The organism is Acinetobacter sp. ANC 4654, from assembly GCF_002135425.1.
In the GTDB taxonomy this organism is placed as follows: Bacteria; Pseudomonadota; Gammaproteobacteria; order Pseudomonadales; family Moraxellaceae; genus Acinetobacter; species Acinetobacter kyonggiensis.
In genome coordinates, this window is record NZ_NEGL01000003.1 from 115,344 (window position 1) to 173,014 (window position 57,671).

Consider the following 57,671-nt stretch of genomic DNA (forward strand, 5'->3'; position numbering starts at 1 on the left):
AAACGGCTAATGATTTTAAAAAAATAAGCGACCGTTTGTGAGTGTGAAAAATGATTTAAATATACGCAACCTTTTAAATCCAGATCCAGCACCGTTATTTTTACTTTTTTTAAATTCATCATGATTCTCCGTTAAGCGTCGGCTTAAAATTTAGGATGTCATTTGTATCTCCTTCACCACCCCATACAATGCTTCTTCAAACTGATGTACCGGATATTGCCAACCAATATGCTGTACCGTTTTTCGGGCTAAAAGCCCCATAGCTTTTAACTGCTGATTATTAGGTAAGGCATAGATTGACTGAATCAAACTTGCCACATCACTTAAGGGACTTAACCAACCTGTTTCACCCCGTTTGACATGTAAATGTGCACTCGCATAATCATACGCAATAATGGGTAAACCGCTTGCCATCGCCTCAAGCACCACATTGCCAAAAGTTTCAACCTGACTGGCAAAGACAAAAACATTGGCACTTGCATACGCTTGCGCCAAATTCAAACCGGTTAAAGCTCCTGTAAAAACAACATCACTACCTTGGCACAGCGTTTCTAAACGACCACGATCTGGCCCATCACCCACAATGACCAATTTTACATCCTGTTTCGCTCTTTGCTTCATTGCCAGATAAGCATTCACAACAACATCAATTTCCTTTTCAGGCGACAACCTCCCCACATAAAGCATGACCGTGGTTTCTGAAGTGGTCTTCCATTGTTGACGCAGCGCATTCGAATAATGTTCTGGAGAAAAACATGCAATATCTACACCACGTCCCACAACCACCAACGGACAAGAAACACCAAACTGTCTTAAAATATATTCTGTCTCTTTACTGGGAATACAGGTCATTTGTGTATTGTTATGGAACCAACGTAAATAATGCTGAATTGGCTTAACCAGAAAGGCCAAATCAAAAAATCGACTAAACTCTTGAAATGGCGAATGAAAGCCACTTGAAACAGGAATTCCTTTTGCTTTTGCCGCCTGTAAAACACTTAAACCTAAAGGACCTTCTGTCACAATATGCACCACATTCGGTGCAAAAGTATCCAGTGCATTCGAGACCTTTAAAAATTGCGGCCAACCAAACTGTAAAGATGGATATTTAGGAATAGATTGTGCTTTGACTAAACATTCTTTATTGGGCAAAAATTCCTGACAAGACTGCTTTTGCTCAGGTCGAATCAATAAAATTTTATGACCTTGTTTTTGCAATCCTTTACAGAGTTGTAACAAAGAGAGTGCGACACCATTAATTTCTGGCGACCATGTTTCTGTGACGATGGCTATTTTTAAGCGTGGTCGAACCAAGTCTTGTAAAACTTGTATTTCCTCACGTAAATGATCTTGCTTACTTTTTTTAAAATAAAATTGAAAACTTTCAGGAAAATTTTGTTGTTTGAGCAGGCTGGTCGCATACAAATTTGTCATACAACACCTATATCGTTATTTTAAAATGAGTTTAGATGTTGTTTCTTTCAGTTTGATGATTTTTAGATGACACTTTATTGACATGTCGAATGACTTCAACATTCAATACACATCCAAACACAGTTATTCACAGCTGCATTGCTCAAGTTTTTTGTACTTTTCAGCCTGAACAGGGTTCATAGACACCAAACAAAAATCTTGTTTGACCAGATACTGAGCAAAAGTCCTATTTTTTAATTCCAAGCTATTTAAAGCCAGACACTCTCTATATATTTTTTAATCTTCTTAAAATACAAATATTTCCACATTTTTATCTACACCACTCAACTAAACATAAACCCAAATCATAAAAGTATTTTTAATCAAAAATAAATAATCCAGCTTATTTGTCATACATAAAATCAATAGATGACATATTAATATCTATAAAACCATGCCTTAACCACACCCTGATCTAGATAAAATTGGCTATTCAATCCGATTTAACAAACCATTTTCAACTTGATATAATTGCCCACTTCCAAAATCAATTTGCTGCTTTTCCCCGTGCAGATTAGGAAATCCTACGATCTTTTCCAGTTGAGGGGAACGTTGAAATTGTTGTGTTTTTGGATTATACATCCAGTAAATATAACGTCTGTCTTTAATCAATCGAGCTTGTGAAATATCTGATAATACAATGTCATAATAACCATCAAAATTAATATCCATATAACCGATACTTTTTGGATATGCAGTAAAGCCTGTCAAACTTTGTACAACCGTATTGTTGTTTTTATTCACGATATCCAGCTGTTTCAGTACCGTACTATAAGGCTCACTCAGGTTGTCTAGACCATAAAATTTAAAAACAAAATTGGGTTTATTTAAAATTTTGACTACAGGCTCAAACTGAATGGATTGTTCAAAACTATGATCAGATTTCGAAAGTTGTGCCTTCAGGTCGCCCGTATTTGACTCCAGTAGCCCTGTGAATTGATATTGCCCATTTTCGACCTGATCTGAATCAACAGATTTCAACGTCAGCTGATCGCCTTTTTGCAATCCTTTTAAATTAATCTCCTGCTGATAAACAAAGTCATATAAAGTCGCATGCGGATTCCAAATGCCCGCATATAAACTAAGAAAATAGCGCCCCTCTTTCGAATGTAACATGCGTTGCATAGAAACACGGACATTACTGAATGGCTTTAATTCCGTCGCATTCACTATTTCAGCTTGGCTTATGTTAGAAAAAACCAGAGTAGCAAGACAAAGTAACAATTTCGTTTTCATGATTCAGCACACTCAACAATGCAAACTGTTATGCGTAATGTATCACAAAAAAACCGCTCAAATGAGCGGCCTTTTTTTAATCAATACACAATAAAAAACTTAGTTTTTCTCTTTGTCTACGATTTTGTTTGCTTGAATCCAAGGTATGAGCGAATTCAAAGCAGTGCTTTGAATGAAGCGCAAGGAGGAAAAGCACAACTTTGTGTAAAAAAAGCCCCTGTTATAAAACAAGGGCTTTTTAACTTAGAAATTAGAACTTAGTTCTTTTCTTTGTCTACGATTTTGTTTGCTTGAATCCAAGGCATCATCGAACGTAACTTGTTACCTGTTACTTCAATACCATGTGCAGCATTTTGACGGCGACGTGCAGTCATTGATGGATAGTTCATCGCACCTTCGTTAATGAACATTTTCGCATATTCACCAGATTGGATACGTTTCAATGCATTACGCATTGCTTCACGAGACTGTTCGTTGATTACTTCAGTACCCGTTACATATTCGCCATATTCAGCATTATTCGATACTGAATAGTTCATGTCCGCGATACCGCCTTCGAACATCAAGTCAACGATCAATTTAAGTTCATGCAAGCATTCGAAATACGCCATTTCTGGAGCATAACCCGCTTCAACAAGCGTTTCATAACCCATTTTAACCAATTCAACCGCACCACCACAAAGCACTGCTTGCTCACCAAAAAGGTCAGTTTCAGTTTCTTCACGGAATGAAGTTTCGATGATACCTGTACGACCACCACCTACACCTGAAGCATAAGAAAGCGCGACGTTACGTGCATTACCAGAAGCATCTTGGTGAATCGCGATTAAATCAGGTACACCTGAACCACGTTGGTATTCAGAACGTACTGTGTGGCCTGGTGCTTTTGGCGCAACCATAATTACGTCTAAGTCAGCACGTGGTACAACTTGGTTATAAAGAATAGAGAAACCATGAGCAAATGCTAAAGTTGCACCTTGCTTGATGTTTGGTTCAATCACGTCACGATAAAGTTGTGATTGAAACTCATCTGGAGTCAAGATCATTACTACGTCAGCTTGAGCAACAGCAGCAGGAACTTCAGATACTTTAAGACCTGAATTTTCAGCTTTCTTCCAAGAAGTAGAACCAGCACGTAAACCAACAGTTACGTCAACGCCAGAATCTTTAAGGTTAAGCGCATGCGCATGACCTTGTGAACCGTAACCAATAATCGCTACTTTTTTACCTTGGATGATAGATAAGTCACAGTCTTTATCATAAAAAATTTGCATTGCTGTCTCCGCTTAAATGCTTTTGTTTCCTGTTTCCCAAGCCAATGATCTTATTGGTATTCATTAGCTTGGAACCTCATCTACAAGATGAGTAGAATGTGTGAATAAAATTAAAATTGATTAAATAGTCAAAACTTTTTCGCCACGTGCGATGCCTGAAACACCTGAACGCACAACTTCAAGAATAGTATTTTCTGCAAGCGCATCAATAAAACCATCGAGTTTTTCAGTTGTACCCGCAATTTGAATAGTATAGGTCGTCGGTGTAACATCCACAATTTGCGCACGGAAAATATCCGCAGTACGTTTAATCTCTGCACGTGCCGCCCCAAGTGATTTTACTTTAATCAACATGAGTTCACGCTCAATGTGCGCACCTTCAGACAAATCAACCACTTTCACCACTTCAACCAATTTATTCAGTTGCTTGGTGATTTGCTCAATTTTATGGTCATCACCATAGGTGGTTAGGGTTAAACGCGACATGGTTGGATCTTCAGTCGGTGCGACATTTAAAGTCTCAATGTTATAACCACGTTGAGAAAATAAACCCACTAAACGAGAAAGCGCACCAGCTTCGTTTTCAACGAGTACCGATATAATATGTCTCATGACGTACGCTCTCCTTTTCCTAACCACATATCCTGCATTGATTGACCCGCGATCAACATCGGGTAAACATGTTCGGTACGATCAACCATGACATTAATGAACACGCATTTATCATTAATTGCCATCGCTTCTTCAAGCTTAGATTCAAGCTCATCTGCATGGTCAATTTGAATGCCGACGTGACCATACGCTTCCATGAGTTTGGCAAAATCAGGCAGTGAATCAACATAAGAGCTTGAATGACGACCTTCGTAATTCATATCCTGCCATTGTTTAACCATGCCCAAAGCTTGGTTATTCAAGCAAAGAATTTTTACATTTAAGCCATACTGCTTACAGGTAGATAATTCTTGGATACACATCTGAATCGATGCTTCACCAGTAACACATACTACTTGTTGATCTGGGAAGGCAAGTTTTGCCGCCATTGCATAAGGCAAGCCCACACCCATTGTCCCTAAACCACCCGAGTTAATCCATTGACGTGGACGTTTGTATTTATAGTAGTTTGCGCCGAACATTTGATGCTGACCAACATCTGAAGTAATAATCGCTTCACCGTTTGTCACTTTATACATTGCTTCAACCACTTGTTGTGGCTTCATCACACCATTTGTACCCGCTTCATAACGCAAGCCATGAACTTTGCGCCATTCATTGATTTGAGACCACCAAGCCGCAATCGCTTCAGGATTTGGTTTAGAAACATTCATTTGTTTCAATTGAACCAACATCTCTTGAAGTACAGGTTCTACTGCACCCACGATTGGGATATGTGCCATGATGGTTTTTGAAATCGTTGCTGGGTCGATATCAATATGAATGACTTTCGCATTTGGACAGAATTTTGCAGGGTTGTTGGTGACACGGTCATCGAAACGTGCACCGATACACAAAATAACGTCCGCATTATGCATGGTCATATTGGCTTCATACGTACCATGCATGCCCAACATACCAACAAACTGCTCATCATCACCAGGGAAGCCACCTAAGCCCATCAGGGTATTGGTTACTGGGTAATTTAGAAGATGTGCAAGCTCAGTCAATAATGCAGATGCATTGCCTTGAACAACACCACCACCGGTATAAATGATTGGACGTTCAGAACCAATTAATTCTTCAATGGCTTTACGAATTTGACCTGAATGACCACGATGGGGTGGCTGGTAAGAACGCATCTTTACTTTTTCAGGATATTCGTAAGCGAATTTATCGACAGGATTGGTTGCATCTTTAGGAATATCCACAACCACAGGACCTGGACGACCTGAAGAGGCAATATAAAATGCTTTTTTAATAATTGCGGGAATTTCACTCGCATGACGGACTTGGAAACTATGTTTCACAATCGGACGAGAAACGCCCACCATGTCTGTTTCTTGGAATGCATCTTCGCCAATTAAATGTGTTGCAACCTGACCAGACAAAATCACCATTGGGATTGAGTCCATATATGCCGTTGCAATTGGCGTTACAGTATTGGTTGCGCCTGGGCCTGATGTGACGAGAACAACACCCGTTTTACCTGTTACACGTGAATAAGCATCTGCCATATGACCAGCAGCTTGCTCATGACGTACAAGGTAATGGTTGATTTTGTCTTGTTGAAAGAGCGCATCATAAATATGTAATACTGCGCCGCCTGGGTATCCAAAAACATGCTCAACGCCTTCGTCCGCCAATGCGCGAACAAGCATTTCACCACCAGATAAAAGTTCCAACGTGATTCACCCTAATCTTTTTTCACTGTATTATGAGAGACATAAACAGTGTTTCATTCATTGATTGTGAGCTCTGTTATAGCACACATATTTCATAGTTTTCGCAGCAATAGGAAAAAATTCTGATCTGTTTGCTGTTTAAGCAATATGAGATCTAAAACGTGTTGGGATAAACACATTTCGTGGTTTACTTTGTTCATTTTCTCGGCTAGAGAGAATGCCCATTGCATGACATGACATTTATTCGAAGGGTGATCAAATAAACACATATAAAACTACAGTCCGCATTTTTGTGGTTTCGCCTATTAAAGTCAAGTTTAAAAATTAGCTTTTTTCTGTTTATTTACAGACCGTTTGTTTTTTAAGCTAAGACCTCACTTTCAGGTTTGATTTTTTCATTTGCAATTTTATTTGAAAAACCAGCAGCCCATCAAATCTAAAGACCCATTAATAAAAAAATATTATAAATTAAATAAATAAATTTAATGATTTGTTGGTTTTAAGCCGAATGCATTTGATGCAAAGTTAAACAACACCTGCTGTTACTCAAAAGAGCGCTATTATTTTCATTTAAAAATATCAATGACCAGATCAAAAATGAATTAAAACTTAATGATTTATGCTTTAAAAATGCGTGCTAACTGAATGATGATTTATACCTAATGCAATCATCAATTAGATTGCTCAGCTTATCTTTTTTTTCTACAAATTAATAAAAACCATATAAAATATAGAACTGAAATTCAGATCAAATTTTACACTCAATCCTCACGCATTATTACAACAAGGACTTCTTTTTCATGTCATCACCTTTTATCAAGTTTGGATTAATGACGCTATGCTTGAGCTTCAGCCTAAGTTCGACCAGCAGCTTTGCGAAAGAATATTACAAATGGGTGGATGCAAAAGGTTCGACCCACTACACCACCACACCGCCCCCAAAATCTGCACAGAAAAAAGGGAAAATTGATACATATGGTTCACATCACACCCCAACCACTGCTGCGTCAAACAATCAAGCACATCCTGCTGCAAATGAAGCCGCTAAAGAGGCCGAAAAAGCTGCTCAAGAAAGTAGACCCGTTGTTGCAATTCCTCAAATTCCAGCAAGTGCGATGCCCGATACGCTATCAATTGGTGATGAAGTCGCTCGCCCATCAAACCCAAGCAAATATCTACTGAAAGATAAAGATTTATAATTTCATCTATCCGTCTAATTTTTGCTGGCTTAAAAACTTTTATATTTATGCTTTATGTCAGGTGCAAAATTCACTTTTTAGTGCATTTTGCGCTATGCTGTGCAACAAACTTTTTAACCATTGTTCTTAATATACGTATATGACTACTTCTCACATTGACCCTGAATATCAAGCGAGCGCGATTGAATCCACTGTCCAACAAGACTGGGAAACTCGCAAAGCCTTTAAAGTTGCCGACACTGTAGAAGGTAAACATCGTTATATCCTCTCGATGTTCCCTTATCCAAGCGGCAAGCTGCATATGGGTCATGTGCGTAACTATACCATTGGCGACGTGATTAGCCGTTTTCACCGTCTCAAAGGTGAAACTGTCCTACAACCGATGGGTTGGGATGCTTTTGGTCTGCCTGCTGAAAATGCAGCCATTGCACACCAAGTTGCGCCTGCAAAATGGACGTTTGAAAACATCGCCTATATGCGTGATCAATTGAAAAAGTTAGGTCTTTCAGTCGATTGGGATCGTGAATTTGCGACTTGTACCCCAGAGTATTATCACTGGGAACAATGGTTATTTGTACAGCTCTATAAGAAAGGTTTGATTTATCGCAAACTTTCAACCGTAAACTGGGATCCAGTAGATCAGACTGTGCTTGCCAATGAGCAAGTTGAAAATGGTCGGGGTTGGCGTTCGGGTGCATTGGTTGAAAAACGTGATATTCCAATGTATTACTTCCGCATTACCGATTATGCACAAGAATTATTAGATGATTTAGATACATTAAAAGATGGTTGGCCACAACAAGTCTTGACCATGCAACGCAACTGGATTGGCCGTTCACAAGGGATGGAAATCACCTTCCCTTCCGCCAATACTGACGTTTATGCGGATGATTTAACTGTCTATACCACACGTGGCGACACATTAATGGGTGTAACGTATGTTGCCGTTGCAGCAGAACACCCAATGGCGCTAAAAGCTGCTGAAACGAACCCTGAATTAAAAGCATTTATTGAAGAATGCCGTATGGGTTCAGTTGCCGAAGCGGATCTTGCTGTTGCCGAGAAAAAAGGCATGGCAACAGGTTTGTCTGTGAAGCATCCTGTAACGGGCGAAGACGTTCCTGTTTGGATTGCCAACTATGTGTTGATGTCATACGGTTCAGGTGCAGTGATGGCTGTTCCTGCCCATGACGAACGTGACTTTGAGTTTGCCAATAAATTTGGTCTAAACATCAAACAAGTCATTGATGCAAAAGGTGCAGAAGATCAAGATTTCTCTGCAACCGAATGGCAAGAATGGTACGGCTCTAAAGAGGGGGCTTTGGTTAATTCTGGCGAATTTGACGGTTTAAATTTCCAAGCGGCATTTGATGCATTCATTGCGAAATTAGAACCACAACAATTAGCCAATACCAAAGTTCAATTCCGTCTACGTGACTGGGGTGTTTCGCGTCAGCGCTATTGGGGTTGTCCAATTCCAATGATTAACTGTAACACTTGTGGTCAAGTACCTGTACCTGAAGAACAGCTTCCTGTGATTCTGCCGACGGATGTTGTTCCAGATGGTTCAGGCAATCCACTCAATAAAATGCCTGAATTTTATGAAACAACTTGCCCATGTTGTGGTGGCGACGCACGTCGTGAAACAGATACTTTGGATACCTTTGTAGAGTCATCTTGGTATTATGCACGTTATGCCTCTCCAGATTTTACGGGTGGTTTGGTTAAACCTGAAGCAGCACAATCTTGGTTACCTGTGAACCAATACATTGGTGGTGTAGAACATGCGATTTTGCATTTATTGTATGCCCGCTTCTTCCATAAATTGATGCGTGATGAAGGTGTAGTACAAGGTAACGAGCCATTCACTAACTTGTTAACACAAGGTATGGTTCTTGCTGATACCTTCTACCGTGAAGCCGAATCAGGCAAGAAAACTTGGTTTAACCCTGCGGATATTGAGCTTGAGAAAGACGATAAAGGTCGTATTCTTTCTGCAAAATATACAGGTGACGGTCAAGAGGTTGTGGTTGGCGGTCAAGAAAAAATGTCGAAATCGAAAAATAACGGCATCGACCCGCAAGCCATTATTGACCAATACGGCGCAGATACTGCACGTGTCTTTATGATGTTTGCTGCACCGCCCGATCAATCGCTTGAATGGTCTGATGCAGGTGTGGAAGGTGCAAACCGCTTCTTGAAACGTGTATGGCGTTTAACCACAGGTTTCTTAGAAAAAGGCAACCATGCTGCTGTTATTGACACAGCTAACTTGTCGTCAGCGGCACAAGATTTACGTCGTAAAACACACGAAACCATCCAAAAAGTCGGTGATGACATTGAACGTCGTCATGCATTTAATACCGCCATTGCAGCGCAAATGGAATTATTGAATGCCTGCAATAAATTTGAAGCCAAAGATGATCATGACAGTGCGGTTGAACGCGATGCCATTATTAGCTTGCTCACTTTACTTGCACCCTTTGCACCACATTTAAGTCAGACCTTATTGGCTCAATTCGGTATTGAGTTAACTGAAACTCTATTCCCTGCTTTAGATGAGTCTGCCTTAACCCGTAATACGCAAACCATTGTGGTACAGGTGAATGGTAAACTTCGCGGTAAAATAGAAGTTGCGGTTGATATTTCTAAAGATGAGATCTTAGCTTTAGCCAAAGCATTGCCTGAAGTACAACAATTCTTAACAGGTCCAACCAAGAAAGAAATTGTGGTGCCGAATAAATTAGTCAATTTGGTGGTTTAAACTCCTTATTAAATTCCCTCTCCTCCTAGGAGAGGGTTAGGGAGAGGTAATTCCCCTCATCCTAACCTTCTCCCCAAGGGAGAAGGAACTTTAGAGGAATAAACAAAAGCCAAACAAAGCCCGTTGTCAATCAACGGGCTTTGACTTTACAATCAACTCAGAAATTCATTTACCCATCTTTGGGATAAAACAGAGGAAAAAGCATGCACTTAGTTCAACGTGTTGCAGCGGTTGTATTAACTTTGGGGCTAAGTGCCAGCTTAGTCGGTTGTGGTTTCCATTTAAAAGGCATGAACCCAACGACTGCCCCTGCCGCGTACTCTAAAATGAGTTTAGCACTGCCAAATAACACAGAAGAATTACACGAAAAACTGGCGATTTATTTGGGTGCAACGGGTATTCAGCTGAGCAATAATTCCGATGCTTATGTGTTACGCGTACTGGAATACACTCCACAACGTCAAGAGCTTAACGGTAAATTGGTGGAAACTTTACTGCGTTTAACTGTGACTTTCCGTATTGAAGATGCACAAGGTCATCCTGTGACTGAAGCTCGAACCATTACTGCTTCACGTAGCTATCAATATGATGTGGCAACGGTAAACACCGATGACCAAGAACAAAAGTTTTTAAACCAAGTGATTGTGGATGATGTAGCACAGCAAATTGTGCGTCAAATTTCATCCAATCGTTTACCGAAAGTTGTGACCAAACCGACCCTTCCAGCAACACAACCTTAATATAGACTTGCAGTTATGAAACTTGACTATCCACAAGCACTGAAACGTGTTGACGAAGCTCGCGGCGCTTGGATTATGTATGGTCAAGAGCCATTACTGGAACAAAATTTACTGGATGCTTTTCGTCAAAGTTGGCACAAACAAGAAATTGAACGGCAGCGCTATGACATTAACAATGTCAGTGATTGGAAAAACGTTTTTAATGCTTTAAATAGCTTATCGCTCTTTTCCACTCAATTGGCAATTGAAGTACATGGCAATATTAAGCCAGATGCCAGTAGTCTTAAACTGCTGAAAAATTATATTCAACACAATGAGCAAAACCTGTTACTGGTGGTGATGCCCAAACAAGACAGCAGCAGTTTAAAATCCAGTTTTTTCCAAGTCGTGGATGCCAATGGCGTCACTGTGCCTCTGACTGCCAACTATCCACAAGATCGACAACGGATTTTAGGCATTGAGGCAGAAAAGCTCGGGATTAAACTGGCCAGCGATGCTTGGCAATGGCTTGAACAGCACCATGAACACAACCTACTGGCGGCAAAGAACAGTCTCATGCGGGTCAGTGATACTTTTGCCGATATAGATATCATTCAGATTGATCATTTGTACTCCTGTTTACAGGATCAATCGCGCTATACCACCTACGACTTAAATGATGCACTTCTTGCTGGAAACTTAGCCCAAGCAATTAAAATTTTTCAATATTTGGTTGCCTCAGGCGAACCCATGAGTCTGATTTTATGGAGCATTAGCAAAGAAATGCGCTTACTGATGCAATTGTTTGAGCAACCACAAAATGCCCTACAACTGGGTATTTGGAAAAATAAAGTCAGTCAATATCAACAAGCTCTTAGACGGCTCAATCCGAACTGTTTTCTGACTTGGCCCCAACTATTGATGAGAATTGATGCTGCGATTAAAGGGATGTCCAAAGAAAACTCTGAACATCTAATATTACAAGCCATTAGCCGCATGTGTGGTAAAACGTTATTTTGATCATCGACTACTAATTGAAAAAACGTGAAAACCAACTTTTACCTTTTTTCTGTTCTTGTGCGCGTAAATAATGCAGCATATTATCACGCACCGCATCGACATAATCTTGATCATCATGTTGAATATGATTAATCAACCACTTTGACAGCAATCGATACAAGTCATTCTCAACAGATTCCCCCTGATCAAATTTATGCCGATAATCATTCAGTCGTTTAACAAATAATTCATGTATACCTCTATGGGAAGGTAAATACTGATAACGCACTTGTTCAAGTAAGTTTTCTTCGAAGCTAAAATGAGACTGGGTATAGTCAATTAAATCATCTAAAACTTCTTTAATTTTATCGCGCTGCCCACTGATTCTGATTTGTTCTAATCTATTAATATAATCTAAAATTTGGCGATGCTGATTATCAATGACATCGATTCCAATATTATAACTTTCATTCCATTCCATCTCTCACCCCTCACAAATTTCCATATTAAAGTAATGATTTTTCGCACAATTATGATGCTTAATGTTTTTTACCATTAATCCCATAATTATTTTATGGTTTTAATCTTACAAGTTTTTTTTATTTAAATCTATAGATAAAACATAGATTTTTTAGGTGTTTATAGAAAAAATTCGCTAAATTTCCAGATTCAAAAACCAGAAATAATTGGCAATATAAAACCATTACAGCACCAACAGTTCAGCAGGTTTTTCAAATATCTCTTCTCACAGCAAGGCTTTTGAGAACATTTACAAGCAAGCTAAAAATAAGTGTGCATCAAATTTATAAATAAGATTTTTAATTATTGATTTAAAAAATATGAATAAGATTTTATAGAAATCATGTAAAAAAATATTTTAATATCGAATTTAAACTTGATTTAGGTCACTGCATATTTTGCTGAGTATATCGGCATGACCCTGCTAATAATCATATAAATGCGAATCCTGTGGAAATTGATCTATTCTATCTTTAACAATTTTTTGAAAGCCTCTAATAGAAAACAATTCTCATTTGTTTTTAAAAAGTTCACGTTTTATCCTTATTTAACTTTTATACTCTATTTAATTTTTTGAATGCTTACGATCACTATGCCAAAAATAAAACCATCCAAAATAATCGTTGCTGTGGTCTGTCTTCTTGCGATTGCAGTGACTGCATGGTATTTCTTCAAACCTCAGCAGCAACAGCCGCAATACATCACCTCTGAAGTTGCACGTAGCGATATTGAAGATTCTGTACTGGCCACAGGTGTACTTGAAGCAACCAAAATGGTCAGCGTTGGTGCACAGGTTTCAGGTCAAGTGAAAAAGATGTATGTCAAATTAGGCGACCCAGTGAAACAAGGTCAACTGATTGCTCAAATTGATTCGATTCGTCAGGAAAATGATTTAAAAACCGCTGAAGCCAGTATTAAAAACCAACAAGCCCAGTTAGCAGTCAAACAAGCCAATTTGGCTAAAGTACAATCTGAATATCAGCGTCAACAAGCCATGTATGCACAAGATGCAACCTCTCGTGCAGAGTTAGAGTCAGCCTTGGCCAGCTATAAAACGGCACAAGCGGATATTTTGGCCATTAATGCACAAATCGAACAATCACGCTTAACGCTTGCAACAGCCAAAGAAGATTTGGGTTATACCCAAATTATTGCACCGATGGACGGAACAATTGTTGCGATTGTGACTGAGGAAGGTCAAACCGTAAATGCCAACCAAAGCGCACCGACCATTGTCAAATTAGCAAAACTTGACACCATGACCATTAAGGCTGAAATTTCCGAAGCCGATGTGATGAAAGTTGAACAAGGTCAGATCGTTTATTTCACCACTTTGGGCAATAGCGATAAAAAACATTATGCAAAATTACGCCAAGTCGAACCTGCACCCGATTCAATTAATACTGAAACCAGTAACACATCATCGTCATCTAGTACTGCGATTTATTACAATGCATTATTTGATGTGCCGAATGAAGATGGCAAATTACGCATTGATATGACAGCACAAGTTTATATCATTCTTAATGAAGCCAAAAATGTATTAACCATTCCAGCAGCAGCAATACAAGGCTCAAACCGTTCTCAAGCGAAACGTAGCGATACAGCAAAAGAACAAACAGCGAAGAGTTCAGCCGATCAAACCCAGACGGATCGTCCGAAACGTCTCGAGCTATCTGCGGAAGAAAAATCACTCATCGAACAAGGTAAAGCGTCTTTATCTATGGTTCGCGTGGTTCAAGCGGATGGCACAGCAAAACCTCAAGCAGTATTGGTGGGCTTAAATAATCGCGTCACCGCCCAAATCATCAAAGGCTTAAAACAAGGTGACAAAGTGGTGATTGCCGATGCTTCAGACACCTCAAATGATGCTGCAAAACGTAGTAACCGCGCAGGCGCTGGTCCAATGAGAATGTAATCATGAGTCAAAATCAAGCACCTTTGCTCAAGGTCACAGATCTGACTCGTGAATTCCCTGCTGGGGAAAACACCATTCAGATTCTAAAGGGCATCAATTTAGAGATTTATGCTGGAGAACTGGTCGCCATTGTTGGGCAATCGGGTTCAGGTAAATCTACCCTGATGAACATTCTCGGATGTTTAGATCAACCCACAGCGGGCAGTTATCAGGTCAAAGGACGTGAAACTCGCAAATTAGAAGCCGATGAACTGGCACAACTACGGCGTGAATATTTTGGTTTTATTTTTCAGCGTTATCACTTACTGGGAGATTTGACTGCCGCGGGCAATGTCGAAGTTCCAGCCATTTATGCGGGGGTCGATGCCTCTGCACGGCAGCAGCGTTCGACCCAACTGCTTTCTGATTTAGGTCTAGCTGAAAAAATCCAAAATCGCCCCAGTCAACTTTCAGGTGGTCAGCAACAACGTGTTTCTATTGCTCGGGCATTAATGAACGGTGGTGATGTGATCTTAGCCGATGAACCAACAGGTGCATTGGACAAAAACAGTGGCATTGAAGTGATACGTATTTTACGTGAACTCAATGCCCAAGGTCATACTATCATCCTTGTTACTCATGATATGAACGTGGCGAAAAATGCCTCACGTATTATTGAAATTAGTGACGGTAACATTATTTCCGATCGTGTGAATATACCCGAGTCGGATGGCGAAGTGCTTGAAAAGCAGCAACTCGATCGCACACCACAAAAGAAAACGCCTTCTTGGCGTTCAGCGGCAGATCGACTGGCTGAAGCCTTCCGCATGGCATTATTGGCCATGAATGCGCACCGTATGCGTACCTTCCTGACCATGCTTGGGATTATTATTGGTATTGCATCGGTTGTTTCAGTGGTGGCACTTGGAAATGGCTCACAAAAGCAAATTTTAGAAAATATTAGTAGCTTAGGCACCAACACCATTACCGTATTCCAAGGTCGTGGTTTTGGCGACAACTCTAAAACAGCCCAAGTCAAAACCTTGGTTCCTGCCGATGGCGAAGCTTTAGCTGAACAGCCTTATGTCGACGGTGTCAGTCCTTCCGTCACCAGCAGCGTTACGGCCCGATTTAAAGATACTGAGGCCTCGGCCACGGTAAATGGAGTAAGTGAAGACTTTTTCTATGTCAGAGGCATGACCTTTCAATCTGGGCAACCTTTTGACAAAGAAGGCGTGACTGAACGTGCGCAAGATGTGGTGATTGATAACAATACCCAAAAAACCTTCTTTAGCGATGGGACGAATCCTGTAGGTCAAGTCATCCTTTTGGGCAGTGTGCCAAGTCGTATTATTGGCGTAATTGAAGCGCAAAAATCAATGATGGGAAATTCCGACAGCTTAAATGTTTACTTACCCTACTCGACCGTCATGAGCCGTATGCTGGGACAGTCGAATGTCCGTAGTATTATTGTCCGTGTGAAGGATGAATATCCAAGTGCTGCCGCTGAAAATGCCATTCTAAATTTATTGGTGCAACGTCATGGCGGACAAGATGTCTTTACCCAAAACTCGGACAGTATTCGAGAAACCATTCAGCAAACCACACAAACCATGACCCTGCTCGTCTCTGCAATCGCGGTGATTTCATTGATTGTCGGAGGAATTGGTGTGATGAACATCATGCTGGTTTCAGTAACGGAACGAACTCAAGAAATTGGCGTGCGTATGGCGGTTGGGGCACGGCAAAGTGACATCCTGCAACAGTTCCTGATTGAAGCGGTATTGGTGTGTATTTTAGGTGGCATCTTAGGTGTGCTTTTATCTTTAGGCATTGGACAGCTGATTGGTCATTTTGCTGGAGACATCTTCCAAATGGCCTATTCAACTACCTCTATTGTTGCAGCTTTCGTTTGTTCAAGCATGATTGGGATTATCTTTGGCTTTATCCCTGCCCGTAATGCAGCACAGTTAAATCCTGTGGATGCACTTTCTCGCGAATAAGGATACTCAAAATGCAGATGAATTTTAGCAAACTTGCTACAGCCCTAATGTTAAGTAGCTCACTGTTCGGTTGCGCTGCGGTGGTGAAAACACCGTATCAACAACCGAGTGTAAACATCCCAAATCATTTTCAAAACAGTAAAGCCCTAAGCCAACAAGTGCATGCCAATGTTTATGCAGATCAATGGTGGACTTTATTTGGTGATACTCAGCTCAATCAATTGGTCAATCAAGTCCTCAGCAGCAATACTGATTTAGCCGTTGCAGGGATTAATTTACAGCAAGCACGCTTACAAGCAGGCTTAGCACAAAATAAACAAGGCCCACGTGTCAGCTCAAGTGTCTCTGCGGGGCACAATATTGAGTTAAATTCAGGTGATGATTCTTCACGTGGCTTGTCACTGAGCGGTGGCATCAGCTATGAATTGGACTTGTTTGGAAAACTGGCGAACCAAACCGAAGCAACACGTTGGGAAGCACTGGCGACTGAACAAGACTTGCAAAGTACTGCACAAAGCTTAATTGCGACCACTGCTAATTTATATTGGCAACTGGGTTATCTCAATGAGCGTTATCAAATTGCACAACAAAACCTAGCCAGTACACAGAAAACTTATGAACTGGTGCGTACCCAATATCGTGCGGGTGCAGTTTCAGGTTTAGACTTGACCTCTGCGGAACAAGCCGTGCAAAGCCAAAAAGCAACGTTAAGTCAAATTGAACAACAGCGTGTAGAAGCACGTACCGCTCTGGCCGTTGTACTGCACATGCCCGTACAGCAACTTAACATTCAAGAACCTGCTCGCTTACCGCGTATTGGTCTGCCCAACATTGCAGCAGGCTTACCTGCGGACTTGCTTGCGCGTCGTCCAGACTTACAGGCTGCCGAATTACGTTTACGTAAAACCTTAGCCACCAAAGATGCCACCAAAGCCAGTTATTATCCGTCAATCAGCTTGACTGGCAATTTAGGGGCTTCAAGTACATCGTTAAGCAATCTATTGCAAAATCCAGCTTTAACTTTAGGCGCAAGCCTGAGCTTACCGTTTTTGCAATATAACGATATGAAAAAAGATTTGGCAATCAGTGATTTGGATTATGAAAAATCGATTCTTCAATATCGTCAAACCTTGTATCAGGCATTTGCTGATGTTGAAAATGCGCTGTCGGCACGGACTGAATTGAATAAACAAGTGGCGCTGCAAGAGCGTAATGTCCAACTTGCTGAAAAAACTGAGCGCTTAACTGAAGTGCGTTATCGTAACGGTGCCATTGCACTTAAAAATCTATTAGATGCACAAGCCACCACGCGTAATGCACAACTCTCTTTAGTACAAACCAAGCAAAGCCAATACAATGCCTATGTCACCTTGATGCAGGCTTTAGGCGGTAGTCCAATCAAACAGTTGCCTTAAGCTGAAAGCCCCAATAAAAAAAGTGCCCTTAGGCACAATCATTTGGTCATTTTAAATAATAAAAGCCCCAACTGGGGCTTTTGTTATTTAAGCAATTTGCTCATCTTTCAGCACTTAAAAATCAGGGCGATAATATTGGTAAGTCAAACCACTTTCTTTATACACATCATAACTTTTTTGTCTAAAATCGGACACCCATTGCGTACCCGTAAATCCAGCAATATGACCATAGGTATGCTTATTGGTTCGACGAATAATATAAATATCCCCTTGTTTAGGTGCATCAAACTTAGGATTAATTTGTCTATACCCAATTTTCATCAAGGTGTTGCCCCAATCCGAAGCAGCAATCGGATGGCTTTTGAACTGCGCACCAGCTGACTCCAAAGCCACTCTGATACTTTTTGCGCATTTTTTTGAACTGGTTTGACTGGTGATACTTTGCAATCTTTGGGTAAATTTATCAATATCAATTCGCTGAGCACTACCAGAGGTATAGTTTTTATTTTTTGATTTTTCTGGTCTGATGATCGGATCTGAATTTACTGTAGATTTATAGCTTTGACCTGCTTTTGAACGAATAATGATTTCTGTTGCTGTAGGCGCATGAATATCGTGCATATCCATATGTTGATCATAAATCATTCCAAACCTCTAACTTCTCTTTAAGCACTGCACTTACAGTCCGCAATACACATACTTGATTATTTATAAGCTGAGAATGGTAATGCCAGAATGTTAATTTTTCATATAAAATATGTAAGATATCTTATCTTTGTTAACATAGAAGCGCTAACTGGCTATTTTTTAATTTATTTTTAGTGCTGTAAAAGTGAAATAAAATTTATCTGCAAAAAAGTTCACGACCAAAATAGCGAAGTAATGTGTCTTCTTGCTTAATATTCCAGCCGATGATGCAGCAACATGGTATTCAAATTCAGTATTTCTGGACCTCCGCCTCCGCCCAATTGCCATGCTTAACGCTTAAAAAAGCCCTCATTTTAGTATAGACTGCTAGGTTAACTCGACTTAGATGATCCTTTCGCAACAAGCCTTCAATGACTTGGTTTGTGCTTAGGGGAACTCAACTTTTTGGAATTTTTATGAAAGCGTATTTAGACCTTTTACAACACATCCTCGACAACGGTGGCGACAAAGGCGATCGTACTGGAACAGGTACACGTTCTGTATTTGGTCATCAAATGCGCTTTAATCTTGCTCAAGGTTTTCCTTTATTGACCACCAAAAAAGTTCATTTTCGCTCCATCGCGATTGAATTATTATGGTTCCTCAAAGGTGACACCAACGTTAAATATCTTCAAGACAACAAAGTTTCAATTTGGGATGAATGGTCAACCGCAGAACAAACGGCGCGTTTTGGTCGTCCTGAAGGCGAACTTGGTCCCGTTTACGGTCATCAATGGCGTAATTTTGGTGCAACGAAAAAAGCGGATGGCCTGTATGAGCAAGATGGCTTTGACCAAATTCAATGGTTAATCAACGAAATTAAAACCAATCCAAATTCACGTCGTTTAATTGTCTCGGGTTGGAATCCAAATGAAGCTGGCAATGTTGCCCTGCCACCCTGCCACACCCTGTTCCAGTTTTTTGTACAGAATGGCAAACTCTCTTGCCAATTGTATCAACGTAGCGCAGACGTGTTCTTAGGCGTTCCATTTAACATTGCCAGCTATGCACTCCTCACCCATATGATTGCCCAAGTTTGTGGTTTAGGCGTGGGAGAATTTGTTTGGACAGGTGGTGATACACATTTATATATGAACCATTTTGAACAAGCACAATTACAATTAAGCCGTGAGCCAATGCCACTGTGCCAACTGAAATTAAATCCAGAAATTAAAGACATCTTCGCATTTAAATTTGAAGATTTCGAAATTGTCGATTACCAATCACATCCGGGTATTAAAGCTCCTGTTGCGGTTTAATTTTTCTAATTAGTCATTCCACTAAATTCGTAATCCCCCTAAATCCCCCTTTAAAAAAGGAGGACTTGAATAAAACAAATGGGGGATACAGTCAAATAAGGCGAGCTTTATGACATTCCAAAATTTAGAAGTTGTTCACGTTGTAGCTATGGATCAACAACGCTGCATTGGTAAAGCAAATGATTTACCTTGGCATATTTCTGCTGATCTCAAACACTTTAAAGCCATCACTCAAGGTGGTGTCGTGGTCATGGGACGTAAAACGTTAGAGTCTATGGGACGCACCCTGCCAAATAGGGTTAACTGGGTCATTACCCGTGACCACAACTGGTCATTTGAAGGGACTAAAGTCGCGTATTCAATTGAAGATGCTTTAACTCAAGCTGTTGCCGACGTACAGGCTTCTGAAAAACCGACCAGCATTTTTATTATTGGTGGTGGTGAAATTTTCAAACAAACCATGCATATTACGGACCGCCTAGAACTGACCCATGTCGAACTTGATGTTCAAGGCGATGCCTATTATCCAGAAATCCCCACTGAATTTAAAAAGGTCGCAGCGGAACAACATATTGACGACAAAACAGGGATTGCTTTCGAGTTCGCAACGTATCGAAAATAAAGCAAAGAATTATTGATCACAGTCAAATATGCATAATATTGGAAAAACAGAATTTTTTGCTGCTTTAGGCATGGCGCTACTGCATTGCATGTTCAGTCTGTTTGTTATTTTATCCTCTATTTGGCTGTGTCTTGCTTTATGGTTCCAAGAACCTTTGGGTGGGTTGATGACCCGTATACTAATTGGCATCTGGATTGCTTTTGCACTCAGTATTCTTGGAATTTATACCACCCAAGCTTTCTTTAGCCGCCACACCGATATCTTGATTTATATGCTTGGCTTGCTCTGCGGTTTATGCTGGTATTTCAGCTTAGAAGCCAAACCAGATCGTGACTGGAATCCCGAAGTTGCGCAAGTGCTTGCTTATGAACAACAAGGCGATCTTGTCACCTTACACAATGTGCGTAATTTTAATTGGCATGCAGACGGCCGTTATGATGAACGCTGGGAATCTCGTCAGTTTGATTTAAAGCAAATCACAGGGGTCAATATTATTACCTCCTACTGGATGGGACCACGTATTGCCCACACTTTGGTAAGTTTTGATTTTGCCAATACGCAACCACTGACCTTCTCGATTGAAATTCGCAAAGAAAAAAATGAAGAATTTTCGACCATCGGTGGTTTTTTTAGAAAATATGAACTCAGTCTTGTGGCTGCGGATGAAAAAGATTTAATTTATACCCGCAGTAATAGCCGTGGTGAACAGGTCTATTTCTTTCCCATCAACATGTCAAAAGCAGAAAGTCGCGCTTTATTTGAACAATACCTACGCAAGTCCAATGACTTAAAACAACAGCCCAAATGGTATAACACGCTGACCAGCAACTGCACTACGCTGGTTTTTGATATGGTGCAAGCAGTATCTAAACAGCATTTACCAATCGATTATCGTCTACTGGCTTCAGGTTATTTACCCAATTATCTGTATGACTTAAACGCTATTTCACATGACCTTAGCATGAAACAATGGTATGAAAAAGCGCATATCAACCCACGGGTCAGTGAATTAAATCATCTTTCGAGCACACAATATTCAGCGCTTATTCGACAAGATTTACCGCAAAGAAAAATCGAGAACCCGCAGTAAAACTGCAACTTTAAAATAAAAAACATACATTTAAAGCTAGTTAAATCCATCTTTTTTTGCTTATATAGCCTATAAGTTAAATTAAAAAATGAGACATGAAGATGTTAAAAAAATTATTAACGATCAGTATCATTGGTGCAGCGCTTGCTTTTACAGGTTGTGAAACGGTGCCAAACGCCTCTTCGACCATTGAAACTGCAAACTTAATTCAATTGCAAAACAAAACTTGGGTTGCAACACATATTGGTAATAGCGAAATTAAAACCGCACCCAGCGCACACAATATTCCAAGCTTACAATTTGATGCAGCAACAAAGCGCGTAAGTGGCGCAGATGGCTGCAACCGTATTATGGGCAGCTATGAAGCTGGACGAGATAGCTTAGTCTTGAGTCAAATGGCAGGAACAAAAATGGCATGTTTAGACAACAACAATGTCTCTCAAAAATTTAACCAAGCATTAGATCAAGTGGCAAACTATCAAGTATTTGGTAAAACACTCAAACTGCTTGATCGTCATGGCAATGTCCTGATTCAGTTTAAAAGTACAGTTCAACCGCGCTAAATCGCAACGATAAAAAGTCTGTTCAGTCAGACTTTTTACTTTCAACCATCAATAAAGACATTGTAGCTTCATAAAAAGCCCCTATATTAAAAACAATAAACAAATACAGGATAAAACCATGCAACAAGCATTATTTGGTGGTGGATGTTTTTGGTGTGTCGAAGCCATATTTTTACAGCTTAAAGGTGTCCAGAAAGTGGTCAGCGGTTATGCAGGCGGTCATACTGACAACCCCAATTATGACGATATTTGTCGTGGTGACAGCAATCATGCAGAAGTCATTTTGATTGATTATGATCAAACACAAATTAGCTTTGAACAACTTTTAGATGTATTTTTCACCACCCATGATCCAACCACGTTAAATCGTCAAGGCAATGACATCGGAACGCAATATCGTTCTGTGATTTATTACCTTAATGATGAACAGCAACAACAGGCTCAACAAAGCATTGATCGACTCAAAGCGGATGGTTTAAATATAGTGACTGAACTGAGCCCTGCACCAAAATTTTACCCTGCTGAAGAATATCATCAAAACTTTTTTGCCCGTAATCCAGCACAAGGCTACTGTAACTTTTCGATTCCACCGAAATTAATGAAATTACGCAGTAAGTTTCAAAACTTACTTAAGTCTGAATAAGGTCTATTTTTGGGCAAATTTCAGAAATAAAAAAAAGCGACCTAAAGGTCGCTTTTTAAATGATCAGATTAGTTATCACTGAGGAAAGCAATATCACTGAGCCCGGCTTCGCTCGCACGTGACATGACTTGTGCAACAGTATCGTAACGTGCTTCTTTATCTGCACGTAATTGAACCGTTGGCTTCTGTTCAGCTTGGCCCGCTTCATTCAAACGCGTTTGTAACTCATCTAAACTAATCACTTCGGCATTCCAAGCCACTTCACCATTGGAATTAATACTTACGGTGATTGCTTTAGGTGGCGGCTGAGTAATTTCCGCTGTGGTTTTTGGTAAAGTTAATGGAATTGATGGGTTAGCAACGGTTGCTGTCACCAAGAAGATGATCATCAATACCAACATAATATCGATGAGTGGAATGAGATTCATCTCATTCATGCCTGCATCGTTGTCTTCACCCAATTGAAAGCCCATTAAGCTTGACCTCCAACTAAACCTTGTTGTGTTGCTTTCGCTTCTACTTTCTGTGCAGCAGAATCTTGTTGCAACATGGTGTCAATTAACAAACCGTGTGCTTGGTCTTGTAACTCATGTGCAAAGCTACGGTTCGCACGCGCACAAATGTTATAAGCCAGTACCGCAGGAATCGCGACCGCCAAACCTAAACCAGTCATAATCAACGCTTCACCCACAGGGGTTGCCACTTGTGCTAAACCAGCTTGACCACTTTTACCGACAGCAACCAAGGCATGGAAAATACCCCAAACTGTACCAAATAAGCCGACAAAAGGTGCCAGTGAAGCAATCGTACCTAAAACAGCAACACCTTTTTCTGCATTTGCTTTTTCCGCAGAAATTTGACGCAATAAAGCTTGTTCTGCAACCGCTTTACGTTGTTCAAAATTCAAAGGCGAAAATTTTGCTTTTAACTTGCTTAACGCTTGAGAAAGTTGAGCATAAGCTTGTTGCTTCAGTTGGCGAGTCCCGATTAAACGTAGAACGAAGATCGTCCATGTTGTAATCGACATTGCCAATAACACGAAATACAGTGTTTTACTCACCGCATCTGCATGTTGCCAATAAACTGAAAAGTTCATACTCGAACTCCTGATAAAAGTTAGCCGTTAGGGTTCAATGTCAATTCAAATGGTTGGTCAGCACTAATTGGATAAGCCACGCCATTTTCTTTGTACGGTTTGAATTTGGAACTACGCACTGAGCGTAAAATCTTTTCATCTAAAGCAGCAACACCACTTGAACGTGCAATACGCGCAGAAGTAATCACCCCTTTTTCATTTGCTTCAATATGCACGACCACCGTACGCGTTTGACCATCTAAATCTTTATTGTTATATGACGGTTTAGGCGAACGACTCCATTGCACACCCGAACCACCAATCGATACACTTTTCGGGGAAGGTGGTGTTGATGGTGCTGGGGGTGAAACAGGTGCAGGCGCTGGTGCAGATTTAATCACTTTCGTTTCAGAAACAGTGGTCGTTACAACTGGAGATGGCGTGGGTTTCGCCTCAACGGGTTTCACAACCGGTTTTGCTGTTTCTGCTTTTTTAACTTGTTGAACTTTCTCGACCTTTTTCGGCGGTGGAGGAAGCTGCTTTTCTACAATTTTAACTTGTTTTACTTCTTTAGGCTTCGGCTTCTCTTTTTTCGGTTCAGCTTTAGGCTTTGGAGGTAATGCTTTTGGTGGCTCTTGAATTTTAACAAAACGAACGTGTAAAGGTTCTTTTTCAATCGGTTTGAGTTCAGGGGTCTTCATTTGCCCCACCGCCCATAACACGCCCATATGACCGACCACCACAGCAATAAGTGCGGTGATAATTTTCTTTTTCATCGGATTGGGAGTTTGCATATGTAGAGCAGAAGATTGACTCATTAAAATCAGTTACCTAATTCAAGCGATTGTTGATCAATAAAGATTTAAACAATCAAACTCATCGGTTAGTACAATTAAAGTAGCCCAATAATAAATGAGAAGTGTTTTCATTTGCAACTATTAATTGGAAAGTTTTAATGAGTTTTTTAAATCAAAAACAAAAAAGGCATGCCTAAAGCATACCTTTTGAATCGATCATTTTAAAAAACTATTGGAAAACAACCGTCTTATTACCATCGACAATAATACGGTCTTCTAGATGCCATTTCACCGCACGCGCCAAAACATTGCGCTCGACATCCTGTCCAAGTTCACGTAATTGATCAACGGTAAAATCGTGATTGACTCGCTCTACATCTTGTTCAATGATTGGACCTTGATCCAGATCAGCCGTTACATAATGCGCTGTTGCACCAATCAATTTTACCCCTTTTTCATAGGCTTGCTTATACGGATTAGCACCGACAAAGGCAGGTAAAAATGAATGATGGATATTAATAATCTTCATTTCCCATTTAGAAACAAAGCTTTCACTTAAAATTTGCATATAACGCGCAAGCACAAGTAAGTCGTTGCCCTGCATGATCTCATCAATTTTTGCGTAAGCTTCTTCTTTATTGTCTTTATTCACAGGGACAACAACAAAAGGAATACCAAAATTTTCAACTGATTCGCGTAAATCTTCATGATTTGACACTACAGTGGTAATTTCACACGGCAAACCGCCACGCGCATGACGCCACAATAGCTCAAGCAAAGCATGATCAACTTTAGACACTAAAACGCCGACTTTTTTAACATCACTCACCAACGCCAAACGCCAATGCATGTTATAGCGCTCGGCTACATTGCTGGCAAAAGTGTGAGTTAAACTTTCTTTACGGCTTTGCAAGTTATCCAGTTCAAACTCGACACGCATGAAATAACGCCCGCCCTGAGCTTCAGTCGCGTATTGATCAAGTGCGGTAATATTTGCGCCTTGATGATACAAAAAACTCGATACAGCTTGCACGATCCCTGGTTTGTCCTCGCAAGTAATCAGTAAACGTGCTGTGTTAGCAGTGGTCATATTCATGTTGGTTTATATCACTAATCAGTTAAATTGAAAAACAAGCCGAGCATTCTAACGCTTTTTTAAGGCTTTCTAAATAGGCTATGTAGCATCGTGATTTTTACTTGAGGATAAGCTCTCAAAAAGTTCTGAAGGCCCCAGTGTTTCAAGCAAATGTTCATAAGTTTGACGACTTTCACCCCGCAAATACGCCCCTTCTAGGAACACCATTTGACGTAATGCCTGCCAAACCCACTTTTCTTCTAAAGTATTTGAATCGGTAATATGACCCGACATATATAAGAAGTTGGTCCAGTTGGTCAAAACAATCCACAAGTTAATAATGAGGGCCTCAATTTCCGAGTCCGTCATTTGCATTAATCCTGCATTCACAAAGGCTTTATAAATTTTCTGCCCCTGCTGCATCACCTGACCGGCAAAACGTGGATACATTTTTCGAAAATCTTCATTATTTTCAACTAAATGATAAACATCACGATGCAAAAAACGATAAGCCCAAAGCTGACTGCTCAGCACTTGAAAATAACGAATCTTATCATTGGCATCGAGCAAACGATCATCTGGTAATGCAAGCATTTCCAAAGTTTCTTTTTGATACTGCTCCATCAATTCTTTGATAATTTCATTTTTATTACGAAAGTGGTAATACAAATTACCCGGACTCATATTCAGTTCAGCTGCAATATGATTTGTTGTCACAGAACGTTCGCCGCGCTCATTAAATAACTGTAAGCTGAGCTGTAAAATACGTTCTTTGGTTTTCACCGTTTTGGAGTGAGACATCCTAAAGTAACCATTCATTCAATAGGTTAGCTAGCTAACACATAAAGTAACTTGACTATTTAGAGCTTTTACTCTAAAAAATAAATTAATCGCTTTTTATTTAATGGTAATCGGTCATGAACAGTCAAACAAAAACAACTTCAATGACACCACATTCTTCTGATATTCAGCACTTACATGATGTGCTAGAACAACAAAAATATGCCTATCAACGCCATCCTTTAGCAACAGCAAAGGAACGCATTGATCGTTTGGCACGCCTAAAGCGTATCTTAGTTAAGTATCAAGATCAATTTGCTGAAGCAATTAATCAAGACTATGGTAACCGTTCCATTGGCGAAACCAAAATTGGGGAACTGCTCACCTGTCTTGAACATATTAAATATTATAGCAAGCATTTGACCCATTGGATGAAACCTTCGAAACGCCATGTTGGAATTATTCATCAACCGGCAAAAGCTTGGGTGCAATATCAACCTTTAGGTGTTGTGGGCATTATTACCCCTTGGAACTATCCTTTATTGTTGTCGATTGGCCCTCTCATTTGCGCGATTGCGGCTGGTAACCATGCCATGATCAAAATTTCAAGTGCATCGAGCGAGTTTGGTCAGGTGCTTGAAAAAGCGCTCAATGAAGCATTTCCGATTGAATTAGTCGCAGTGATCAATGGGGGTGGGAAAATCTCCGATGCCTTTAGCCATTTGGCCTTCGATAAAATTATTTTCACTGGTTCGACCGAAATTGGCAAAACGGTTATGGCCGCAGCAGCGCAAAATTTAGTCCCAGTCATTTTAGAACTTGGTGGGAAATCACCAGTATTGGTTCACCCTTCTATCGATTTGCAAGATGTCGCACAACGTCTGGCGGCAGGTAAATTATGGAATTCGGGGCAAACTTGTGTTGCACCCGACTATATGTTCCTACCGAAAGGCAAAACGGCTGAATTTATTGAACACTATAGTGCCTTTGTCACAGAGATGTATCCGAATATTGAATATAATCAAGACTACACCTCAATTATTAATGACAAACAATACAATCGCCTACAAGGCTATTTAGAAGATGCACGCAATCAAGGTGCTAAAATTATTGAGGTTAATCCTGCACATGAAAACTTAAGCTTAGTTCGGAAAATTGCGCCAACGTTACTAACTGGCGTAACCACAGAGATGCAGATTATGAAAGAGGAAATTTTTGGTCCTATTCTGCCCATTCTAGAATATGATCAAATTGACGATGTTATTGAGTTTATTAATAGCCGTCCTCGTCCACTTGCATTATACTACTTCGACTTTGATCAAGCGCGTGCTGATTATGTCGCACAGCGTACTCATTCAGGGCATTTCGGACAAAATACGGTTTTGACCCATGTTGCACAAGATGACTTACCTTTTGGTGGGGTCGGTGCTTCAGGTATGGGGAAATATCATGGTCCAGAAGGTTTCTTCAGTTTGTCACATGAACGGTCAGTGATGTCTAATCCTAAGCTGTATAGCTTAAAATTTATTCTTCCACCGTTTAACAAGCCGATTCATCGACTAATTTCAAAGACCCTTCTTCGATAACTGATCAAGGCATGATCTATCACACATAATCATGCTGTGTTTTTATTAAATTCGCTTGTCTTTTAAGCGTATTTTTGGTATAAAACGCCCCTTGAATGATTTCATCCGTTTACTTTTAATGACTAGCGCACAATCGGTGCTGTCTAGCAATGGAGTTCACCATGTCTAAGGTTTGCCAAGTTACCGGCAAGCGTCCAATCGTTGGTAACAACGTATCGCACGCAAACAACAAAACCAAACGCCGGTTCGAGCCGAACCTGCATCACCACCGTTTCTGGTTAGAAAGCGAAAAACGTTTTGTACGTCTTCGTTTAACCACTAAAGGTATGCGTATTATCGACAAATTGGGTATCGAAAAGGTTGTTACTGACCTTCGTGCTCAAGGTCAAAAGATCTAAGGAGTCTGAACCATGCGTGATAAAATTCGTCTAGTTTCTTCAGCTGGTACAGGTTATTTCTATACCACTACTAAGAACAAACGTACTATGCCGGAAAAAATGGAAATCAAAAAATTTGATCCAAAAATCCGTCAACACGTAATTTTCAAAGAAGCTAAAATTAAATAATTTTTGCTTTTTTAAAAAAACGACCTTTTAGGTCGTTTTTTTTTGCATTTTTTTTGCCCGACTTGATAAACTTTAAAACAATCTTTTGGCATTTTTTGTGCTTATCCTTTTTACCCTTAACCTAGGCTTAAGGAGTTTTTAGTGCCTCATGACATAGATCTGATTATATTATTGGCCGTTGGCTTTGGACTTGCGCTTGTTTTTGGCTATATTGCCGCTCGTATACGTCTCCCTCCCCTGATTGGCTACCTCATTGCCGGTATTATTCTGAGCCCAAACACACCCGGTATCGTCGCAGACATGCATCTTGCCAACCAATTGGCTGAACTTGGGGTCATGTTCCTCATGTTTGGTGTTGGAATGCACTTTTCCCTAAGTGATTTGATGCAAGTCCGTCGCATTGCACTACCCGGAGCAATTTTACAAATTGCTGTGGCAACCTTACTGGGAATCGGTATTTCCATGATGTGGGGCTGGAGTTTTGGTTCTGCCTTGGTCTTTGGTTTAAGTCTTTCCTGCGCCAGTACTGTGGTTTTACTCAAAGCCTTAGGAGATCGGGGTTTACTCAACTCCGTCAACGGGAAAATTGCTGTAGGCTGGTTATTGGTTGAAGACTTAGTGATGGTTCTGGTCTTGGTTCTCCTGCCTGCCACAGCCGTTTTACTGGGTGGAACCCCTATTGCAGGATCAGATCCTGCTGCAAATATTTGGATGACCTTAGCCATCACCCTGCTTAAAGTTGCAGGTTTTATTGCCTTTATGTTGATTATTGGCAAACGCTTAGTTCCCTTTATTATGCAAATTGTGGCGCGCTTAGGTTCGCGTGAACTTTTCACCCTCACCGTTGTTGCTGCTGCGGTTTCCATTGCTTTTGGCGCCTATAAAGTTTTTGGTGTATCCATGGCACTCGGTGCATTCTTTGCTGGGATGGTGGTCAAAGAATCAGACTTTAGTCACCGTGCTGAAGAAGAAACGTTACCCCTACGTGAAATTTTCTCCATTCTGTTCTTTGTTTCAGTCGGCATGTTATTCGACCCAAGAATTTTAATTGAGCAACCGCTGCATGTGCTTGCGGTGGTGGGGATTATTATGATTGGTAAAACCATTGCTGCTATGGCACTGGTACTGTTCTTCCGCTACCCAATTAATACGGCCTTAAGCGTAGGTGCAAGTTTGGCACAAATTGGCGAGTTCTCCTTTATTCTGGCGACCTTGGGTGTGTCTCTACACCTCTTATCACTGGAAGGTCAAAACCTGATTCTTGCTGGTGCCCTAATTTCAATCACCTTAAATTCTTTTGTATTTTCTGCAATTGAACCCATTCAAAACTGGATTCGAGAGCGCTCGCACTTGGCACGCTTACTCGAACGTAGTGGTGATCCGCTCTCTATGCTGCCAGATGAAGTCTCTCAAGAATATTTACGCGATCAGGTGGTGATTGTCGGTCACGGTGAAGTGGGTCGTCGTATTACACGTGCATTAATGCAAGATGGCATTAAAGTGGTCATTGCGGAAGAAAACCGAGAAATTGTCGAAAATTTACGTGAGAAAGGCATTGCCGCCGTTTCAGGTCATGCCACCGAAGCGGGTGTACTGATTCAGGCGCATATTCAACATGCGCGTTTACTGGTGCTCTCACCAATGGATATTTTAGATATTCATAAAATTGTCGATATTGCCAAGACCTTGAATCCGCAAATTCAGGTACTGGTCTGTGCCGAAAGCAAGGAAGAAGCGGAAGTGATTCGTCGTGAGGCGATTGGTGAAGTGTATTTTGCTAAAGAGGAAATGGCAAAAAATATGACCAATCATATTCTCAATCAAATTCAGATTGCGCATCATCAAGATCCGACGCATTAGATTTTTGTGATAAAAAACGCACTCTTTAGTGTAATGCTGACCAGTCAAGGGGTTTTACAATTAACCCCTTAGCTTTTTAGTTGTTCACAACAGAGTCTTATTATTGTAAATCAAATTTTTGGAGCTCGCTTGTTCTTTTGTTTAGCCAAAAGAACCAAAAGCATTTGTCATCCGCAAAACTCGTCGAATACCTTTTATTGATCAATTCATCGCAGAAACCTTACTGTTTCAAAGTAGTCTTGCCTTGCGCTGCAAAATAAAGCCGTGCTTTATTTATTGCTCAAGTTGCGAATGACGTTTCCGCGTATCTAATAACATGATGAATTAAAAAAGAAAATGCCAGTCAATTTCTTAACTGACTAGCATTCACTCTTTAATGCGTTTTTTTATGGGAAAAAATCAACTCAAATATTGAGGTTGATCATCCACTATTTCTGCCTGCCATTCATTAACTTGCTTTTCCATCATGGCAAATAAAGCAGCTTGCACCATATGTTGTGCAATCACTGGCATCTGATCACCCAAGAGTGTCTTCACTTCATCATTAAACTGAATTTTAACTAAGGGTTCTTTTTCAGAGCCTGCATTTCGCAATGCCAATTCGCCACCTTCAAGTTGAACCAATTCTAAAATCGCTTCTTGATTACCAAATAATTCTTTCAACTGTTCTATAGACATATATCCTCCATGTTCAACATGGTGGCAAAGGCTGTTGCACTTTGCATTACGTAGACTATTTATATAAGGTCAATGCTAAAAACTTCAAGAGTAGATCACAAAGATTAAAACTCAACCATTTCGTTACGAAAACCATCAATCAGCTGGGTTAAATCACGGTGCCATTCACGCAAAATTTTGGTATCAGGCAACCATGCTTGTGGCGTTTGCGTCACTTTAATAATTAAATTTGATGATGTTTCATTTTCTGGTTCTGGCACACTCGGTTCAGGTGCGTATTGACACATACGATAGGCACGCTTTAATTCTGCAATAAAACCGTGTTTTGCCAATTGCTGCATTACCGTGACTTCTGGAGAAACTTGTCCTTTTGCCGCCATATGCTCTTCAATAGACTTCAAAGTGGGTGCAAAGTCATTTAAACGATAATAACGAACCAACTCTTGTAAAAAAGCCAACACTGCGCCATGCAAGTGAAATACGGCAGCTTCACGATGTGCCTGTATCTGTTGAATATGTTCGATTTGCTCTGCTTGTTGACATGAAAGACGTGCAAAATACAGTTTTTGATTGGTACGGTCAGCATGGAAGCGAGCAACACGGGACATAATGATATTCCTAAATTTTGACGTTTTTTACACAGCTAAGATTAAACTTTATTTGAATCAATTCACAATAAAAATTATGCATGATCCATTTCAATTAAATAGATTTTCCGCTTTGCAGGCACTTCAACCCGATTCTTGATGGGGCGAACATTACTCAGTTGCCAAGCAAAATAACCTTCCGCCCAATAACTTGCACATGCGGCTTCAACTTCATTGCGCTGCCAGACATGGACTGATTCGACATCGACCAAAGCAACTGCGACCCCCTGTTCCTCATCAGCATCATGGTTTAAAAAGTTTTTATTTTCGACAAGCAATAAATCTTTTAAAGGGAGTTGCTCAGGGTGCCATGAACGAACCTCTAAAGTTTTCATGCCTTGGGCAATGCGTTGTCCACTCGGTGCCACAATAGAAAGTGCTAAAAACTTTCTTTTCATTTTCATTTACCCATAAAAAAGGAGCCATCGCTCCTTTTTTATCTTTATTTTGCTTCTGACTTAGCGTCAGCTTTCGCTTCAGGCTTATTTTCGGCCTGTTTTACACGAATACCATGTCCATGCAAACGAAGCGTATTTAAACCTTTAATCGCTCTCACGGCTTCACGACCATGTGGCATATCAACAAAGGCAAAACCTTTAGATTTACCTGTTGCAGGGTCTAAAATCAAATTACACGCATTCACAGTACCAAATTCTTGAAATAGCTTCAGTAATTCAGCTTCTGTTACTGTACGCTCTAAATTACGAACTAAAATTTTCATCTCACAACCTTTAAATAGGCAAAATCATCAAAAAGCACTCGCCTACTCGACTTTTTGAACTTCGCAATAAAAAACAAAATAACGCAATTGTTATAGTTTAATCGAGATTAATGCCAAAATCTAAATTAATCGATTGGCGTTCGATTAAAGCGCTTTTTACCGTTTGTTGACGGGTTTTGTGATGGGTTTCCATGGTACACAAATTGCGGGTCAAATCATTGAGAAAATAACTTTCCACTTTACGCCCTTGTTCATCGACCTGATCACGTGCCCAAAGGCTTAAATTCTGCTTGGTCAAAATCAATTCATTTTGTGCACGGGTTAATGCCACATAAAGCACACGGCGCTCTTCTTCCACATCATCAAAACTGCCTTGCGCACGTGCATGTGGATACTGCCCCGCTGTGACATTGGCCACATAACAAATCTTCTGTTCCGTCCCTTTGGCAGAGTGAATGGTAATCAGCGTAACCACATCATCGTCTGATTGGCGTTCAATTTCAGAAATTGACACGGGATCGAGCACATATTCTTCTAAAAATTCACTGAGCTGTGAATGTTTCGATGCCAATTGTTTCACCAACTCAAAATCACCCTGACGGCGATTCCAGTCTTTTTTATAATTTTCAGCAAGCTGCGTTTCAATGGCTTGAATGCCTAGACTGACCGATTCTTTGACTTCATGGCGCAAGACATTCATTTGCTTCATGATCAATAACGTCTGTGCGGGAATGCGAGCAAATTTTTCCAACTTCTCAAAAATACCATCCATATCAGCTTGTTGCAAAAGTTGTTGTGCTAAACGACTTGCGCCTACATCCCCCACACCATTCCACAGCGTCAAGAAGCGCATCCACGCAATATCATCCAAAGGATTGGCAATCACACGCAATAAACTTAATAAATCTTTCACATGTGCAGTTTCAAGTAACTTCATGCCACCAATAAAACGGTAGGGCACATTAGCTTGAATACAGGCGGCTTCGATATGACGTGCAGCAAAACTAGAACGCACCAACACCATATGATCACGCCATGCATTTCCAGCCAAGTAATGACGCTCTTTGATGTCAATCGCAATCCATTTTGCTTCATCAAATTCATTGGGAAAAATATGCATTTTCGGCTTAACACCTTCACCCCGATGCGCATCTAAGCGTTTGTCATATTTGATTTCACTTTGGTCCAGTAACCAATTCGACAAGTCTAAAATTTCTTGCGTCGAGCGGTAATTCTGTTCCAATTTAAAAATCTGCGCGTCAGGTACACGCTCTTTAAAATGGTGAATATTTTCAAAATCCGCACCACGGAAACCGTAAATCGATTGCGCATCATCACCCACACAAAAGAGGCTCACTTTGTCTTTGAGTGGTTCAAGCAAAGCCCATTGCAGTGGATTGGTATCCTGCATTTCATCGACCAACATGTGTTGGCAAATGGAAGATACATAATCAACCAAGCCTTCAGATTGCTCTAAAGCCGAAGCCACAATTGCCAAAATATCATCATAATCCAAGAAGCTACGTGCACGTTTTCGTACTTCATACTCTTGCATAATTGCGGCAATTTGATCTTTAAACACGATATGTTCAGGATGCTGTTTTTCTAAAGCCACACTCAGTTTTTGACGGGTATTTCGTGCAAAAGAATACAGATCACCAAGTTCTTTCGGTTTTGGCAGTTGATTCGGGTTGTTTTTATCATCTTTACCGCGAATCAGACGAAACATCATGATTTGGTCATCACGGTCGATAATCGTGAATTGTTCCAAACCAAATGCTTGAGGAATACGGCGCAATAAATACATACAAAACGTATGAAATGTCGATGCACGTAAGCCTTTGGCTTGCTCGCCCAAAGCCAATTCTACACGTGCCACAATTTCACTGGCTGAACGGCGCGTAAAGGTGAGAATCTGGATTTGATTGGCTGGTACACCTTGATCAATCAGATATGCAGCTCGTGCCACAATGGTTTTGGTCTTACCACAGCCTGCCCCTGCAAGTACCAAGCTATGTTTTGTTTCGGTGGTTGCTGCTTGCTTTTGTTGAGGGTTTAATTCATTAATCAGGGTGGCTAAACTCATGGTGTCTCATCGTGTTAGGTAGATGAGTAGTTTAACAGAGCTATAGATAAATTATGAATTTTAGCCTGATGATCATGGCATAGTTTGATCTATAACAAATCAGCCGATCAAAATGAATAATTACACATCAATAATTACAACGACGATGGAGTGAGCATTTTTTAAATCAAAGCAATTTAAATCAACAAGAATGTCTGGATTCAATTCACACAACCTATCCAGAATAATATGCCGATTTTTAATTCGCCATTTTAAACAAAATTTGATACGAGACAAAACGGCATATATGCCATCCGTTAGATTGGGGTATAGGGACATACCCTCAATCCAACACAGGATTTTTGTTACCTTTCATCCTTGAAAAGTAAGGTGTAACCTACGCAAAAATATTTAAGTTTATTGGGAATAATGTGATCATGCTTGTTACGACGTTAGGGCTAATACCCTAGCAATATTCTGACAGGTTCTTTGCAAATTTTTCTCAGCATTGTCTAAAGCTGTTTGCAAATCACAAGCACCATCCATAATACCAAAAATCGCAGTAAAACCTTCTGCGTAGAGTTCCTCTATGCCTTCTCCCACATAGCCTGCACAGGCAATCACAGGTTTATTCAATTGCTTTGCCACTTGTGCCACACCAAACGGTGTTTTACCAAATTTAGTTTGAAAATCAATGCCGCCTTCACCAGTAAACACATAGTCTGCTTCAGCAATTTTCTTAGCCAATTGGGTTTGCTCAATCACCAGTTCCACGCCTGAACATATCTTTGCACCAGCAAATGCCATGAGAGCAAAACCCAGACCACCGGCTGCACCCGCACCTGCCACATCTCGAAGCTTAAGCCCACATTGCTGCTCAACCAAATCAGCAAAATGACTAAGATTGTCATCCAATTGTTTCACCATGTCAGGTGTTGCACCTTTCTGTGCGCCAAACACAAATGATGCGCCCTGTGCACCACATAAAGGATTATTCACATCACTGGCAATCATGATTTCAACCTGCTTTAAACGCACATCTAAAGCAGAAAGATCAATCTGATGAATTTGCTTCAGTTGCCCACCACCCACAGCAACTTCACCACCATCGATATCATAAAATTTTGCCCCTAAGGCCTGTGCCATGCCAGCACCTGCGTCATTGGTGACACTACCACCTAAACCAATGATGATTTTAGCAACGCCATGATCTAAAGCAACTTTGATCATCTCCCCCGTTCCCAATGTTGTGGTCAGCAAAGGATTACGCTGAGATTTTTCCAGTAGATGAATACCATTGGCTTTTGCCATTTCAATCACAGCCGTTTCAGCATCATCCAGCAAGCCAAAATACGTTTGAACTTTTTGTGTTGGTAGCGGCCCAGTGACTTCACAGAAAATCTGTTGTCCAGCCAATGCTGCCACTAAGGCATCCACTGTTCCCTCACCTCCATCTGCCATCGGCACATGAATAAAGGTCGCATCGCTAAATACTTTTTCAATACCGTGCTGCATCGCCTGACAAGCCTGTTCAGCGCTCAGGCTTTCTTTAAACGAATCTGGTGCAAGAACAAAGGTTTTAGACATAAGACATGATTATGTAGTTGGATTTACAGCTATCATAAGCAATAAAAAAGAGCGCATATAGCGCTCTTTGGTCGAATTTGAGTTAAACATCTGCGGAACTTTTCGGAACTTCTCTTTTAATATACGAAGCCAAAGTCAGATAATTAATACCCTGAAATAAAATATCCACAGCAAGGAATAAACCCAGTACCCAGAAAGGAGCCTCTGGTGACATCAAAATAATGATCCCTGTCAGCAAGGTTAAAATACCTGAAAATAACGTCCAACCCCAGCCCTGAAATGCTCGGAAAATAAAAGCATTAAAGAGACGAATCACACCTGCAACAATCAAAATAATGGCCAAAATATGGGTCAGAACAATGGCAGTTTTGACTGGTGTAGTAAACGCATAATAACCTGCGACTAAATACAAGATACCAAACAATGCCCACAACCAACGAAAACCACCATCAAAAATTTTGAACGCTGCAATAAAATGGATAATTCCTCCTATCATCATCAACGTACCAAATAAAAATACCGCCGAGAGCGTTGCAAAAGGCAAAGATGCCAACAACACAATGCCAAATAAGGTCAGTAAAATTCCCAAAGCTAAATACCACTTTCGGTTTTCATGCAACTGATGTCGAACTAAATCATTTCCTACTGTTTTCATGCTTATTCTCAAGTCTTTTGTTTAGGAATAAATTTATTGTTGACTATTTTCAAGCATTTGTCTGTTTAAAATCTGCATCTTTTATCCACAGCATTTTTTCAAAACTGTGGATAAATTCAGCGTTATCTAGATTATTTCTGCCAGCCCAATTCTATTGCTGTAATTTCATTAATCAACGTCTGTCCCAAATGATCTGGCATTTTGCTTTTGTCTACAGACACAGGAATATGCCCTGCCATCAATTCAGCTTTGGCTTGTGGAAATAAGGGCTGCTGATTGGGATATGCATAGCCAATCGGATACAGCGGCACTCCTGTTGCTAAATCATATTTATCAGTCGCACCAAAGGCATGTAATAACTCATGTACCAAGACGACTTTGTTTTGCTCTGCTTGTTTTTTTGAAGCAAATAAATTGACTGAACCAATTCGTCCATTTTGCAAGGCGGTGGAATGCTTTAACTCTTTGCTTTGTTTGGGATCATAATAATTTAAAAATAGCGTTACACTTGGCGAACCATCGCTACTTTCATGCTGTTTCCATGCATAAAAACGGAATTTCAAACTCCATAAAATACTATCGAGCATCGTGGCATTTTCAGGAACTTTAGGAGGTCGCTGTTTAAGTTCACGTCCCATTTGGAAATAAATCGAAATCGGTTGCCCACGATACTGAGTCGACATTTGTTTCAAATATTCTTGTGCATCGCTCAGGTCATTTACTGACAATTGCTGAATATAGTGTTGTGTCGTCGACTGCCCATCGGCATTCACAGGATGTAATAAAACAATGATGGGTTTATTCCAATCTTGGTTCTGATCACGGTACGCATTGATTGCGACAATGAGTAAAACCATCAATAAACACAGAATTCGAATATTTTTCCACATATCCCCAACATCTCAATATTTTGTATTATTTTCAAATATAATTAAAACACATGTGCATGAGGGAGTCTTTCTGTTCAAGCACAAATTCTTGCAATACATTCGAGACTTTCTTAATAATGAATGTTACTCACTTTTAAAAAGCTTAATTATTCAGGCAATATATAAATGACATTAACTCATGTGATGTAATGAAAAATTTGTTGCACTACCTTAACGATGTCTCGTAATTTCACTTTGATCAGTTATTTCCAAAATGGAACGACAAAAAAATGCCGACTTTCGTCGGCATTTTTACATCTTTCAATATTTAAGCTTCAACCCATTTTCCATCTTGGTAGACCAGACTCCATTTGGTCTGTTTACCCTCAGCATTTTCAGAACCAATATATTGCACTTGATTTTTACGGCTAAATTTCACCAAGGTTGGATTCCCTTCAGGATCCACATCAGGTGCTTGCAAAATAAACTGATATTTTGGATCAAGTTGATCTGCCACTGAGCGCAATTCTGCTACTTTCGGTGCACGTGTTTCACGTACTTTCGGGAATTTGCTTGCTGCCAAGAACAAACCAGCCGCGCCATCACGAAGCACAAAGAAGTCATCATGTTTAGTTGAACGCAAGTGTTCCATTTTAATAGGATCGACACGCGGCGGTGCAGGTTGACCACTTTTCAAGACTTTACGCGTGTTGTCACAGCTGGTGCAGGCAAAGTAGGGTCCAAAACGACCCGTCTTCAATTGCATTTCACCGTCACATTTGTCGCATGGAATACTTGGACCATCGTAACCTTTAATTTTGAACTCACCTTCTTCAAGTTCAAAACCTTCACAGTCTGGGTTATTACCACAGATATGCAATTTACGACCACCATCAATCACATAACTGTCCATTGCCGTTTCGCAAATTGGGCAGCGTTTTTTCGACATCAAATCTGCTGTTTCTGCACTGTCATCATCCGACAATACAGCGAGCGACTCAACAGGAGTCAAATTCAATGTGCCTTTGCAACGTTCTTTCGGTGGCAAGTTGTAGCCTGAACAGCCCAAAAATACACCCGTCGTTCCCGTACGAATCTGCATCGGACGGTCGCATTCTTTACAATGCACCGCATCCACTTCCACAGGCTGATTACGGCGCATGCCGTTTTCACCTTGTGCTTTGGTTAAGCGTTTTTTAAAGTCACCGTAGAAATTATCCAGCAATTCTTTCCAGTTACGCTCACCATCTGCGACTTTATCCAGTTGACCTTCAAGATCAGCGGTAAAAGCATAATTCATTAAGTTATTGAAGTTTTCATCAAGACGATCGGTCACGATTTCGCCCATCTTCTCGGCAAAGAGACGACGGTTATCCAACTTCACATAACCACGATCTTGAATGGTGGAAATAATGGCCGCATAGGTTGAAGGACGACCAATGCCTTTCTTCTCTAACTCTTTGACCAATGATGCTTCGGTAAAACGTGCAGGCGGCTTAGTAAAGTGCTGAGAGGGATCTAGCTTCTCAAGTTTAAGAACTTCACCGACTTTAACCGCAGGCAATAACACATCATCATCGGCTTTGTTGGCACCACGCACTTTAGTGAAACCATCAAACACCAAAGTACGACCTTTGGCTTTAAGTTCTACCCCATTGGCATCGACTAAAATCGTAGAAGATAAATATTCCGCAGATGTCATTTGACATGCTACAAACTGACGCCAAATGAGATCATATAAACGCTGGGCATCACGATCTACACCAACAAGGCTATCGCCTTTTAGCGCAACATTAGATGGACGAATCGCTTCATGGGCTTCTTGTGCGCCGGCTTTATTGCCATATTTATTTGGTTTAGCTGGCAAATATTTTGCCCCAAACTCAGCTTCAATGTGATCACGCACCATGCTGACCGCATCATCACTTAAGAATATCGAGTCAGTACGCATGTAAGTGATAAAACCCGCTTCATACAAACGCTGCGCCATGGTCATGGTTTTCTTGACAGAAAAACCTAAACGCGTGCTTGCCGCTTGTTGCAAAGTCGAAGTGATATATGGCGCGCTTGGATTCACCTTGGTGGGTTTATCTTCACGAACAGAAACTTTATATTCCGCATCATTAAGAATTTTTAATAAAGCATCGGTTTGTGCTTTATTTTGCAGTTTTAAGGTTTTGCCACCTTGTTTCACTGCTTCTAAACGAATCTCATCCTTTTTCGATTTGGTGTCTGCAAAAACTTGCCAATATTCTTCAGGAATAAAGGCACGAATTTCACGTTCGCGCTCAACCACCAATTTCACCGCAACCGACTGTACACGACCTGCCGATAAACCACGGGCAATTTTTTCCCACAGCAATGGCGAAATCATAAAGCCCACAATACGGTCTAAGAAGCGACGTGCTTGTTGGGCATTGACTTTATCGATATCTAAGCGTGAGGGATGCTTAAAGGCTTCTTGAATGGCATTTTTGGTAATTTCGTTAAAGACCACACGTTGATAACGTGAATCATCACCACCAATCACTTCTTTTAAATGCCAAGCAATGGCTTCCCCTTCACGGTCCATATCCGTTGCGAGATAGACTTCATCGACTTGCGATGCCAGTTTTTTCAGTTCCGCAACTACATGTTCCTTACCAGGAAGCACCTCATAATGCGCTTTCCAATCGTGTTCAGGGTCTACACCCATACGATTGACCAAGGCCATTTGTGATTTCTCAGCTTTCTGTTCATCGGTCAGTTTAGCGCGTGATACAGGTTTTTTTTCTGTACTTTTAGCCCCCCCCGTAGGTAAGTCACGGACATGCCCGACTGATGATTTTACAATGTAATCTGGGCCGAGATATTTATTGATTGTTTTCGCTTTTGCAGGCGACTCCACAATCACTAAGGCACGTTTTTTCGCAGCACTCGGTGATTTTGCTGTGGTGCTTTTGGATGTGGACCGAGGAGCGTTCGCCATAGTCAACCGTCATTCCTGTTTAAATAGGTATATAAATTAAAATTCAGCCAAAGACTGTAAATAAGTTTTAATGTCATCTAACTGTGTTGCTCGAAGGTCAGATTCTTCATCCCAATAGAGTCCTACACAGTTTGCCTGCATATCAATAGCATAAATGCCCTTTAATGCAATGGGTAAAGCGTTAAACTTATCATTCCCCTGCACCACTTTGAGCTGCTGATCTTCAACACGTGCACGCATAAGGGGCAAGCGAGCATCAGGAATTAAAACACTGTAATAGGCAACCATACTGGCACGGCTTGAGGAGGCCATTGGAATTTTAGTCCAATCGGGAGCCGCAACTAAACGTGGATGCAACCCCATCTTGCGTGCTTTCTCACGCATCATTCCCAATGCTTTTTCTCGCGGACTGACGCGAAGACCCAAAATCGAGCCTAAAACAAAAAGAATAATGAAGCCAATAACCCAAATACCCGTATTTTCCATAGTACAACCTTGTTATTCCTTTATTAGAGTTGCATAAGCTGAATATAAAACGCAAGTTTCAGCGATGAAATTAATTGAGGAACATTTCATGGCTATACAGTACTTCACTGCCATCCCAATAAATATATCCTTTCTCAATCAACTCTTTAAGCAATAATCGAACATCCGATTTGGGGAAAATTTGTTCTAATAAATCCCGTAAAGCATAAATATCTTTCGGCTTGTCTGATTTTAATTCACGTAATTTACGCGCAACCACCACCTGAACAGGATCAATTTTCGAGAAGTTTTTAAACAAATCTTTTTGTGCATGATGAATGGTATTTGACTGTTCTAGCCCCTCATCTGACCCAGATTCTCGTTGCTGCTGGGCAAATATTTCGCTCGTATTTTGCACGTCTTCTAAAGGAGTCAGTGCATCTAAATCAAGCTGCATCCATTGTTTCAACACTTTTTTACGAAAGCTAATTTGCTCATCATAGCGTTTTACAATTTTTAAATTAATCAACAAACCGATCAGAGGCTGGATTTGCTCACTGGCCACTTGCAAAATATTACTGATCGAGTTTTTAAGTTTCTCAATCGAGTTGGGTTTTCCTTTCATTCCACCCAAAACATCACAATATTTTTTCACCAACAATAGATTCGGTTTTTGCTTAATTGTTTCAACAGTTGGAATTTTATATTTTGAATTAAAAGAAGATTCTTCAGCCTGAACGTGAATCAGGCTACAGTTCATATTCGATGACTGCATCATTTCAAGTAACATTTCACTGCTAGGCATAGCAGAAATGACTTCAATACACGTGTCAGGTTCTAACAAGGCAATCAGCTGCCCAACCACCACCGCATATTCAAATTCTTTTTGATCGACCTCTGCGGTTTCTAAAATCACCACTTGACCACTGCTGACCCAACTTGAAAACTCGGTTAAATCTTCCAGTGAATATTCAAATTTTCCTGTGCAGTTAAATAGGTAAATCACCGCATAGTGTTGAATAATATCGCGCAACAGCTGTGCCGTTGGCATATTATTTTCAAGATCAAGAAGAACGACTTTGTTGGACATAATCTCAATAGACAAGTAAGCAAACTTTGAGCACGCATTAGAGCGAGCTTGGCTTAAAAGGTCAAATCAATTCAGCAAAAAGACCGATAAAGATTGACTCAGTAATGTGGTGGTCGATCACTCATTGGATCAAAAGCGGCAATCCCGTCAGATAAATCTGCACATTCAATGCGTTGATACAAAAACTGCATTTGTTTCTTTAAATCAGCTATTTCGGCATTTTGACGGGTGACTTGGTCATTCAATTGTTCAACTAAATCATCTAAAAATGTAATTCGCACTTGCAAATCTTCTAAGGGTGCGGACAATGACGCCTGATCATTAAGATTTTTTTGTTTAGTCATTTTAAGTCCTCACTTTGGATTTCAGGAAACAGTATGGCCTATATTACATTAAGGGATGTCCAACTTGCGTTTGGCGGACCTTCCCTGCTCGACGGTGCGAACTTTAATTTGGAACGCGGTGAACGAGTTTGTTTGATTGGCCGTAACGGTGAAGGTAAGTCTACTTTACTTAAACTCATTGAGGGAAGTTTACTACCAGATCGTGGTGAAGTTTCTATACAAAATGGCATTACCATTTCCATGCTGGCTCAAGATGTACCCATGGACTCTGGTAAAGTTGCGGATATTGTTGCCGATGGCGCAGGTGAAGCCGCTACAGTTCTCAGAGCTTATCATGAAGCCAGTGATGCGTGTGTATTGGGTGATATGGCAGCCTGCGACCACATGGGCGAACTCCAGCACAAACTTGATCAAGTCGATGGTTGGGCTTTAGAAACTAAAGTTAACTCGATTTTGAGCAAGATGGGTCTTGACCCAGATGCTGATTTAGCCGATTTATCGGGTGGTCGTAAACGTCGTGTCCTTTTGGCTCGTGCACTTTTAACACAACCTGACGTGTTACTTCTTGACGAACCAACTAACCATTTGGACGTTGAAAGTATTGAGTGGTTAGAAAAATTCCTACTCGATCAAAACAACTTAACACTACTCTTCATTTCGCATGACCGTTCATTTGTCGACAGCATTGCGACACGCATTGTTGAACTTGACCGTGGTACTTTGCGCAGCTATGAAGGTAACTATACACGTTACCTTGAATTAAAAGCGATGCAAATGGAAGCTGAAGAAAAGCAAAATGCTTTGTTCGACAAACGTTTAGCTGAAGAAGAAGTTTGGATTCGTCAGGGCATTAAAGCGCGTCGTACCCGTAACGAAGGTCGTGTACGTGCATTGAAAGATTTACGTGAAGAATCAAAAGCGCGTCGCTCACAGCAAGGCAAAGTGAGCATGGCGACTCAAGATGCCAATCGTTCTGGTAAGTTGGTCTTCGATATCGAACATCTTAGTGTTGCTTTTGGCGACCAAGAACCGATTATCAAAGACTTCTCTGCACTGGTACTACGTGGTGACCGTATTGGTTTAGTCGGTGACAATGGTGTGGGCAAAACAACCCTGATCAAAGCCATTTTAGGTGAAATTGAGCATGGCGGTACTGTGAAAACAGGTACACAGCTTGAAGTGGCCTATTTTGACCAACTGCGTAATGCGCTAGATCTTGAAAAATCGGTTAAAGATAACATTTCAGAAGGTACAGATTTTGTTGATGTAAATGGCGGTCGTCGTCATATTTACAGCTATTTGCAAGATTTCTTATTCTCACCTGAACGTGCGCGTACCCCAGTAAAAGCATTGTCTGGTGGTGAACGTAACCGTATTCTGTTAGCTAAACTACTGCTTAAACCATCAAATTTAATCGTTATGGATGAGCCAACCAATGACTTGGATATGGTGACTTTAGAGCTATTAGAAGAAATGCTCGGTGGTTATAAAGGCACATTACTTCTAATCTCGCATGACCGTGCATTCATGGACAATGTCGTGACCTCGACTTGGGTCTTTGATGGTAAAGGTCATATCGACGAATACATCGGTGGTTATCAGGACTATCTAGAACAACGCCCTGATCAAACTGCGGTTGATCAAAAAAGTGATGTGAAAAAAGCCCTTGCTAAAGCGGAAGCAGCTGTGCCTAAAAAAGCAAAGCTCAGCTATAAAGATCAACGTGCTTTGGAACAATTGCCTGTTGAAATGGAAGCTTTAGAAACAGAGCAAGCCAGCTTGAATGAAAAGCTGGCTGATGGTTCATTGTTTATCTCTGATGCTGATGCTGCTGCAAAAATTTCTGCACGTTTGGCTGAAATTGATGAGCTATTGCTTGAAAAATTAGAGCGCTGGGAAGAATTAGATAACCTGTCAAAAGGCAATTAATTCATCTAGCGTCAATAGGCATCTGTAGAGAAATCTACAGATGCCTTTTTATTTCAGAATTATGTTCGTGCTACACTACATTCATGTCTAATTTAGATCATCACACGACACAATGAGTAAAAAAACCAACTATCAACCGGGTACATTTCAATGGTCATTTCTGTTGCCACAATATTGGGGCATTTGGATGGGTATTATTTTTCTCATGATTTTGGCGATTTTACCGTGGGCGATTCAACATCGTTTAGCGACTTTTTTAGGCCAGATCGCATTCAACAACCTTAAATCACGTCGTCAGACCACGCTTCGAAATTTAGAAGTGTGTTTCCCCGAATGGAGCGCTGAACAGCTTCAAAAACATGCCAAACAAGTTTTTGTCGATCAAATGTTGGGGATTTTTGAAACCTTAAATGCGTGGTATTGTCCGCAATGGTTTAAAGATCGGGTCAGTATTGAAGGTCTAGAACATCTGCACCATGCACAAGCGGATGGCAAAGGCGTATTACTGCTGGGTACACATTCGACTTTATTAGATGCAGGCGGTTATCTGTGCTCACAGTACTTTGAGCTGGGTGTCGTATATCGTCCGCAAAACAACCCCCTTCTCGACATGCTGATCTACCGCTGCCGTGCCACTATTTATGACCATCAAATTGACCATGATGATATGCGGCGCTTAATCCGAGATCTGAAAAATGGTCATGCCATTTGGTATAGTCCCGACCAAGATTATGGTTTAAAACAAGGCATCATGGCACCCTTTTTTGACGTACCTGCCGCGACAGTCACGGCACATCGTCGTTTACTTAAAATGTCAAAAGCAGTTGCAGTGCCTTTGTATTTCTATCGAGATGGTGACATTAAAGACCCGCGTTACCATGTACTGCTTGAGCCTATGGTCACTAGCATACCAAGTGACAATGAACTTGAAGATGCCACGCTGGTGAATAAAATTATTGAAAATCAGCTGCGCATCGCACCCACCCAATATATGTGGTTCCACCGCCGCTTTAAAACCCGCCCTGAAGGCTACGAAGAAATTTACTAACACCACCTTTTAAAAAAGTTGAAGAGAATACCAATGAAAATTATGCAACTTCTTCCAGAATTAAACAGTGGTGGCGTTGAACGTGGCACATTGGAAATTGCACGTGCACTGATTGCAGCAGGTCACGAATCGATTGTTGTTTCAAATGGTGGACGTCTGGTTGCTCAGCTTGAAGCGGAAGGCTCGCAACACCTCAGTTTAGCCATTCATAAAAAATCTTTATCCAGCCTGTGGCAAATACGACCATTGCGTAAACTCATTCGGCAACATCAACCTGATATCGTGCATGTCCGTTCACGCGTACCCGCTTGGCTGACGCATTTTGCCCTCAAGGGCATTCCTGCACAGCAACGTCCACATCTAATCTCTACCGTGCATGGTTTTTATTCGACCAATCGTTATAGTGCCATTATGACGCAAGCAGAAAAAGTGATTGCCGTATCTGACAGTGTAGTGAAATATATTACCGAACATTATCAAAACTGCCCACCTGAACATATTGTCCGAATTTATCGTGGCATTTCACCGCAAGAATTTCCTCATGGCTACCAACCTTCTGCACTCTGGATCAATCAAACTTTTAAAGATTTCCCACAACTGGAAAATAAATTTCTAGTTTGTCTACCGGGACGTATTACCCGTTTAAAAGGACATGAAACGTTAATTGAACTCATGCAACAATTACAAAATCAATATCCAAACCTACATGCAGTCGTGGTCGGTGGAGCTGATGCTAAAAAGCAGGCCTATTTAGAAGAACTGGAAAACAACATTCAATCTACAGGTTTGCGAGAAAAGATTACTTTTGTTGGACATCGTTCAGATATACGTGAATGGCTGGCATTTAGCGACGTGGTGCTGTCTTTGTCCAATCAAGCAGAAACTTTTGGACGTACCGCTTTAGAGGCGTTATCGGTGGGAACACCTGTGATCGGATGGAATCGTGGTGGTGTGGCAGAAATTTTATCTCATCTTTATCCACAAGGTTTAATCGACGTGGCGGATCAAACTGCATTATTGCATGCCGTTCAGCAGCATATAGATGAACCTCAAAGCGTTGAACCCGTCACCATGTTTAGTTTAAAAGAGATGTGTGATCGAACCATCGACTTATATAAAGATGTTTTAAATTTAGATTAAATTTATTCAAATGTACTGGCTCAAATCAAAAAATGTTCAATATTCGATTCTTTAAAATCAGCACTGCTGCATTTGATTGATTCAATTTTATAGCATCGCTGACATTTTATTTTTAGCATTGGCTATAAAAGCATAACCCGAGTTCTGCTTCCTGCAAAACTCGGGTTCATAAGGTTGTGCTTTCAAATTTTGTTTTTATTCTGTTGTGGCTATCCATTGCTGCATCATATCCATGATGACTATCCACCAGCATCATCTTCCATAATGGGATGTTCCGTTCCCAACTCCTTGGCTGATGTGTGCATACTAAGTAAAATTTTTTAAAAGGACTATTCGCCATAGACCTAAATCAATGTAAGCCATTTCGTACACTATTCCCCTAATCCCCCATTCCCCCCGATTATCACTTTAAGGCCCTTTAGTCTTATTTTTATAATCCTGTACAATTTCATCGGTGACGATTTTTTCTTCTTTTTCTGCTTGTTCAATCCCGTCTTGAATGGCTTGTTGTGCCTCTTGTTCATCGGCATCAGTTTGTTCAAGCTCTTCTTGAAGCTGATCAAAAATACGCCCTGTTTGTAAAACCACATGTACGGGAAAATGATCCGACCCGATATGGGGCAAGCGCTTCATTTCAACTAGAGCAAAATCAGTACTATGAAACACATGATCTAAAGACCATCTGAACAAGGGATAATCGGCATGAAAAGTATTGACATAATGTCGACCCACACGCGGATCGAGTAAGCCACTAATGCGTTGAAAAAGCCGTGTTGTCCGTGACCATGCCACATCATTCAAATCCCCCATCACAATACAGCTTTGATCCAAATCTTTAACTTGATCCCCCACAATCAGCAGTTCTGCATCACGTAAGGTTGAATCTTTGGCTTCAGTTGGACTGGGCGGTTTCGGATGCAAACAATAAAGCTGCACGGGTTGACCTGAACGCAAAATTACCGTGGTATGAATCGAGGGGATTTCATCACTTAAAATAAACTTAATTTCAGAGTCTTTTAATTCAAGACGACTATATAAATGCATGCCATACAAATTATCCAAGGGCACAGGGACACGATACGGATAATCTTTTTCAATCACTGACAGCTTATTTTGCCAAGTTTGATCGGACTCTAAAGTCAGAACTAAATCGGGTTGGTGTTGCCGAATCTGTTCAATCAATAAGTGATATTGCTGATTTGGCGTCAGTACATTGGACACAATCACCGAGATTTGCTGCTTTGAATTCAACTGATTTTGACGAACCTGCTTGACCTGCTTTTTCCAAATAAAGGTATAAGGCAGCACCATTTTCAGTTGATACGCCAGTGCCGCAATTAAGGCAATAAAAATAAGTTCCCGCCAGATATCCCACGGCTGATCCCAGAGCAACAACAGCACAAAGGCAATTAACCCCAAGACCAAAATTTGTAAGCGTGGAAAATCTGCACCGCGAAACCACCATTCATCACGTGGAATGAGTGACCAAAAGCTCAACCAAATCACCACAACAGCTAACACTTCTACCCAGATCATGATGTACTTCTCTTATATTCTTAATTCTTTCATGATTCATAAATTTATATCAGTTTTGCATGTAACATAAACAAGATATATTACACAACAATATTGCTGTTTTCATTGTGTAGCGCTTGCAGTTGTGCGCTCTTTTGATACACTCGAATCTCCTTTTTATTTTAACGCACCGAGGCGAAGTGACATGAAAGTAGGTCTGGTCGGTTGGCGCGGGATGGTTGGTTCCGTCCTTATGCAACGTATGGTTGAAGAGAATGATTTTGCTCATTTTGAGCCATTCTATTTTTCTACCAGTAATGCAGGTGGTGAAGCCCCTGCTTTTGGTGGTAAGACTGCCCCAGCACTTATGGATGCATCAGACATTAATAGTCTGAAGCAAATGGATGTCATTATTACCTGTCAAGGTGGTGATTATACCTCTGAAGTTTTCCCGAAATTAAAAGCGGAAAACTGGAACGGTTACTGGATTGATGCTGCATCTACCTTGCGTATGGATGATGAGGCGATCATTGTGCTTGATCCTGTCAACATGCACGTGATCAAAGACGGCTTAGTCAAAGGCACCAAAACCTTCGTCGGCGGTAACTGTACCGTTTCATTGATGCTGATGAGCATGGGTGCGCTTTACCAAAACAATTTGGTCGAGTGGATGACTGCCATGACGTATCAAGCAGCATCAGGTGCGGGTGCGCAAAACATGCGTGAATTGATTTCAGGTATGGGTTATTTATATAACAATACTAAAGATTTGTTAGATGATCCGCGTTCACCAATCTTAGATATTGACTCTAAAATTGCCGACTTACAACGTGGTGAAGGCTTCCCTTCTGCAAACTTTGGCGTGCCTTTAGCGGGTTCGCTCATTCCTTATATCGACAAACAGTTAGACAACGGTCAGTCGAAAGAAGAATGGAAAGCACAAGTTGAAACCAACAAAATTTTAGGTAATCAACAAATTATCGTACCGATTGATGGTCACTGTGTACGTATTGGTGCCATGCGTTGCCACTCTCAAGCTTTAACATTGAAGTTGAAGAAAGATGTACCGTTGGATGAAATTGAAGACATGATTCGTCAATCCAACCCATGGGCAAAAGTGGTTCCAAATACCCGTGAAGCATCGATGACGGAGCTTACACCTGTTGCAGTCACTGGTACTTTAACTGTTCCAGTTGGTCGTTTACGTAAACTCAATATGGGTAAAGAATACCTAGGTGCGTTCACTGTTGGCGATCAATTGCTTTGGGGGGCTGCGGAACCTTTACGCCGTATGCTACGCATCTTAATTGAATATAAAAATGCGTAATTGCTAAAGATTCAAAAATCAAAAGCCGATCTATTGTGATCGGCTTTTTTTATGTATTCTTTATGTTAATATTTTACAACTCTTCAACATCTCGTTAATCTACAACTTCGCAATGCGATACAAAACCGAGCTAAAGATTAAAATGACTGCATACAAAAAATTAAAGATCGCCATTTTAGCCATTATTGCTTCGCAGAATATTCATGCGATTACGATTGATCCTATTCAGATTCAATCTGCACCAGGTGAATTACTCTATGCTGAAATGAATTTCCGTCAAGCCGATCCGAATGCACAAATACAAGCCAGCTTAGCGACAGTAGAAGAACTTCTTTCTTTAGGCGTAACACATCAACCCCCCGGACATCTTAATTTTTTTACCCGTCGCGATAGTTCGGGTAACGGTGTCATTACCATTACCTCTTCACGTCCACTCACCGAAGCTGAACTGAATGTTATTATTAAAATTAAAGAAGGCAATGCAACGCGATTACAGCATATCAAAACGCCGCTGCAACGCAGCACGACCAATACTCAAGTCCGCACTCAAGGCAATGAAAAACCGTTAACACCAATCAGCATTGTCAGTGAAAAAGAGATTGCTTTGCAACTCCCTGAAAGCACGCAATATCAAATTAAAAAAGCACCAGTCATCGCACAACAATCATTTGAAGCACCATTAATGGTGCGCAAGACAGCTCCGCCTAGCCTCAATGCGGCGAGTTCTGCACCCATGCCGATCTCCTCAATGACCATGCTTGCCCCTCAAGCTGTAACGTCAAAGGATGTCATATCGGTTAAACCCAATACAGTAACAGCACAGCAAAATACGATAAAAAATCAGCCAAAAGTATCCAACACAATGCTCTCCGCAGACCCATTAGCCAAAAAATATGCAGAATCCCCGACTCTAAAAGGTGCCGAGGCGAAAAAAATAAATAGCCCTGTGGAACAAGCTGCCACCAAAGTTAAAGCAGAATCATCTCCTGCTGCACAAAAACCTGTACCACATCAAAATGCCCCAGCAATAACAGCGCAAACTACAAAGCATGTGGTGCAATCCAATGAATCTCTATGGGCAATCGCTTCACGTGTAGCCACTGAGCAAAATCGCCCGATTGGCGAAGTGATGAAACAAATCAAAACCAATAATGAACACGCCTTTATTCAAGGTGATATCAACCGTTTACGTCGTGGCGTTGCCTTAAACCTCAACACGGGAAATCCTCAAAAAGAAGAGCAAAAAGTCAGTGTCACCAATGTGATGAATGCATCTTCTAAACAATCAGGTAAAGCCAAATATCGCTTAAATCAGGCGGAAATGAGCTTAGTCGCAGAGAAAGAACAAGATTCAGCCAGCGGTTCTGCTAAGAAGAACACAGAAAGAAATCAAACTTCAAACGAGTTATCATTAAAAGTTATGACATCTCGTAAAAAAACCGTTAAATTACAGAGAAACGTAACACAGTTAGAATTGGCATTGCGTCACAAGGATCACAGAATTCAATTATTGAATACTCGTCTTGCCCAATTGCAACAACAATTGAAAGCACAACAAGTAGAGAAAAAGCCAACACACTAAAGTGTTATACAATTTGATTTTTTTGGATGAGTTTCATTGATAACAACTCAATCCTGTAAGGGGTAACAACATGCTGATTTATGTGATTCCGTTTATATTGTTATTAGTGATCGCAGTTGTCCTAAAAAAGCGTGAAACGGGTAAACAAGCGGAACAAACTTCAACAGCGAAAGCGAAAAAAGTAAGCTCAACCAAAAAGACACCTCAAAAAACTCAAATTGTGTCAGATCCAGTGGTGGAAAAGAAAAAGACCACTGCTTTAGCTGAGGATGTGCGCAATAAAATTGGTACATTGATCAGCGCACACAATTTTTTTGCTGCTGAAGCACAAATTAATCAAGCATTAAATAAAGACAACTCACAGCATGAGCTGTATTTATTATTACTCGATATTCACATCTTACAAAAAGATGAATTTGCCATTAACCAACTGATTAATCATTTACGTTCATTAGAACTAGACGATTTTTTAGAGCAAGCACTGGCTAAAAAAGCGGCCCATGACCACAAAGCGGCAAGCTCTAGAGACACGATTGATTTCAAAATGGAATCATCCGCTCAAACGGTAGTTGAACAAAAAAATACTGCCGATTTCGATGCACTCATGAGTAATAATTCTGCTGCGCCATCTGTAACGGCAAATGATGCATCTTTTGATCAGCTACAGCAAGAAACACGCCCAAGCCAAAAAGATCACGTTGAAGAAATTAAACCTTTAGATTTCAATACTTTTTCTCTTGATCAAGCGCCTATCGAAACCGCAAAAACCGAAGCGCCGATCTCAACAGTTGAAGAAATTAAACCTTTAGACTTTAGCAGTTTATCTTTAGACCCTACGCCAACCATTACAGCAAAACCAGAACCAACTCCTGTAGTAGAGGAAATTCAGCCTTTAGATTTCTCTTTTAGCCTAGATACGCCAGCAGTAGCACAGTCTGCTCAACCTGCTGAAGTGACTATTCCTTTTGAAATAGCAGCAGTTGAAGAAAAAGCTGAATTTAATTTTAATTTCTCTCATACGGAAACCGTTGCAGCTGTTGAAGCAAAAACTGTTGCTGAAGAAACTAAACCGAGTTTAGATTTAGACTTTAATCTAGAACCTACAACGCCAAACGAGCCACTGGCTGTAGAAACAGCGCCAGCGAAAAGCTCTGGTGTAAGTTTCGATATTAGCAATATCAGTTCATCTGCATCTCAAGCAGACCAAAATGATCCGCTCATGCTCTCCTTCCCTGAACTGATTGATGTGAATGAAATTAGCCTGAATTTAGAGCTTGCAGCGCAATATATTCAATTAGGGGCTTTTGAGTCGGCACATGAGTTATTAATAGAACATGAAGCTGAATATACGACTGAACAACGCCAACAAGCCGATCAGTTACGCAATCAGATAGCATCTTAAGTTATTTCGCTCTACTATAAAGCAGTCATCATTGACTGCTTTTTTATTATGAAAAAAATAGCCTTAATTTATATGGGGGGAACCTTTGGCTGTATTGGCGAGCCACTCAGCCCAATGCCTGCCGAAGATTTTATTCCCCAGCTAGAATACATTCTTCCGTTACAGCTTGAGGTTGAATGTTTTGTTGCACCCAGCATCAAAGACAGTAGCGCTTGCACTGCAACGGACTGGCTTAAGCTCATTCAGCTGATTCAAAACCTACAACTTAAACATTATCAACATTTTGTCGTGATTCACGGCACAGACACCCTAAGCTATGCCAGCGCAACACTGGCACACTTTATCGGTCAATCTGCTCATGTGGTATTAACTGGTAGCCAATATCCATTATTCAATGTCTCGGGTACACAGACTCGCGAATTTACCGATGCTATGGATAACCTTAATTTTGCTCTGGATGCGGTAGTGACCACACCAGTGGGTGTTTATTTAGCCTTTCACCATCAACTGCTTCATGCGCAAACTGCGTTAAAACAACATACAACGGAATTAAATGCTTTTGCAGGTCAAAATGTCCAAGTAAATTTGGCAATGATTCAGCATAGCTATATCGTGCATGAACATGATATTGAGAAGGCAGCAGCATTTAACTGCCTAAGTTTAATGCTGCAACCGCTAGCAATCGAACAACACATTGCGAACTTAAAAAATTTACAACAACAGGCTCCTCATGCCCTGATTTTACAAGGCTTTGGTACAGGCAATTTAGCCGTCAATGCAGAGTTCATTTCTACACTTCAGGCCATTCAAACGCAAGGTTGTGCCATCATTCTCACCACGCAAGTCCCTTTTGGCACGATTGATCAACGCTATGCCATCAGTGAGTGGACACAACATGCCAATATCATTGTCAGTGATTGCTTAAGCCATGCAGATCTTTATGCAAAAACACTGAAAATGTATTTACAATATGACCGCGTAGACCAGTGGCATGCCCACTGGCATGATTCATATAAATAGAGGTAAATATGCAGCGTTTTGCGGTCGGTATTGAGTTTTCTGGGGTTGAGTATCGAGGTTGGCAAACCCAGCAAGCGGGTGTCCGCAGTGTGCAAGAAACCATTGAAACTGTGCTGAGTAAAATTGCCAATGAACCAATCATTATTCAGGGCGCTGGACGAACCGATGCTGGTGTACATGCGACTAATATGGTTGCACATTTTGATACTTCGGCAATTCGTCCACTACGGGGCTGGCTCATGGGGGCAAATAGCACTTTACCCAAAGATATTGCTATCCAATGGATTAAAGCGGTGGATACGGACTTTCATGCTCGTTTTACGGCACAATCAAGACGTTACCGTTATGTCATCTACAATTCAGCTAGCCGACCTGCACTGCTTTATCAACAAGTCACCCATGCCTATTACCCACTTGATGTGGATAAAATGATTGAAGCTGCGAAAAAATTTGAAGGGACCCATAACTTTGAAAGCTTTCGTGCCAGCTCTTGTCAATCTAAGCAACCTATACGTCATGTGAGCCATTGCCGTTTAATTCGTCATGGTTGTTATTTAGTGCTCGATATTCAAGCCGATGGTTTTTTACATCATATGGTGCGTAACATCGTGGGATGCTTGCTCGAAGTGGGACAAGGTATGTATGAAATTGACCATATTGACACAATTTTTGCCGCTGAAAACCGTAAAGCAGCAGGCATTACGGCCCCACCTGATGGCTTATATTTTATTCAAGCACACTATCCAGAACAATTTCATTTACCTCAAGCACCTTTAGGTCCACATTGGTTAAATATGCCAGAATAATAATTCAAGTTATTAGACCTCCCTAACCCCTCCTGTAAGGAGGGGGAATTTTAGTGCTAACAAAAGTATAGCAATGAAAAATCCATCCTTTTAGGAGGGACTTAGGGGGATTTTTTAATCCAAGAAATTAACGCTGCTTACGCTTTCGATACTCTACTGGCGTTTCATTGGTCCAACGCTTAAACGCACGATAGAATGTACTCGGTTCTGAAAAACCAGTTAAATACACAATTCTTTCTACACTTTCAGCGGTATTGGCCAATAATTTTTTCGCCAAACGACAACGATAATCCGAAAGAATTTGCTGAAAACTGGTATTTGCCTCACTGAGCTGCGTGCGTAAACGACGTGGTGTAATATTTAAATGGGTGGCAACTGTTTCTAAAGTCGTTTCCCCACTTTCTAAAGTCGACCCAATGGCACGGCGGACTTCACCGACCAAATCATAGCGTGCAAGCTCTTGTAGCTTTTCCAGCGCCAATTGCTCATGTAACTGTAATAACTCAGGTTCTGCCTGCCACAACTGATACTCTAAAATGGCTGGGTCAAAATACAAACGGGTTTCTTTTTGCCCTAAACTGACAGGACACTCATAGACCCGAAAATATTCGTCATCAAAAGCGCCCTGACTAAAATTAAAATCGATATAAATCGGGTTAAAACGACCCTCGGTAATAAATTTAAAGAAGCGTAAAATTCCTGACATGGCACATTCAGAAAAATGACGATTAACCAAATGCTCTACCCAAGCCCCTTGTTCACCATTGGTAAGATAGCAACGACCATCCTCAAGCACCAGTTTGGCATGAAATGCGTCACTGATCAGGCGTTGATAGGCCAATGCACGCTTTAGTCCCTCACCAAAGTTTTCACTTGAGATGAATAGATGTTCGATCACCTGTCCACGATATAAAGGCAAGTGTTCACCTAAGTGCAAACCAATATCGGGATCACGACTTACCTCCTCTGCGGCCACCCAAAAGGCATATTGGGCACTGAGCGGAGTACGATCATTGGTTTCGACCTGATTTAAGGCGACACCAGCTTTTGTTAAAATTTCTTCGGTTGGTAAACCCGAACGACGAATCGCTTGGTAACCCAATCGTAAAACAACCGATGCATCAGTTAGCTGACCCACGCCAAGACCTTCCTTGTATGTTCTTCATTTATACTTAAAAAGATTAATTTTAGATTAACTGTGATTGACCGAACTGACAACAGAACAATGCTGTTTTTTGTAGAAAATATTTAAATGTCTGGTTCGCTTATTTAACTGACAGATGATCGGGCAACGCCCCATTCCGCCTTGTTTTATGCAAAAAAATTGACTATAATTTGCGCCTTCCCAATTTGATCATCAGGTAGGCTATGGCCAATAAAGAGGAACTCATCGAGTTCGAAGGCGTTGTCACCGAAACGCTTCCTAATACTATGTTCCGTGTACGTTTAGAAAACGGTCACGAAGTCATTGCTCACATCTCTGGTAAAATGCGCAAACACTATATCCGTATTTTGACTGGCGACAGTGTTAAAGTAGAAATGACTCCTTATGATTTGACCAAGGGTCGTATTACTTATCGTGCACGCTAAGTTTTAGCGCAAGCAAAAGCCACTTTAAAGTGGCTTTTTTTTATAGTATTCAACACTGAAAATCAATTCAAGGCATTGGTTTTACAGCCAATCGTTTTGCATTCACGCAGGCGCTCTCTAAGCCAGTTATTACGCTCTTGCGTGGTACTTAAACGGCATTGCACATCAATCCCAGTATCTGTGGTGCATTGCGCATCGCGTTCACGAATCCATGCCAACTGAGACTTTTTCAGAATATTTTTTTGTTTGTCCGATAATTTTCCGCGCAAAGCCTGATAATTTTTATTTAATTCTGCATCTGCACTGGCATACAGTTTGTTGGTGCAATAGACATCATCATAGGTATTGCGTGCATTTTCACAGTTATCTGCAAATGCAACACCAGACAATAAGATGCCGCTCAGCATCAAAATGATTTTTTTCATCTTTATTCCTTTCCCCTTTTTTGTATTTTATAAAAATTAATTTTCATAAATAGTCTATGCGAAATACCTGCGATAGGATATTAAAAATTATCATCCTGTTAATCATCTAAAACTGCCATTCAACATGATATCTGGCTATTTTATTGAAATAACTACCGTATATCGAATCACAACAATATGATTCAGCAGATTTGCCTACACTGGTTTTATTTGATGTGAGTACAGCTTATGAAGTTTATACTTTCTGTTGGACTCTTTGCTGCCTATTGCATGCTATATGGTTGTGTATCGTCCCCGACAACGAATACCATGCAGCGAGAAGCCTATTTGCAGCAATTTATCGGGCAATCCAGTGATCAAATTCGTGCACAGCTTGATTTAAGCAGCATAGGCTACCAGCAAGTCAGTCCACCTATCTTAAAAGCAAATACCTTAACTTATATTGCAGCTCGATCCATCAGCATTCCTGTCCCTATGGCGCAAAATCCTGCCATGGGCATTGGTGCAGGAACAACCGTTCCTATCCCCAGTACGGCTGCACAAAGCTACGATGTCAATTTGAACTGCCGTATCAGCTTTCTCTTGGAACAAAATATTGCCAAAGCGCTACACATGTCAGGACGCACCTGTTAAAAACATGCTCTTGATGGACTTTTGGCAAACTAAACATAAAAAACGCAGCTCTTGGGCTGCGTTTTCATTTCAATTCTGTCGTGAATAAACTTAGTTCAATGCAGCAACTACAGCTTGACCCATTTCAGCAGTACCCACTTTGCCCATACCTTCAGACATAATATCTGCCGTACGTAAACCTTGATCCAGTACATTGCCTACAGCATCTTCAATCGCTTGTGCAGCCGCTTCTTCACGGAATGTGTAACGTAGCATCATTGCAACAGAAAGAATCGTTGCGAGTGGATTGGCAATGTTTTGACCTGCGATGTCTGGCGCAGAACCATGACAAGGTTCATACATACCTTTACCATTTTCATCCAAAGATGCCGATGGCAACATGCCAATTGAACCAGTCAACATTGCAGCTTCATCAGACAAGATGTCACCGAACAAGTTAGACGTCACAATTACGTCAAATTGTTTCGGTGCACGCACCAATTGCATTGCGGCATTATCCACATACATATGGGACAAGTTAATCTTTGGATATTCTGCTTCTTTCATTGCAGTGACTGTTTGTTTCCAAAGTTCAGTCACTTCTAAAACATTGGCTTTATCTACCGAACACACTTTACCACCACGCAGACCTGCCAATTCAAACGCTACTTTGGCAATACGTTTAATTTCAGATTCTGAATAAACATCAGTGTTATAACCTTGTTTCTCACCATTTTCTAACTCACGAA

At 40.8% G+C, this 57,671-nt stretch carries 56 protein-coding genes (2 of these 56 cut by a window edge); 27 read left to right on the forward strand and 29 right to left on the reverse strand.

The window, feature by feature from the left end; genetic code table 11:
- The 3 genes from B9T24_RS06405 to B9T24_RS06415 form a co-directional block, all read right to left on the reverse strand.
- Nucleotides 1-119, reverse strand: partial view of a phosphatase PAP2 family protein gene (locus B9T24_RS06405; protein WP_086165017.1) — the 5' portion only. 433 nt of this gene lie to the left of the window's left edge; the window shows 119 of its 552 coding nt (coding positions 1-119); it begins with the start codon at nt 117-119; the stop codon falls past the left edge of the window.
- Nucleotides 120-150: 31 nt separating this feature from the next.
- Nucleotides 151-1,434: a glycosyltransferase family 4 protein gene (locus B9T24_RS06410; protein WP_086165018.1), complete on the reverse strand. Its 1,284-nt coding sequence runs from the start codon at nt 1,432-1,434 to the stop codon at nt 151-153.
- A gap of 468 nt (nt 1,435-1,902) precedes the next feature.
- The gene (locus B9T24_RS06415) at nt 1,903-2,709 is read right to left on the reverse strand and encodes an XAC2610-related protein (protein WP_086165019.1); all 807 of its coding nucleotides are present in this window, start codon (nt 2,707-2,709) and stop codon (nt 1,903-1,905) included.
- Between the two features lie 18 nt (nt 2,710-2,727).
- Between B9T24_RS06415 and B9T24_RS06420 the strand changes: the two genes are divergently transcribed.
- Nucleotides 2,728-2,970 (forward strand): hypothetical protein, encoded by a 243-nt coding sequence (locus B9T24_RS06420; RefSeq protein ID WP_086165020.1) that lies wholly within the window; start codon nt 2,728-2,730, stop codon nt 2,968-2,970.
- Here the strand turns inward: B9T24_RS06420 and ilvC are convergent.
- The 3 genes from ilvC to B9T24_RS06435 all read right to left on the reverse strand — a co-directional run bounded on the left by ilvC (nt 2,967) and on the right by B9T24_RS06435 (nt 6,319).
- Nucleotides 2,967-3,983 (reverse strand): ketol-acid reductoisomerase, encoded by a 1,017-nt coding sequence (gene ilvC / locus B9T24_RS06425; protein WP_086165021.1) that lies wholly within the window; start codon nt 3,981-3,983, stop codon nt 2,967-2,969. The two genes, B9T24_RS06420 and ilvC, sit on opposite strands and share 4 nt — an antisense overlap.
- Before the next feature lie 120 nt (nt 3,984-4,103).
- Nucleotides 4,104-4,595, reverse strand: a complete 492-nt coding sequence (ilvN, locus tag B9T24_RS06430; protein WP_004649846.1) for an acetolactate synthase small subunit — start codon at nt 4,593-4,595, stop codon at nt 4,104-4,106.
- Nucleotides 4,592-6,319, reverse strand: coding sequence for an acetolactate synthase 3 large subunit (locus tag B9T24_RS06435; protein ID WP_086165022.1), 1,728 nt, complete (start codon nt 6,317-6,319; stop codon nt 4,592-4,594). The genes ilvN and B9T24_RS06435 overlap by 4 nt, the downstream gene beginning before the upstream one ends.
- Before the next feature lie 800 nt (nt 6,320-7,119).
- On the opposite strand from B9T24_RS06435, the gene B9T24_RS06440 reads away from it, so the two are divergent.
- The 4 genes from B9T24_RS06440 to holA all read left to right on the forward strand — a co-directional run bounded on the left by B9T24_RS06440 (nt 7,120) and on the right by holA (nt 12,021).
- A complete protein-coding gene (locus B9T24_RS06440) occupies nt 7,120-7,518 on the forward strand; it encodes a DUF4124 domain-containing protein (protein WP_086165023.1) in 399 nt (132 codons plus the stop codon).
- Between the two features lie 139 nt (nt 7,519-7,657).
- Complete coding sequence (gene leuS, locus B9T24_RS06445) at nt 7,658-10,282, forward strand: leucine--tRNA ligase (protein ID WP_086165024.1); 2,625 nt, start codon at nt 7,658-7,660, stop codon at nt 10,280-10,282.
- Between the two features lie 203 nt (nt 10,283-10,485).
- On the forward strand, nt 10,486-11,022 hold the full coding sequence (gene lptE / locus B9T24_RS06450) for an LPS assembly lipoprotein LptE (protein ID WP_086165025.1): 537 nt from the start codon (nt 10,486-10,488) through the stop codon (nt 11,020-11,022).
- Nucleotides 11,023-11,037: 15 nt separating this feature from the next.
- Nucleotides 11,038-12,021 (forward strand): DNA polymerase III subunit delta, encoded by a 984-nt coding sequence (holA, locus tag B9T24_RS06455; protein WP_086165026.1) that lies wholly within the window; start codon nt 11,038-11,040, stop codon nt 12,019-12,021.
- 10 nt (nt 12,022-12,031) lie between these two features.
- Here the strand turns inward: holA and B9T24_RS06460 are convergent, their stop codons facing one another.
- Nucleotides 12,032-12,481: a bacteriohemerythrin gene (locus tag B9T24_RS06460; protein ID WP_086165027.1), complete on the reverse strand. Its 450-nt coding sequence runs from the start codon at nt 12,479-12,481 to the stop codon at nt 12,032-12,034.
- A gap of 630 nt (nt 12,482-13,111) precedes the next feature.
- On the opposite strand from B9T24_RS06460, the gene B9T24_RS06465 reads away from it, so the two are divergent.
- The 3 genes from B9T24_RS06465 to B9T24_RS06475 are packed head-to-tail and all read left to right on the forward strand — an operon-like array spanning nt 13,112 to nt 17,834.
- On the forward strand, nt 13,112-14,437 hold the full coding sequence (locus B9T24_RS06465; protein WP_086165028.1) for a MacA family efflux pump subunit: 1,326 nt from the start codon (nt 13,112-13,114) through the stop codon (nt 14,435-14,437).
- Between the two features lie 2 nt (nt 14,438-14,439).
- On the forward strand, nt 14,440-16,419 hold the full coding sequence (locus tag B9T24_RS06470) for a MacB family efflux pump subunit (protein ID WP_086165029.1): 1,980 nt from the start codon (nt 14,440-14,442) through the stop codon (nt 16,417-16,419).
- Nucleotides 16,420-16,430: 11 nt separating this feature from the next.
- On the forward strand, nt 16,431-17,834 hold the full coding sequence (locus B9T24_RS06475; protein ID WP_086165030.1) for an efflux transporter outer membrane subunit: 1,404 nt from the start codon (nt 16,431-16,433) through the stop codon (nt 17,832-17,834).
- A 114-nt stretch (nt 17,835-17,948) separates the two neighbouring features.
- Here the strand turns inward: B9T24_RS06475 and B9T24_RS06480 are convergent, their stop codons facing one another.
- Nucleotides 17,949-18,479 (reverse strand): CHAP domain-containing protein, encoded by a 531-nt coding sequence (locus B9T24_RS06480; protein WP_086165031.1) that lies wholly within the window; start codon nt 18,477-18,479, stop codon nt 17,949-17,951.
- 458 nt (nt 18,480-18,937) lie between these two features.
- Between B9T24_RS06480 and thyA the strand changes: the two genes are divergently transcribed.
- The 5 genes from thyA (at nt 18,938) to msrA (ending at nt 22,698) form a co-directional block, all read left to right on the forward strand.
- Nucleotides 18,938-19,780, forward strand: coding sequence for a thymidylate synthase (thyA, locus tag B9T24_RS06485; protein WP_086165032.1), 843 nt, complete (start codon nt 18,938-18,940; stop codon nt 19,778-19,780).
- Between the two features lie 109 nt (nt 19,781-19,889).
- A complete protein-coding gene (locus B9T24_RS06490) occupies nt 19,890-20,402 on the forward strand; it encodes a dihydrofolate reductase (RefSeq protein WP_086165033.1) in 513 nt (170 codons plus the stop codon).
- A gap of 28 nt (nt 20,403-20,430) precedes the next feature.
- Complete coding sequence (locus B9T24_RS06495) at nt 20,431-21,492, forward strand: DUF4105 domain-containing protein (protein WP_086165034.1); 1,062 nt, start codon at nt 20,431-20,433, stop codon at nt 21,490-21,492.
- A gap of 101 nt (nt 21,493-21,593) precedes the next feature.
- Nucleotides 21,594-22,055 (forward strand): META domain-containing protein, encoded by a 462-nt coding sequence (locus B9T24_RS06500; RefSeq protein WP_086165035.1) that lies wholly within the window; start codon nt 21,594-21,596, stop codon nt 22,053-22,055.
- 118 nt (nt 22,056-22,173) lie between these two features.
- Nucleotides 22,174-22,698, forward strand: coding sequence for a peptide-methionine (S)-S-oxide reductase MsrA (msrA, locus tag B9T24_RS06505; RefSeq protein WP_086165036.1), 525 nt, complete (start codon nt 22,174-22,176; stop codon nt 22,696-22,698).
- Nucleotides 22,699-22,766: 68 nt separating this feature from the next.
- On the opposite strand, the gene B9T24_RS06510 is transcribed toward msrA, so the two are convergent.
- The 5 genes from B9T24_RS06510 to B9T24_RS06530 all read right to left on the reverse strand — a co-directional run bounded on the left by B9T24_RS06510 (nt 22,767) and on the right by B9T24_RS06530 (nt 26,446).
- Complete coding sequence (locus B9T24_RS06510) at nt 22,767-23,171, reverse strand: ExbD/TolR family protein (protein WP_086165037.1); 405 nt, start codon at nt 23,169-23,171, stop codon at nt 22,767-22,769.
- The gene (locus B9T24_RS06515; protein WP_086165038.1) at nt 23,171-23,794 is read right to left on the reverse strand and encodes a MotA/TolQ/ExbB proton channel family protein; all 624 of its coding nucleotides are present in this window, start codon (nt 23,792-23,794) and stop codon (nt 23,171-23,173) included. Before B9T24_RS06515 ends, B9T24_RS06510 begins: the two co-directional genes overlap by 1 nt.
- Before the next feature lie 20 nt (nt 23,795-23,814).
- Entirely contained in the window at nt 23,815-24,591 is a 777-nt protein-coding gene (locus tag B9T24_RS06520; protein ID WP_086165039.1) for a TonB family protein, read from the reverse strand.
- A 208-nt stretch (nt 24,592-24,799) separates the two neighbouring features.
- The gene (purU, locus tag B9T24_RS06525; protein WP_004649868.1) at nt 24,800-25,666 is read right to left on the reverse strand and encodes a formyltetrahydrofolate deformylase; all 867 of its coding nucleotides are present in this window, start codon (nt 25,664-25,666) and stop codon (nt 24,800-24,802) included.
- Between the two features lie 78 nt (nt 25,667-25,744).
- Nucleotides 25,745-26,446 (reverse strand): TetR/AcrR family transcriptional regulator, encoded by a 702-nt coding sequence (locus B9T24_RS06530; RefSeq protein WP_086165040.1) that lies wholly within the window; start codon nt 26,444-26,446, stop codon nt 25,745-25,747.
- Nucleotides 26,447-26,562: 116 nt separating this feature from the next.
- Between B9T24_RS06530 and B9T24_RS06535 the strand changes: the two genes are divergently transcribed.
- The 4 genes from B9T24_RS06535 (at nt 26,563) to B9T24_RS06550 (ending at nt 30,437) form a co-directional block, all read left to right on the forward strand.
- Nucleotides 26,563-28,011 carry a coniferyl aldehyde dehydrogenase gene (locus tag B9T24_RS06535; protein WP_086165041.1) on the forward strand — a complete coding sequence of 483 codons (1,449 nt, stop codon included), beginning with the start codon at nt 26,563-26,565 and terminating at the stop codon, nt 28,009-28,011.
- Between the two features lie 161 nt (nt 28,012-28,172).
- Nucleotides 28,173-28,409, forward strand: coding sequence for a 50S ribosomal protein L28 (gene rpmB, locus B9T24_RS06540; RefSeq protein ID WP_086165042.1), 237 nt, complete (start codon nt 28,173-28,175; stop codon nt 28,407-28,409).
- A 12-nt stretch (nt 28,410-28,421) separates the two neighbouring features.
- Complete coding sequence (gene rpmG, locus B9T24_RS06545) at nt 28,422-28,577, forward strand: 50S ribosomal protein L33 (RefSeq protein WP_001205031.1); 156 nt, start codon at nt 28,422-28,424, stop codon at nt 28,575-28,577.
- 141 nt (nt 28,578-28,718) lie between these two features.
- Nucleotides 28,719-30,437 (forward strand): cation:proton antiporter, encoded by a 1,719-nt coding sequence (locus tag B9T24_RS06550; RefSeq protein WP_086165043.1) that lies wholly within the window; start codon nt 28,719-28,721, stop codon nt 30,435-30,437.
- A gap of 399 nt (nt 30,438-30,836) precedes the next feature.
- Here the strand turns inward: B9T24_RS06550 and B9T24_RS06555 are convergent, their stop codons facing one another.
- The 12 genes from B9T24_RS06555 to B9T24_RS06610 all read right to left on the reverse strand — a co-directional run bounded on the left by B9T24_RS06555 (nt 30,837) and on the right by B9T24_RS06610 (nt 42,526).
- Nucleotides 30,837-31,115: a hypothetical protein gene (locus B9T24_RS06555; RefSeq protein WP_086165044.1), complete on the reverse strand. Its 279-nt coding sequence runs from the start codon at nt 31,113-31,115 to the stop codon at nt 30,837-30,839.
- 104 nt (nt 31,116-31,219) lie between these two features.
- Entirely contained in the window at nt 31,220-31,723 is a 504-nt protein-coding gene (locus B9T24_RS06560) for a DUF6586 family protein (protein WP_086165045.1), read from the reverse strand.
- Between the two features lie 74 nt (nt 31,724-31,797).
- Nucleotides 31,798-32,160 carry an ASCH domain-containing protein gene (locus tag B9T24_RS06565; RefSeq protein WP_086165232.1) on the reverse strand — a complete coding sequence of 121 codons (363 nt, stop codon included), beginning with the start codon at nt 32,158-32,160 and terminating at the stop codon, nt 31,798-31,800.
- A 44-nt stretch (nt 32,161-32,204) separates the two neighbouring features.
- Nucleotides 32,205-32,483: an RNA recognition motif domain-containing protein gene (locus B9T24_RS06570; protein WP_086165046.1), complete on the reverse strand. Its 279-nt coding sequence runs from the start codon at nt 32,481-32,483 to the stop codon at nt 32,205-32,207.
- A gap of 97 nt (nt 32,484-32,580) precedes the next feature.
- A complete protein-coding gene (locus B9T24_RS06575) occupies nt 32,581-34,569 on the reverse strand; it encodes an ATP-dependent helicase (protein WP_086165047.1) in 1,989 nt (662 codons plus the stop codon).
- 423 nt (nt 34,570-34,992) lie between these two features.
- Complete coding sequence (locus B9T24_RS06580; RefSeq protein WP_086165048.1) at nt 34,993-36,135, reverse strand: glycerate kinase; 1,143 nt, start codon at nt 36,133-36,135, stop codon at nt 34,993-34,995.
- A gap of 82 nt (nt 36,136-36,217) precedes the next feature.
- Complete coding sequence (locus tag B9T24_RS06585; protein ID WP_086165049.1) at nt 36,218-36,790, reverse strand: HdeD family acid-resistance protein; 573 nt, start codon at nt 36,788-36,790, stop codon at nt 36,218-36,220.
- 131 nt (nt 36,791-36,921) lie between these two features.
- On the reverse strand, nt 36,922-37,680 hold the full coding sequence (locus tag B9T24_RS06590; RefSeq protein WP_086165050.1) for a hypothetical protein: 759 nt from the start codon (nt 37,678-37,680) through the stop codon (nt 36,922-36,924).
- Between the two features lie 307 nt (nt 37,681-37,987).
- Entirely contained in the window at nt 37,988-40,627 is a 2,640-nt protein-coding gene (topA, locus tag B9T24_RS06595; RefSeq protein ID WP_086165051.1) for a type I DNA topoisomerase, read from the reverse strand.
- A 36-nt stretch (nt 40,628-40,663) separates the two neighbouring features.
- Nucleotides 40,664-41,113 (reverse strand): ammonium transporter, encoded by a 450-nt coding sequence (locus B9T24_RS06600; protein WP_004649884.1) that lies wholly within the window; start codon nt 41,111-41,113, stop codon nt 40,664-40,666.
- A 70-nt stretch (nt 41,114-41,183) separates the two neighbouring features.
- Nucleotides 41,184-42,182, reverse strand: a complete 999-nt coding sequence (locus B9T24_RS06605) for a hypothetical protein (protein ID WP_086165052.1) — start codon at nt 42,180-42,182, stop codon at nt 41,184-41,186.
- 98 nt (nt 42,183-42,280) lie between these two features.
- Nucleotides 42,281-42,526, reverse strand: coding sequence for a SlyX family protein (locus tag B9T24_RS06610; RefSeq protein WP_004649886.1), 246 nt, complete (start codon nt 42,524-42,526; stop codon nt 42,281-42,283).
- 33 nt (nt 42,527-42,559) lie between these two features.
- On the opposite strand from B9T24_RS06610, the gene B9T24_RS06615 reads away from it, so the two are divergent.
- From B9T24_RS06615 to B9T24_RS06625, 3 genes are all read left to right on the forward strand, one after another.
- On the forward strand, nt 42,560-44,455 hold the full coding sequence (locus B9T24_RS06615) for an ATP-binding cassette domain-containing protein (RefSeq protein ID WP_086165053.1): 1,896 nt from the start codon (nt 42,560-42,562) through the stop codon (nt 44,453-44,455).
- A 112-nt stretch (nt 44,456-44,567) separates the two neighbouring features.
- Nucleotides 44,568-45,503 carry a lauroyl acyltransferase gene (locus B9T24_RS06620; RefSeq protein ID WP_086165054.1) on the forward strand — a complete coding sequence of 312 codons (936 nt, stop codon included), beginning with the start codon at nt 44,568-44,570 and terminating at the stop codon, nt 45,501-45,503.
- 33 nt (nt 45,504-45,536) lie between these two features.
- Nucleotides 45,537-46,643 carry a glycosyltransferase family 4 protein gene (locus B9T24_RS06625; RefSeq protein ID WP_086165055.1) on the forward strand — a complete coding sequence of 369 codons (1,107 nt, stop codon included), beginning with the start codon at nt 45,537-45,539 and terminating at the stop codon, nt 46,641-46,643.
- 408 nt (nt 46,644-47,051) lie between these two features.
- Here B9T24_RS06625 and B9T24_RS06630 read toward each other — a convergent pair whose 3' ends face one another.
- Complete coding sequence (locus B9T24_RS06630; RefSeq protein WP_086165056.1) at nt 47,052-48,179, reverse strand: endonuclease/exonuclease/phosphatase family protein; 1,128 nt, start codon at nt 48,177-48,179, stop codon at nt 47,052-47,054.
- Nucleotides 48,180-48,363: 184 nt separating this feature from the next.
- Between B9T24_RS06630 and asd the strand changes: the two genes are divergently transcribed.
- From asd to truA, 5 genes are all read left to right on the forward strand, one after another.
- Nucleotides 48,364-49,485 carry an aspartate-semialdehyde dehydrogenase gene (gene asd, locus B9T24_RS06635; RefSeq protein ID WP_086165057.1) on the forward strand — a complete coding sequence of 374 codons (1,122 nt, stop codon included), beginning with the start codon at nt 48,364-48,366 and terminating at the stop codon, nt 49,483-49,485.
- Between the two features lie 142 nt (nt 49,486-49,627).
- Nucleotides 49,628-51,067: a hypothetical protein gene (locus tag B9T24_RS06640; protein ID WP_086165058.1), complete on the forward strand. Its 1,440-nt coding sequence runs from the start codon at nt 49,628-49,630 to the stop codon at nt 51,065-51,067.
- Between the two features lie 70 nt (nt 51,068-51,137).
- Nucleotides 51,138-52,469 (forward strand): hypothetical protein, encoded by a 1,332-nt coding sequence (locus B9T24_RS06645; RefSeq protein WP_086165059.1) that lies wholly within the window; start codon nt 51,138-51,140, stop codon nt 52,467-52,469.
- 48 nt (nt 52,470-52,517) lie between these two features.
- Nucleotides 52,518-53,489 carry an asparaginase gene (locus tag B9T24_RS06650; RefSeq protein ID WP_086165060.1) on the forward strand — a complete coding sequence of 324 codons (972 nt, stop codon included), beginning with the start codon at nt 52,518-52,520 and terminating at the stop codon, nt 53,487-53,489.
- An 8-nt stretch (nt 53,490-53,497) separates the two neighbouring features.
- The gene (gene truA, locus B9T24_RS06655) at nt 53,498-54,295 is read left to right on the forward strand and encodes a tRNA pseudouridine(38-40) synthase TruA (protein WP_086165061.1); all 798 of its coding nucleotides are present in this window, start codon (nt 53,498-53,500) and stop codon (nt 54,293-54,295) included.
- 127 nt (nt 54,296-54,422) lie between these two features.
- Here the strand turns inward: truA and B9T24_RS06660 are convergent, their stop codons facing one another.
- Nucleotides 54,423-55,433, reverse strand: coding sequence for an AraC family transcriptional regulator (locus B9T24_RS06660; RefSeq protein ID WP_086165062.1), 1,011 nt, complete (start codon nt 55,431-55,433; stop codon nt 54,423-54,425).
- A 230-nt stretch (nt 55,434-55,663) separates the two neighbouring features.
- On the opposite strand from B9T24_RS06660, the gene infA reads away from it, so the two are divergent.
- Nucleotides 55,664-55,885: a translation initiation factor IF-1 gene (infA, locus tag B9T24_RS06665; RefSeq protein ID WP_001284370.1), complete on the forward strand. Its 222-nt coding sequence runs from the start codon at nt 55,664-55,666 to the stop codon at nt 55,883-55,885.
- 62 nt (nt 55,886-55,947) lie between these two features.
- On the opposite strand, the gene B9T24_RS06670 is transcribed toward infA, so the two are convergent.
- The gene (locus tag B9T24_RS06670; RefSeq protein WP_086165063.1) at nt 55,948-56,310 is read right to left on the reverse strand and encodes a lysozyme inhibitor LprI family protein; all 363 of its coding nucleotides are present in this window, start codon (nt 56,308-56,310) and stop codon (nt 55,948-55,950) included.
- Nucleotides 56,311-56,538: 228 nt separating this feature from the next.
- On the opposite strand from B9T24_RS06670, the gene B9T24_RS06675 reads away from it, so the two are divergent.
- Complete coding sequence (locus tag B9T24_RS06675) at nt 56,539-56,943, forward strand: hypothetical protein (RefSeq protein ID WP_086165064.1); 405 nt, start codon at nt 56,539-56,541, stop codon at nt 56,941-56,943.
- A 90-nt stretch (nt 56,944-57,033) separates the two neighbouring features.
- Here B9T24_RS06675 and leuB read toward each other — a convergent pair whose 3' ends face one another.
- Nucleotides 57,034-57,671 carry the 3' portion of a 3-isopropylmalate dehydrogenase gene (gene leuB, locus B9T24_RS06680; RefSeq protein ID WP_086165065.1) on the reverse strand. Its footprint extends 442 nt past the window's final position, so 638 of the gene's 1,080 nt are visible here — the last part of the coding sequence; its start codon lies off the right edge, out of view; it ends in the stop codon at nt 57,034-57,036.

Excerpts from the sequence above, each read along its gene's own strand:
- B9T24_RS06410 (WP_086165018.1), bottom strand. The coding sequence starts at position 1,434 with ATGACAAATTTGTATGCGACCAGCCTGCTCAAACAACAAAATTTTCCT.
- B9T24_RS06415 (WP_086165019.1), bottom strand. The coding sequence starts at position 2,709 with ATGAAAACGAAATTGTTACTTTGTCTTGCTACTCTGGTTTTTTCTAAC.
- B9T24_RS06420 (WP_086165020.1), top strand. The coding sequence starts at position 2,728 with ATGCAAACTGTTATGCGTAATGTATCACAAAAAAACCGCTCAAATGAG.
- ilvC (WP_086165021.1), bottom strand. The coding sequence starts at position 3,983 with ATGCAAATTTTTTATGATAAAGACTGTGACTTATCTATCATCCAAGGT.
- ilvN (WP_004649846.1), bottom strand. The coding sequence starts at position 4,595 with ATGAGACATATTATATCGGTACTCGTTGAAAACGAAGCTGGTGCGCTT.
- B9T24_RS06440 (WP_086165023.1), top strand. The coding sequence starts at position 7,120 with ATGTCATCACCTTTTATCAAGTTTGGATTAATGACGCTATGCTTGAGC.
- leuS (WP_086165024.1), top strand. The coding sequence starts at position 7,658 with ATGACTACTTCTCACATTGACCCTGAATATCAAGCGAGCGCGATTGAA.
- lptE (WP_086165025.1), top strand. The coding sequence starts at position 10,486 with ATGCACTTAGTTCAACGTGTTGCAGCGGTTGTATTAACTTTGGGGCTA.
- holA (WP_086165026.1), top strand. The coding sequence starts at position 11,038 with ATGAAACTTGACTATCCACAAGCACTGAAACGTGTTGACGAAGCTCGC.
- B9T24_RS06460 (WP_086165027.1), bottom strand. The coding sequence starts at position 12,481 with ATGGAATGGAATGAAAGTTATAATATTGGAATCGATGTCATTGATAAT.
- B9T24_RS06465 (WP_086165028.1), top strand. The coding sequence starts at position 13,112 with ATGCCAAAAATAAAACCATCCAAAATAATCGTTGCTGTGGTCTGTCTT.
- B9T24_RS06470 (WP_086165029.1), top strand. The coding sequence starts at position 14,440 with ATGAGTCAAAATCAAGCACCTTTGCTCAAGGTCACAGATCTGACTCGT.
- B9T24_RS06475 (WP_086165030.1), top strand. The coding sequence starts at position 16,431 with ATGCAGATGAATTTTAGCAAACTTGCTACAGCCCTAATGTTAAGTAGC.
- B9T24_RS06480 (WP_086165031.1), bottom strand. The coding sequence starts at position 18,479 with ATGATTTATGATCAACATATGGATATGCACGATATTCATGCGCCTACA.
- thyA (WP_086165032.1), top strand. The coding sequence starts at position 18,938 with ATGAAAGCGTATTTAGACCTTTTACAACACATCCTCGACAACGGTGGC.
- B9T24_RS06490 (WP_086165033.1), top strand. The coding sequence starts at position 19,890 with ATGACATTCCAAAATTTAGAAGTTGTTCACGTTGTAGCTATGGATCAA.
- B9T24_RS06495 (WP_086165034.1), top strand. The coding sequence starts at position 20,431 with ATGCATAATATTGGAAAAACAGAATTTTTTGCTGCTTTAGGCATGGCG.
- B9T24_RS06500 (WP_086165035.1), top strand. The coding sequence starts at position 21,594 with ATGTTAAAAAAATTATTAACGATCAGTATCATTGGTGCAGCGCTTGCT.
- msrA (WP_086165036.1), top strand. The coding sequence starts at position 22,174 with ATGCAACAAGCATTATTTGGTGGTGGATGTTTTTGGTGTGTCGAAGCC.
- B9T24_RS06510 (WP_086165037.1), bottom strand. The coding sequence starts at position 23,171 with ATGGGCTTTCAATTGGGTGAAGACAACGATGCAGGCATGAATGAGATG.
- B9T24_RS06515 (WP_086165038.1), bottom strand. The coding sequence starts at position 23,794 with ATGAACTTTTCAGTTTATTGGCAACATGCAGATGCGGTGAGTAAAACA.
- B9T24_RS06520 (WP_086165039.1), bottom strand. The coding sequence starts at position 24,591 with ATGAGTCAATCTTCTGCTCTACATATGCAAACTCCCAATCCGATGAAA.
- purU (WP_004649868.1), bottom strand. The coding sequence starts at position 25,666 with ATGAATATGACCACTGCTAACACAGCACGTTTACTGATTACTTGCGAG.
- B9T24_RS06530 (WP_086165040.1), bottom strand. The coding sequence starts at position 26,446 with ATGTCTCACTCCAAAACGGTGAAAACCAAAGAACGTATTTTACAGCTC.
- B9T24_RS06535 (WP_086165041.1), top strand. The coding sequence starts at position 26,563 with ATGAACAGTCAAACAAAAACAACTTCAATGACACCACATTCTTCTGAT.
- rpmB (WP_086165042.1), top strand. The coding sequence starts at position 28,173 with ATGTCTAAGGTTTGCCAAGTTACCGGCAAGCGTCCAATCGTTGGTAAC.
- rpmG (WP_001205031.1), top strand. The coding sequence starts at position 28,422 with ATGCGTGATAAAATTCGTCTAGTTTCTTCAGCTGGTACAGGTTATTTC.
- B9T24_RS06555 (WP_086165044.1), bottom strand. The coding sequence starts at position 31,115 with ATGTCTATAGAACAGTTGAAAGAATTATTTGGTAATCAAGAAGCGATT.
- B9T24_RS06560 (WP_086165045.1), bottom strand. The coding sequence starts at position 31,723 with ATGTCCCGTGTTGCTCGCTTCCATGCTGACCGTACCAATCAAAAACTG.
- B9T24_RS06565 (WP_086165232.1), bottom strand. The coding sequence starts at position 32,160 with ATGAAAAGAAAGTTTTTAGCACTTTCTATTGTGGCACCGAGTGGACAA.
- B9T24_RS06570 (WP_086165046.1), bottom strand. The coding sequence starts at position 32,483 with ATGAAAATTTTAGTTCGTAATTTAGAGCGTACAGTAACAGAAGCTGAA.
- B9T24_RS06575 (WP_086165047.1), bottom strand. The coding sequence starts at position 34,569 with ATGAGTTTAGCCACCCTGATTAATGAATTAAACCCTCAACAAAAGCAA.
- B9T24_RS06580 (WP_086165048.1), bottom strand. The coding sequence starts at position 36,135 with ATGTCTAAAACCTTTGTTCTTGCACCAGATTCGTTTAAAGAAAGCCTG.
- B9T24_RS06585 (WP_086165049.1), bottom strand. The coding sequence starts at position 36,790 with ATGAAAACAGTAGGAAATGATTTAGTTCGACATCAGTTGCATGAAAAC.
- B9T24_RS06590 (WP_086165050.1), bottom strand. The coding sequence starts at position 37,680 with ATGTGGAAAAATATTCGAATTCTGTGTTTATTGATGGTTTTACTCATT.
- topA (WP_086165051.1), bottom strand. The coding sequence starts at position 40,627 with ATGGCGAACGCTCCTCGGTCCACATCCAAAAGCACCACAGCAAAATCA.
- B9T24_RS06600 (WP_004649884.1), bottom strand. The coding sequence starts at position 41,113 with ATGGAAAATACGGGTATTTGGGTTATTGGCTTCATTATTCTTTTTGTT.
- B9T24_RS06605 (WP_086165052.1), bottom strand. The coding sequence starts at position 42,182 with ATGTCCAACAAAGTCGTTCTTCTTGATCTTGAAAATAATATGCCAACG.
- B9T24_RS06610 (WP_004649886.1), bottom strand. The coding sequence starts at position 42,526 with ATGACTAAACAAAAAAATCTTAATGATCAGGCGTCATTGTCCGCACCC.
- B9T24_RS06615 (WP_086165053.1), top strand. The coding sequence starts at position 42,560 with ATGGCCTATATTACATTAAGGGATGTCCAACTTGCGTTTGGCGGACCT.
- B9T24_RS06620 (WP_086165054.1), top strand. The coding sequence starts at position 44,568 with ATGAGTAAAAAAACCAACTATCAACCGGGTACATTTCAATGGTCATTT.
- B9T24_RS06625 (WP_086165055.1), top strand. The coding sequence starts at position 45,537 with ATGAAAATTATGCAACTTCTTCCAGAATTAAACAGTGGTGGCGTTGAA.
- B9T24_RS06630 (WP_086165056.1), bottom strand. The coding sequence starts at position 48,179 with ATGATCTGGGTAGAAGTGTTAGCTGTTGTGGTGATTTGGTTGAGCTTT.
- asd (WP_086165057.1), top strand. The coding sequence starts at position 48,364 with ATGAAAGTAGGTCTGGTCGGTTGGCGCGGGATGGTTGGTTCCGTCCTT.
- B9T24_RS06640 (WP_086165058.1), top strand. The coding sequence starts at position 49,628 with ATGACTGCATACAAAAAATTAAAGATCGCCATTTTAGCCATTATTGCT.
- B9T24_RS06645 (WP_086165059.1), top strand. The coding sequence starts at position 51,138 with ATGCTGATTTATGTGATTCCGTTTATATTGTTATTAGTGATCGCAGTT.
- B9T24_RS06650 (WP_086165060.1), top strand. The coding sequence starts at position 52,518 with ATGAAAAAAATAGCCTTAATTTATATGGGGGGAACCTTTGGCTGTATT.
- truA (WP_086165061.1), top strand. The coding sequence starts at position 53,498 with ATGCAGCGTTTTGCGGTCGGTATTGAGTTTTCTGGGGTTGAGTATCGA.
- infA (WP_001284370.1), top strand. The coding sequence starts at position 55,664 with ATGGCCAATAAAGAGGAACTCATCGAGTTCGAAGGCGTTGTCACCGAA.
- B9T24_RS06670 (WP_086165063.1), bottom strand. The coding sequence starts at position 56,310 with ATGAAAAAAATCATTTTGATGCTGAGCGGCATCTTATTGTCTGGTGTT.
- B9T24_RS06675 (WP_086165064.1), top strand. The coding sequence starts at position 56,539 with ATGAAGTTTATACTTTCTGTTGGACTCTTTGCTGCCTATTGCATGCTA.